At 51.1% G+C, this 57,671-nt stretch carries 44 protein-coding genes, 2 pseudogenes and 1 other annotated feature (1 of these 47 running past the window's edge); of the genes and pseudogenes, 29 read left to right on the plus strand and 17 right to left on the minus strand.

The window, feature by feature from the left end; genetic code table 11:
• Nucleotides 1-129: 129 nt before the first annotated feature.
• Both M2404_RS02955 and M2404_RS02960 read left to right on the plus strand, forming a co-directional pair.
• Nucleotides 130-957: pseudogene (locus M2404_RS02955) on the plus strand (ISL3-like element ISPst2 family transposase); the annotation flags it as partial.
• A 139-nt stretch (nt 958-1,096) separates the two neighbouring features.
• The gene (locus tag M2404_RS02960; RefSeq protein ID WP_215399499.1) at nt 1,097-1,333 is read left to right on the plus strand and encodes a heavy-metal-associated domain-containing protein; all 237 of its coding nucleotides are present in this window, start codon (nt 1,097-1,099) and stop codon (nt 1,331-1,333) included.
• 84 nt (nt 1,334-1,417) lie between these two features.
• Here the strand turns inward: M2404_RS02960 and M2404_RS02965 are convergent, their stop codons facing one another.
• Complete coding sequence (locus tag M2404_RS02965; RefSeq protein ID WP_215399500.1) at nt 1,418-2,029, minus strand: DUF502 domain-containing protein; 612 nt, start codon at nt 2,027-2,029, stop codon at nt 1,418-1,420.
• Nucleotides 2,030-2,257: 228 nt separating this feature from the next.
• Between M2404_RS02965 and M2404_RS02970 the strand changes: the two genes are divergently transcribed.
• Entirely contained in the window at nt 2,258-2,881 is a 624-nt protein-coding gene (locus M2404_RS02970) for a LysE family translocator (RefSeq protein WP_259238233.1), read from the plus strand.
• Nucleotides 2,882-2,914: 33 nt separating this feature from the next.
• Here M2404_RS02970 and M2404_RS02975 read toward each other — a convergent pair whose 3' ends face one another.
• Together M2404_RS02975 and M2404_RS02980 are read right to left on the minus strand one after the other, a co-directional pair.
• Nucleotides 2,915-4,306: a Cu(+)/Ag(+) sensor histidine kinase gene (locus M2404_RS02975; RefSeq protein WP_259238234.1), complete on the minus strand. Its 1,392-nt coding sequence runs from the start codon at nt 4,304-4,306 to the stop codon at nt 2,915-2,917.
• Entirely contained in the window at nt 4,299-4,985 is a 687-nt protein-coding gene (locus M2404_RS02980) for a heavy metal response regulator transcription factor (RefSeq protein WP_259238235.1), read from the minus strand. The genes M2404_RS02975 and M2404_RS02980 overlap by 8 nt, the downstream gene beginning before the upstream one ends.
• A 160-nt stretch (nt 4,986-5,145) precedes the next feature.
• On the opposite strand from M2404_RS02980, the gene M2404_RS02985 reads away from it, so the two are divergent.
• Genes M2404_RS02985 through M2404_RS03010 form a run of 6 tightly spaced genes read left to right on the plus strand, consistent with a single transcriptional unit; the run spans nt 5,146 to nt 10,526 of the window.
• Complete coding sequence (locus tag M2404_RS02985; protein WP_310503061.1) at nt 5,146-6,957, plus strand: copper resistance system multicopper oxidase; 1,812 nt, start codon at nt 5,146-5,148, stop codon at nt 6,955-6,957.
• Nucleotides 6,954-8,129: a copper resistance protein B gene (locus M2404_RS02990; RefSeq protein ID WP_215399527.1), complete on the plus strand. Its 1,176-nt coding sequence runs from the start codon at nt 6,954-6,956 to the stop codon at nt 8,127-8,129. The genes M2404_RS02985 and M2404_RS02990 overlap by 4 nt, the downstream gene beginning before the upstream one ends.
• A gap of 33 nt (nt 8,130-8,162) precedes the next feature.
• A complete protein-coding gene (locus M2404_RS02995) occupies nt 8,163-8,558 on the plus strand; it encodes a copper resistance CopC family protein (protein WP_008224208.1) in 396 nt (131 codons plus the stop codon).
• 17 nt (nt 8,559-8,575) lie between these two features.
• Nucleotides 8,576-9,466, plus strand: a complete 891-nt coding sequence (locus M2404_RS03000; protein ID WP_259238239.1) for a CopD family protein — start codon at nt 8,576-8,578, stop codon at nt 9,464-9,466.
• Nucleotides 9,467-9,504: 38 nt separating this feature from the next.
• Nucleotides 9,505-9,990 (plus strand): YybH family protein, encoded by a 486-nt coding sequence (locus tag M2404_RS03005; protein WP_215398802.1) that lies wholly within the window; start codon nt 9,505-9,507, stop codon nt 9,988-9,990.
• A 20-nt stretch (nt 9,991-10,010) separates the two neighbouring features.
• On the plus strand, nt 10,011-10,526 hold the full coding sequence (locus tag M2404_RS03010) for a DUF411 domain-containing protein (RefSeq protein ID WP_215398801.1): 516 nt from the start codon (nt 10,011-10,013) through the stop codon (nt 10,524-10,526).
• A gap of 66 nt (nt 10,527-10,592) precedes the next feature.
• Here the strand turns inward: M2404_RS03010 and cueR are convergent, their stop codons facing one another.
• The 3 genes from cueR to M2404_RS03025 all read right to left on the minus strand — a co-directional run bounded on the left by cueR (nt 10,593) and on the right by M2404_RS03025 (nt 14,222).
• Nucleotides 10,593-10,997, minus strand: a complete 405-nt coding sequence (gene cueR / locus M2404_RS03015; protein WP_215398800.1) for a Cu(I)-responsive transcriptional regulator — start codon at nt 10,995-10,997, stop codon at nt 10,593-10,595.
• A gap of 13 nt (nt 10,998-11,010) precedes the next feature.
• On the minus strand, nt 11,011-13,182 hold the full coding sequence (locus tag M2404_RS03020) for a heavy metal translocating P-type ATPase (protein ID WP_215398799.1): 2,172 nt from the start codon (nt 13,180-13,182) through the stop codon (nt 11,011-11,013).
• Between the two features lie 137 nt (nt 13,183-13,319).
• On the minus strand, nt 13,320-14,222 hold the full coding sequence (locus M2404_RS03025; protein WP_215398798.1) for a bacteriophage abortive infection AbiH family protein: 903 nt from the start codon (nt 14,220-14,222) through the stop codon (nt 13,320-13,322).
• A gap of 158 nt (nt 14,223-14,380) precedes the next feature.
• Between M2404_RS03025 and avs1a the strand changes: the two genes are divergently transcribed.
• Genes avs1a through avs1c form a run of 3 tightly spaced genes read left to right on the plus strand, consistent with a single transcriptional unit; the run spans nt 14,381 to nt 21,632 of the window.
• A complete protein-coding gene (gene avs1a, locus M2404_RS03030) occupies nt 14,381-15,565 on the plus strand; it encodes an AVAST type 1 anti-phage system MBL fold metallo-hydrolase Avs1a (protein WP_259238245.1) in 1,185 nt (394 codons plus the stop codon).
• 4 nt (nt 15,566-15,569) lie between these two features.
• Entirely contained in the window at nt 15,570-21,344 is a 5,775-nt protein-coding gene (avs1b, locus tag M2404_RS03035; RefSeq protein WP_259238246.1) for an AVAST type 1 anti-phage system protease Avs1b, read from the plus strand.
• Nucleotides 21,345-21,374: 30 nt separating this feature from the next.
• Complete coding sequence (avs1c, locus tag M2404_RS03040) at nt 21,375-21,632, plus strand: AVAST type 1 anti-phage system protein Avs1c (RefSeq protein WP_259238247.1); 258 nt, start codon at nt 21,375-21,377, stop codon at nt 21,630-21,632.
• A gap of 1,061 nt (nt 21,633-22,693) precedes the next feature.
• Here the strand turns inward: avs1c and M2404_RS03045 are convergent.
• The 6 genes from M2404_RS03045 to M2404_RS03070 form a co-directional block, all read right to left on the minus strand.
• Entirely contained in the window at nt 22,694-23,134 is a 441-nt protein-coding gene (locus M2404_RS03045; protein ID WP_259238248.1) for a hypothetical protein, read from the minus strand.
• Between the two features lie 218 nt (nt 23,135-23,352).
• A protein-coding gene (locus M2404_RS03050) for an IS3 family transposase (RefSeq protein ID WP_405047770.1) occupies nt 23,353-24,583 on the minus strand; the annotation gives its coding sequence in 2 pieces (ribosomal slippage) (nt 23,353-24,283 and nt 24,282-24,583; 1,233 coding nt in all).
• Nucleotides 24,175-24,305: a sequence feature (AL1L pseudoknot), on the minus strand. Its footprint overlaps the gene before it by 131 nt.
• Before the next feature lie 597 nt (nt 24,584-25,180).
• The gene (locus M2404_RS03055) at nt 25,181-28,297 is read right to left on the minus strand and encodes an efflux RND transporter permease subunit (RefSeq protein WP_259238249.1); all 3,117 of its coding nucleotides are present in this window, start codon (nt 28,295-28,297) and stop codon (nt 25,181-25,183) included.
• Nucleotides 28,297-29,439: an efflux RND transporter periplasmic adaptor subunit gene (locus M2404_RS03060; protein ID WP_259238251.1), complete on the minus strand. Its 1,143-nt coding sequence runs from the start codon at nt 29,437-29,439 to the stop codon at nt 28,297-28,299. Before M2404_RS03060 ends, M2404_RS03055 begins: the two co-directional genes overlap by 1 nt.
• 58 nt (nt 29,440-29,497) lie before the next feature.
• Nucleotides 29,498-29,827, minus strand: coding sequence for a methyltransferase family protein (locus M2404_RS03065; protein ID WP_259238252.1), 330 nt, complete (start codon nt 29,825-29,827; stop codon nt 29,498-29,500).
• A gap of 164 nt (nt 29,828-29,991) precedes the next feature.
• A complete protein-coding gene (locus M2404_RS03070) occupies nt 29,992-30,885 on the minus strand; it encodes an NAD(P)/FAD-dependent oxidoreductase (RefSeq protein ID WP_259238254.1) in 894 nt (297 codons plus the stop codon).
• Nucleotides 30,886-31,035: 150 nt separating this feature from the next.
• On the opposite strand from M2404_RS03070, the gene M2404_RS03075 reads away from it, so the two are divergent.
• From M2404_RS03075 to M2404_RS03085, 3 genes are all read left to right on the plus strand, one after another.
• Nucleotides 31,036-31,686: a TetR/AcrR family transcriptional regulator gene (locus tag M2404_RS03075; RefSeq protein ID WP_259238255.1), complete on the plus strand. Its 651-nt coding sequence runs from the start codon at nt 31,036-31,038 to the stop codon at nt 31,684-31,686.
• An 84-nt stretch (nt 31,687-31,770) separates the two neighbouring features.
• Nucleotides 31,771-31,995 carry a GH32 C-terminal domain-containing protein gene (locus M2404_RS03080; RefSeq protein WP_259238257.1) on the plus strand — a complete coding sequence of 75 codons (225 nt, stop codon included), beginning with the start codon at nt 31,771-31,773 and terminating at the stop codon, nt 31,993-31,995.
• Between the two features lie 207 nt (nt 31,996-32,202).
• On the plus strand, nt 32,203-33,189 hold the full coding sequence (locus M2404_RS03085; protein ID WP_259238259.1) for an LLM class flavin-dependent oxidoreductase: 987 nt from the start codon (nt 32,203-32,205) through the stop codon (nt 33,187-33,189).
• Between the two features lie 60 nt (nt 33,190-33,249).
• On the opposite strand, the gene M2404_RS03090 is transcribed toward M2404_RS03085, so the two are convergent.
• The 5 genes from M2404_RS03090 to M2404_RS03110 all read right to left on the minus strand — a co-directional run bounded on the left by M2404_RS03090 (nt 33,250) and on the right by M2404_RS03110 (nt 40,335).
• Nucleotides 33,250-35,367 carry a TonB-dependent siderophore receptor gene (locus M2404_RS03090; protein ID WP_259238260.1) on the minus strand — a complete coding sequence of 706 codons (2,118 nt, stop codon included), beginning with the start codon at nt 35,365-35,367 and terminating at the stop codon, nt 33,250-33,252.
• 181 nt (nt 35,368-35,548) lie between these two features.
• Nucleotides 35,549-36,505: a glycoside hydrolase family 16 protein gene (locus M2404_RS03095; protein ID WP_259238262.1), complete on the minus strand. Its 957-nt coding sequence runs from the start codon at nt 36,503-36,505 to the stop codon at nt 35,549-35,551.
• A gap of 151 nt (nt 36,506-36,656) precedes the next feature.
• A complete protein-coding gene (locus M2404_RS03100) occupies nt 36,657-37,484 on the minus strand; it encodes a kinase (RefSeq protein WP_259238263.1) in 828 nt (275 codons plus the stop codon).
• Complete coding sequence (locus M2404_RS03105; protein ID WP_259238264.1) at nt 37,481-38,851, minus strand: sigma-54-dependent transcriptional regulator; 1,371 nt, start codon at nt 38,849-38,851, stop codon at nt 37,481-37,483. Before M2404_RS03105 ends, M2404_RS03100 begins: the two co-directional genes overlap by 4 nt.
• Nucleotides 38,848-40,335 carry a sensor histidine kinase gene (locus M2404_RS03110; RefSeq protein WP_259238265.1) on the minus strand — a complete coding sequence of 496 codons (1,488 nt, stop codon included), beginning with the start codon at nt 40,333-40,335 and terminating at the stop codon, nt 38,848-38,850. Before M2404_RS03110 ends, M2404_RS03105 begins: the two co-directional genes overlap by 4 nt.
• A 155-nt stretch (nt 40,336-40,490) precedes the next feature.
• Here M2404_RS03110 and M2404_RS03115 point away from each other — a divergent pair, with 155 nt between their 5' ends.
• The 14 genes and pseudogenes from M2404_RS03115 to M2404_RS03180 all read left to right on the plus strand — a co-directional run.
• Nucleotides 40,491-40,886 (plus strand): DUF4168 domain-containing protein, encoded by a 396-nt coding sequence (locus M2404_RS03115; protein WP_259238266.1) that lies wholly within the window; start codon nt 40,491-40,493, stop codon nt 40,884-40,886.
• 117 nt (nt 40,887-41,003) lie between these two features.
• Nucleotides 41,004-42,317, plus strand: a pseudogene (locus M2404_RS03120) (short-chain fatty acid transporter).
• A gap of 91 nt (nt 42,318-42,408) precedes the next feature.
• The gene (locus M2404_RS03125) at nt 42,409-43,101 is read left to right on the plus strand and encodes a response regulator transcription factor (protein ID WP_259238267.1); all 693 of its coding nucleotides are present in this window, start codon (nt 42,409-42,411) and stop codon (nt 43,099-43,101) included.
• Nucleotides 43,098-44,429: a sensor histidine kinase gene (locus M2404_RS03130; RefSeq protein ID WP_259238268.1), complete on the plus strand. Its 1,332-nt coding sequence runs from the start codon at nt 43,098-43,100 to the stop codon at nt 44,427-44,429. Before M2404_RS03125 ends, M2404_RS03130 begins: the two co-directional genes overlap by 4 nt.
• 86 nt (nt 44,430-44,515) lie before the next feature.
• Nucleotides 44,516-46,450: a TonB-dependent receptor domain-containing protein gene (locus M2404_RS03135; RefSeq protein ID WP_259238269.1), complete on the plus strand. Its 1,935-nt coding sequence runs from the start codon at nt 44,516-44,518 to the stop codon at nt 46,448-46,450.
• Nucleotides 46,451-46,500: 50 nt separating this feature from the next.
• Nucleotides 46,501-47,616 (plus strand): PepSY-associated TM helix domain-containing protein, encoded by a 1,116-nt coding sequence (locus M2404_RS03140; RefSeq protein ID WP_259238270.1) that lies wholly within the window; start codon nt 46,501-46,503, stop codon nt 47,614-47,616.
• Nucleotides 47,617-47,881: 265 nt separating this feature from the next.
• Nucleotides 47,882-49,036 (plus strand): PepSY-associated TM helix domain-containing protein, encoded by a 1,155-nt coding sequence (locus M2404_RS03145; RefSeq protein ID WP_259238271.1) that lies wholly within the window; start codon nt 47,882-47,884, stop codon nt 49,034-49,036.
• Nucleotides 49,026-49,496 (plus strand): hypothetical protein, encoded by a 471-nt coding sequence (locus M2404_RS03150; RefSeq protein WP_259238272.1) that lies wholly within the window; start codon nt 49,026-49,028, stop codon nt 49,494-49,496. The genes M2404_RS03145 and M2404_RS03150 overlap by 11 nt, the downstream gene beginning before the upstream one ends.
• A 166-nt stretch (nt 49,497-49,662) precedes the next feature.
• A complete protein-coding gene (locus tag M2404_RS03155) occupies nt 49,663-50,934 on the plus strand; it encodes a DUF2235 domain-containing protein (protein WP_259238273.1) in 1,272 nt (423 codons plus the stop codon).
• 173 nt (nt 50,935-51,107) lie between these two features.
• Nucleotides 51,108-53,231, plus strand: a complete 2,124-nt coding sequence (locus M2404_RS03160) for a TonB-dependent siderophore receptor (protein WP_259238274.1) — start codon at nt 51,108-51,110, stop codon at nt 53,229-53,231.
• A gap of 61 nt (nt 53,232-53,292) precedes the next feature.
• A complete protein-coding gene (locus M2404_RS03165) occupies nt 53,293-54,012 on the plus strand; it encodes an ABC transporter ATP-binding protein (protein WP_259238275.1) in 720 nt (239 codons plus the stop codon).
• Nucleotides 54,012-55,442 (plus strand): ABC transporter permease, encoded by a 1,431-nt coding sequence (locus M2404_RS03170; RefSeq protein WP_259238276.1) that lies wholly within the window; start codon nt 54,012-54,014, stop codon nt 55,440-55,442. The genes M2404_RS03165 and M2404_RS03170 overlap by 1 nt, the downstream gene beginning before the upstream one ends.
• Nucleotides 55,439-56,692, plus strand: a complete 1,254-nt coding sequence (locus M2404_RS03175; protein WP_259238277.1) for a DUF3526 domain-containing protein — start codon at nt 55,439-55,441, stop codon at nt 56,690-56,692. The genes M2404_RS03170 and M2404_RS03175 overlap by 4 nt, the downstream gene beginning before the upstream one ends.
• 44 nt (nt 56,693-56,736) lie before the next feature.
• A protein-coding gene (locus tag M2404_RS03180) for a M14 family metallopeptidase (RefSeq protein ID WP_259238278.1) crosses the window boundary here: on the plus strand, nt 56,737-57,671 show its 5' portion. 112 nt of this gene lie beyond the right edge of the window; 935 of the gene's 1,047 nt are visible here — the first part of the coding sequence; it begins with the start codon at nt 56,737-56,739; its stop codon lies beyond the right edge, outside the window.

Below are 57,671 nucleotides of genomic sequence, written 5' to 3' on the forward strand. Positions count from 1 at the left end.
CATGCGCGGAAAGGGAACGTTTCCTGCCCGCTGATTGTGTCACTGCAAGACGGAACGAAGCTCGCTGCATCGGCGCGGGGGAGTCACGGGGTGACTACGCCTTAGCGTGCTTTATTTTCCGAATTCTGAGACGACCCCTACCTGAACAAGCGCTACCGCTGCATTCTGACCAACATTGAGGAGCGAACCCTGCTCGACCTGCTGGCCACCCGCCGCCAGGACGTGGTGACCAACTACCTGATGAAGCTGAAAGACCGGCAGAAGGTCGAGATCGTCAGCATGGACATGTGGAACCCCTACCGGGCAGCGGTCAAGGCTGTGCTGTCCCAGGCCCGTATCGTGGTCGATAAGTTCCATGTGGTGCGCATGGCCAACGATGCCCTAGAGAGAGTGCGCAAGGGCCTCAGAAAGGAGCTGAAACCGTCCCAGAGCCGGACTCTCAAGGGAGACCGGAAAATCCTGCTGAAACGCGCTCACGAAGTCTCAGACCGGGAGCGCCTCATCATGGAGACTTGGACAGGCGCGTTCCCGCAACTGCTGGCCGCCTACGAGCACAAGGAGCGCTTCTACGGCATCTGGGACGCCACCACACGGCTCCAGGCAGAAGCCGCCCTGGACGAGTGGATAGCCACCATCCCGAAGGGCCAAAAGGAAGTCTGGAGCGATCTGGTCAGGGCAGTGGGAAACTGGCGCGAAGAGACCATGACCTACTTCGAGACGGACATGCCCGTCACCAACGCTTACACGGAGTCCATCAACCGACTGGCCAAGGACAAGAACCGTGAAGGGCGCGGTTACTCCTTCGAGGTGATGCGGGCACGAATGCTCTACACCACGAAGCACAAGAAGAAGGCACCGACTGCGAAGGTCTCTCTTTTCTACAAGAAAACCATCGGTTACGGACTGCCGGACTTCGCAGAGGAACTCAACTACGGAGTCGATCTATCAACCATCTGAGGGTGGTATCAGATTGATGGGGTGAAGGTGCCCCATCAACCATTAAATCCGTATACCCAAAATTTAAAATAGCGGCTTGACTGTACCACAGTGGCAAGCATTAGCTTGTGTCATGAACACACCACAGGAGAGAAACACCATGAAATTCCATATCGCTGACATGACATGTGGCCACTGCGTTAGCATGGTCACCAAAGCCATCCTCACAGCAGATGGTGATGCAAAAATACAGACTAACCTGACCGACAAAACGCTGCAGCTCAGCACGGAACTGAGCTCTGCAGAGGTAATTGAGGTCTTAACAGAGGCGGGATATCCGGCGACAGAAGTCAAAGCCAGCTGCTGTAATCCGGCGAACAGCTGCCACAGCGCCTAAGGAAAAAGCCACCGTAAGGTGGCTTCTACATGCAACGGATTTTGCTGCGTGTTTGACGAAGTAACGGGGGCTATAGCGTTTGGTTCACTGCTGACGATGACCGGGCGCTTTGTTGCTGCCTAAACCACCGCTTAATACCAGCTGCAGCGCTTCGGCCGGTTTCATATCAACATTACGGGTACAGCTACGCGGTACGATAACGGTGTAACCGCCAACGTTGTAGGCCATCGGAATAAATACCGCAATTTGATCGTCCTGCATCAGCGCCGACATGCGATCATCACTCTGACCGCCTTGTTTGGTAATAATGCCAATCAGTTCAATATCTGAGGGTGGCAGTTTTAGCATGACTACCGAGCCATCGGCAAAGTTTTTACCTGCCATTAAATCGATAATATCCTGCAGCATGCCGTAAATTTGTTTGGTGCCCGGCAGTTTCAGTAACACCTTCCCCGGCAGTTGCCACAACCAATTAAAACCCTTCCAGCGTGAACTGTAACCGATAGCAATACACAACAGCATAAAGCTGAGTATCGCCATGCCAGGCAGATACCAGTGGCTTGGCAGCACCCATTGCAGTGCCGGGGCCAGGCTGCCCTCTACCAGGTTCAGCAACCAGCGCAGCAGCTCGATAGTAATAATTAACGGCAGTACAATCGCCAGGCCTTTTAATAAACTTCTTACCACTATTTTCATCAGGGATTTCAATCTGCATCAGTCAAAGTAGCGCTAGCATAACAGCGATCAGGAAGCGGGCGCCAGTCTGGGGCTGGATGACGCTTGCCGGTTAGATTTTGCTTTTCTGGCGCTGTTTTAACTGCAAAAGGAGGCGTGCGGTTGACCAGGATAATCTAAAAGTTAGTTTAGCTATTTCTGCAATAAGTAGAAGTCGCCAGAATAAGCGGTGAGTCTACCGGGGTACTTATGGTTAATCTGACATTATTGGGCGCTTTTATTCCCACCTTTTTATTTGTTTCTGTGACGCCAGGTATGTGTATGACGCTGGCCATGACCTTGGGGATGAGTCAGGGCGTGCGTCGTACCTTCTGGATGATGTGGGGCGAGATGCTGGGCGTGGGTTTAGTTGCCATGGCGGCGGTATTAGGCGTAGCCGCTCTGATGCTGAAGTTTCCGGAGCTGTTTCAGTGGTTTAAACTGCTTGGTGCCGCCTATCTAACTTATATTGGCATCCAAATGTGGCGCGCCAAAGGCAAACTGGCGGTGCCGCAGCTGGGCACAGCGCCGGTGTTGCTACCGCGGCGAACCTTGTTTAGTCAGGGCTTTATTACGGCAGTGTCTAACCCCAAAGGCTGGGCGTTTCATATGGCGCTGCTGCCGCCCTTTATCGATAGCCAGCTGGCATTCTGGCCGCAGTTGCTGGTGTTAGTGGCAATTATTCTGTTGCTGGAATTTGGCTCTATGTTGCTGTACGCCAGTGGCGGCAAAGCTTTGGCGCTGTTTTTTAGTAAAACTAACCGGGTGCAGTATTTAAACCGCATCGGCGCCAGCCTGATGTTTGGCGTGGCGCTGTGGATGTTACTTGGCTAATACCGCATAGCACCGCGGTGAGTTTAACCGACGTCACGCCAGTTTAAGCCTGATGCTAAAGCGGGTAGAGCGCGCATCTGATTCGACGCTTAACTGGCCCTGATGAGCATCGACTATGGCTTTGGTAATGGCTAGGCCCAAACCCGAGCCTTCTATCTGGCGTTGGCGCGAGGCGTCAGCACGATAGAAGCGATCGAATAAAAACGGCAAATGCTGTGGCGGGATCGGCTGGCCCGGGTTTTCTACCGTGATGGTGGTGCTGTCGGCTGCTGCGGTGGTGCTGACGGTAATGGTTTCGCCGGGCGGGGTATACCTAAGCGCATTGGATAATAAATTGGTCAGGGAGTGGCGCAGCAAGGTGCGATCTGCCTGCACAATAATATTGGCACCGTGATAGCTAAGGCCAACCTGACTTTCTGCCGCCCAGGCTTCGAAAAAGTTGAAAATTGCGGCCACTTCCTGCTTTATCTCCAGCGGCTGCTTTTGCAGTGTTAACAGGCCATTGTCACTTTTGGCCAGCCACAGCATATCGCTAATCATTTTATTCAGCCGCTCCAGCTCTTCCAGATTGGAGAACAGCAGATTCTGGTACTCGTCGGCGCTGCGCGCGCGCGATAAGCTGACCTGCGTTTGCGTGATCATATTGGTCAGCGGCGTGCGCAGCTCGTGGGCGATGTCGGCACTAAAGTGCGACAGCTTGGTAAACCCCTGCTCCAGCCGATCTAACATCAGATTAAAAGACTGCACCATGTGGCGCAGTTCGGTCGGGACCTCGCCCGGGGACAAGCGAATATCCAGTTTACTGGTTTGAATATCACGCATTTGTTCGCTAAGGCCTCTGAGTGGATTCAACCCCTGATGCACCGCCAGCCAGGCCGCCAGCAAGGTGAGCAGTGCAGAGCCGAGTAAAATCAGCCCCAGGCTGCGCTGTAACTGCGCCAAGAAATGGGTATGAAAACTGATATCAATAGCAGCAATTACCTTATAGTGCTGATCTGCCGTGGTCAGGCGGCTGAACACACCGCGATAGGCTTTGCCGTCCAGCTGCCAGTGGTGGATGGTTTTGGCATTGTAGTCGGCGCTGGCCGGGGTGTTGGCAGCCAGCAGGCTTAAGTCAACGTCGGCATTGCGGTACAGTAAGCGGTTTTGGCTATCCATCACCTGATAGTAAACACCGTGATGGCCCGATACCGCTTTGGCCAGCGTCTGTGCCGGCTGTTGCTGGCCGTCCTGAGCGGTAGTCAGCGTGTGCTCAACCGCGTGCAGGATCACGGCTAATTCGTCGGCGTCCTGCTCGATAAAGTGATGTTCGACTGAGCTGAGCAGTAATTGCTGCACGAAGAACAGGCAAATCGAAATGGTTAGCGCGACAAAAAGTACCACGCGAACGGTGATCGAGAGAGGGCGTTTGCCAGCTTTATGCATCAGTTTGCTCATCGTCCAGTTTATAGCCCATACCGCGCACGGTGTGGATCAGTTTTGCCGCAACGCCATCATCAATTTTGGCGCGCAAGCGGCGGATAGCTACATCGATAACATTGGTGTCGCTGTCAAAATTCATATCCCACACCTGCGAGGCGATAAGCGAGCGTGGCAGTACTTCGCCGCGGCGGCGCATCAGCAGCTCAAGCAAGCTAAATTCCTGATTACTCAATGTTATTTTGGCGCCGCTGCGGCTGGCTTTACGCTTGGCGATATCCAGTTGTAAATCGGCGACCTGCAATAATTCTGACTGCGGTACGGCCTGACCACGCCGTAGCAGGGTTCTGACCCGGGCCAGCACTTCAGAGAAAGCAAAGGGTTTGATCAGGTAGTCGTCGGCGCCAAGCTCCAGGCCTTTTACCCGGTCGTCGACACTGTCGCGGGCCGACAGAAACAGTACCGGCGTGTGGTTATGGTTTTCTCTTAGCGCCTGCACAATGCGAAAGCCGCTGACGTCCGGCAGCATCACATCCAGCATGATTAAATCGAAATCTTCTGTCATCGCCAGATGATGGCCATCCAGGCCATTTCTGACCAGTGACACCTGAAAACCGGCTTCGCTCAGGCCTTGCTTCAGATAGTCACCGGTTTTTTGTTCATCTTCCACAATCAGCAAACGCATCTTGCCATCTCCAAACATAGCTTTGGCAGTATTAGACCATAAACCGCCAAACAGCAACATGACAGCAAGATTACAACTTTGTCATGTTCAGGTCATGCTGCTGACAGTTTCGTCCTCTACACTGCTACGCATATCATATAGAGAGTATTGGAGGTTGCAGATGATAAAGGCTAACACCATGATGCCGGTATCGGTTTCACGGCGCCGGTTTGTGCAGGGGCTGGCGGTGGGCGGCGTGCTGGCCACTTTTCCGCATATCGTCAGGGCGGGTAGCGCCTTTAAAGATAATGCCTTTACCGGCTATGCCACTGAGCTCAGCGGTAACGTGATTGATTTAACCATCGGCGAAGCGCTGGTAAATTTTACCGGCGTGGTCCGTAAAGCCACCACCATCAATGGTTCGATACCGGCACCGACCTTACGCTTGCGCGAAGGCGATGAGGTCACCATACGGGTAACCAATACCTTGTCGGTGCCCAGCTCAATTCACTGGCACGGTATTATTTTACCCTACCAGATGGACGGCGTACCCGGCATGAGCTTCAGAGGCATTATGCCCGGCGAAACCTTTGTCTATCGTTTTACGTTAAAGCAAAGCGGCACGTACTGGTATCACTCGCACAGTGGCTTTCAGGAAATGACCGGCATGTATGGCGCGCTGATCATTGAACCCAAAGCGCAGGATGTAATTGCCGCCGATCGCGAATATGTGGTGCAGCTGTCAGACTGGACCGATGAAGATCCACATACGGTGTTTCGCAAATTAAAAGTGCAAAGTGATTTGTACAATTTTAATCAGCCAACAGTGCAGGACATGCTGCGCGATATCACTGACAGAGGGCTGGACGCGGCGCTGGCAAAACGGCAGATGTGGCAGCAAATGCGCATGAATCCAACCGATTTAGCGGATTTGTCAGCCGCTGTCTTAACCTTCTTAATGAATGGCAGCACACCGCTGGCCAACTGGCGCGGTTTATTTAAGCGCGGTGAGCGCGTGCGGCTGCGGTTTATCAATGGCTCCAGCAACAGCTTTTTTGATGTGCGTATTCCCGAGCTGAAAATGACCGTGGTGCAGGCTGACGGCCAGAATGTGCACCCGGTGACGGTGGATGAATTCCGCTTTGGCCCGGGCGAAACCTATGATGTTATCGTGTCGCCACAAGCGGATGCATACACCATTTTCGCCCAGAGTATGGACCGCAGTGGCTATGCCCGCGGTACCCTGGCCGTGGCCGAGGGCTTGCACGCCCCGGTGCCGACACTGGATCCGGTGGAGTGGCTGACGATGGCTGACATGATGGGTAATATGAACCATGGCGCAAGCGACAGCCACAGCCACGGCCACAGCGCGATGGCGCACGGCAATGGCGCGGAAGATCATAGCCAGCATGGTGCTATGGCTATCGATCACAGTCAGCATGGCCCGGCGGTGCCTTATGCCAAAGCCAGTTCAACTGTGCGTCATGCCAGCACCGAGTATGGCCCGTCGGTGGATATGCGGGTGGATATGCCAAGAACCAACCTGGACGATCCGGGCATTGGTTTGCGCAATACCGGGCGGCGCGCGCTGACCCTGGCCGATTTACATTCGCTGGACGGTATTATTGAGCCGGGCGGCCCGGAGGCGGAAATTGAGCTGCATCTGACCGGCAATATGGAGCGCTACACCTGGTCATTCGATGGCTTAGAGTTCAGTAAAAGCACACCGGTGCATATGAAGCACAATCAGCGTATCCGGGTGATCTTGCAAAACGACACCATGATGACCCACCCGATGCATTTGCACGGTATGTGGAGTGATCTGGAAAGTGACAACGGTGCCGTACAGGTACGCCGCCATACCATTCCGGTGCAACCGGCGCAGCGCATCAGCTTTTTAACCACGCCGCATGATGTCGGGCGCTGGGCCTGGCATTGTCATTTATTGTTCCATATGGATGCGGGTATGTTCAGAGAAGTGGTGGTGTCATGAAAACAGCCAACGTAACGCTAACCTTGTCGCTGCTGGCGCTGGCCTGTACTGTGGCGCTCAGCCCTGGCGTGGCAGCGCAGAACGCCACTGAGAAACCGCCGGTACCAACGCACAGTGGCATGGACCACAGCAAAATGGACCACGGCAAAATGGATCATAGCAAGATGAACCACGCTGAGCAGGCGGTTGACCATAGCCAGACGAACCCTAGTGACATGGATCACAGTCAGATGGATCATAGCGGCATGGACCACAGTAAAATGGGCCACGCTGAGCAGGCCGTAGACCATAGCCAGATGGACCACAGCGAAGTGGACCATAGCAAAATGGATCATACCGAGATGAACCATAGTGAAATGACCCATGCTGAGCAGGCCGTGGATCACAGCAGTATGGATCACAGCACGATGAACCATGCCGATATGCAGATGCAAGGCGGTAAGGCGCCGGCTAATGCCCGCGATCCACATGCCTACTCCAACGGCTACACCCTGACTGACGGGCCCTATGGCATGGCCGATTCACGCCATTTAAAGCACGGCGTTGAACATCCACAGTGGTCCGTGCTGGGCGATCGGCTGGAATACAATGCCGACAGTGAAGCTGGCGAACTGGAGCTGCAAGCCTGGTATGGTACGACCTATGATCGGTTGGTGCTGAAAACCGAAGCTGAAGTCAGTGACGGCAAGCTGGAAGAGAGCAGCACCGAGCTGTTATGGAGCCACGCGATAGCAGCCTATTGGGATGGTCAGCTTGGGCTGCGCCTGGATCAGGTTGCCGATGGCACCAACCGGCAGTGGTTAGCATTGGGTGTGCAGGGTTTGGCGCCGTACTGGTTTGAAGTGGATGTCACGGTTTATCTGGGCACTGGTGGTCGCACCGCGTTAAGTGCCGAAGCGGAATATGAGCTGCTGTTAACGCAGCGCCTGATCCTGCAGGCCCGGGCGGAGCTGACAGCCTATGGCAAAGACGATGAGGTCAATCAGCTGGGTAAAGGCCTGTCTTCACTGGGGGCAGGGCTTCGGCTGCGCTATGAATTCTCCCGCCAGTTCGCACCCTATGTCGGGGTAGAGTGGCATAACAAATATGGTAACACGGCAGATTTTGCCCGCCTGCAGGATGCATCGACAGCAGAAACATCCTGGGTTGCCGGTGTGCGTTTCTGGTTTTAATAGATCAGGGTTTTAATAAATAAGGTGATCAACATGAAAAAATTAATCCCGCTGCTTACTCTGCTCTGTTTGGCGTTTGCCGGGCCTGTGCTGGCGCATGTTAAACAAAGCGGCTCGGTGCCGGCGGATAACGCCATGCTAATGCAGGCACCGGATGTACTCAGTATCAGCTTTAGTGGCCCGATCCGGCTGACGAAAGTCACGCTGTTGCACGATAACGGTAACACTGTCGATTTTGGCTTTACGCCCACCGCTGTCGCCACGCAGTTTAGCTGGCCGTTGCCAGTGCTGGAGATCGGTAGTTATCAGGTTAACTGGGTAGGTTTGGGCGAAGACGGTCATAAAATGAAAGGTGATTTCAGTTTTATGCTCCACGCCGGCGCTGACGCCGGGGTGAAAGCTGATAGCGCGCACGCGCATCAGCACTAGATGGCTTGAGATTGGCGATGTTTAGCGATACCTGGGTATTAGCCTTATTCGCCCACAAGCTGCTGAGTTATTTAGCGGTTAGCGGCAGTATTGGTGCGGCGTTTTTGCTGCAGTTGCCGGCGCTGGCTCAGCCACCGTCTGATAGCCTTGCCTTTCGGCTGTGGTTAAAACGCCTTGTACTGGGGTGGTCGGCCGCAGGTATGGTGCTGGCGTTACTGTATCTGCCGCTGCAGGCTGGTGCGCTGGCCGAAACAGGCGTAGCTGGCATGGCCGACAGGCTGATGCTACAGATGGTTTGGCAATCGGCAATGCGCACCCAGCTGCTTTTATGGTTATGCGGTTATGCAGCGCTGTGGCTTTGGGCCCGGCGCGTTAAACACAGCGGCAACACGGTGAGCATTGCGCTTGTTAGCCTGGCTGCGTTTTTGCTGGCCGGCAGTTTCAGCCAAACCGGCCATGTGGCCAGTTTGGCAGGCCTGTGGCAGTTGTTACTGACGCTGCATGTGCTGGCAATAGCGGCCTGGGTAGGCTCCTTGCTGCCGCTGTGGCAAAGCTGTTACCGCTTGGCACCAGACAGGCTGCTGGCGCTGATGCAGCAGTTCGGTCAGGTTGCGCTTTATCTGCTGGTATTGCTTATCAGCTGTGGCGTGTTGATCTTACTGCAACTGCTTGACCCACTTAGCCAGTTGTTTGTAACCGATTATGGCCGTTTGCTGCTGTTTAAGCTGATGTTGGTCGCGGCCATGTTACTGCTGGCCGCCTGGCATAAATTTAAGCTGGTCAACGCGCTGGCGAAGCATCAGAACAGCCGCTTGCTGGCACGGTCTATTTTTATCGAAATGCTGTTGGCGCTATTGGTTCTGGCAACCAGCAGCAGCTTTACCACTGTGGTGGGCTTAGCACATTAAGCCTGCTTTATTCTAATAATTACAACAGGATACCTAATATGTTTCGCAATAAAATTCAAACCTTTTCTGCCATCAGCCTGGGCCTGGCGTTGCTATGCCCCGTTAGTGTGCAGGCGCACGGCAATGAAAAGCATGCCGCCCCGGCCTTGTTTGTCGGCGAAAGCACCGCTGCCGCTCAGGCGGTAAAAGCGTTTCATCAGGCGTTACGCGCTGGTGATGCCAATGCTGCCCGCGCCATGCTGGCAGATGACGTACTGATTGTCGAAGGTAATGGCGTAGAGCGCTCGGCAGATGAGTATGCCAGTCACCATATGCTGGCCGATATGAAATTTATGGCGGCGGTACAGGTAGAGGCGCTGGAACATCAGACCAAGGTGCTGGGCAAGGTGGCCTATTCGGTTAGCCGCAGCCAACTGACTGGCGACTATAAAGGCAAGCCGGTTGACGTTATCAGTAAAGAAACGCTGGTGCTGGTAGATAACGGCGACGGTTGGAAGATCGTGCATGTGCACTGGTCGCACTAAGGCAACAGCGGGAGAGCACTATGAAGTTAACTCTGATAGCGGCAATGCTGGCAGCCACTGCGCTATTGGCTGGTTGTAAAGACGCCGGCCCGGCTAAACCGGAAACTACAGCTTTGTCCGACAGTGCTGGCAATGCGGCAGCACTAACCCTCACGGTATACAAAACGCCAAGCTGCGGTTGCTGTAAAAAGTGGGTATTGCACCTTGAACAGCAGGGAGTGGTTGCACACACGAAAAATTATGATGATTTAAGTGGCATTAAAGCCCGCTACGGTATCTCACCACAGTATTATTCCTGTCACACCGCCGTATCGGAGCAGGGCTATGCTTTTGAAGGCCATATCCCTGCTAAATACATCCGGCAATTCCTCGCTGAGTCGCATCCGGATGCGATTGGCCTGAGTGTACCGGCGATGCCGCTCGGCTCACCGGGCATGGAGGTCGAAGACCGCTTTATGCCGTACGACATTCTGCTGCTAAACAAAGATGGCAGCGCCAGCGTCTACGCCCACATCAGCGATGCTTCGATGCAGTAGCCAATAATAGGCGCTTAAAAAAACACCACTTTTAAAGTGGTGTTTTTTTATTGAAGCACGATAATGTCAGCCGGGTTTCGCCAGTTGCTGCAAGATATGGCAATGTGGGCTGCCATCGCCCCGGCAGCTGTCGGCCAGCGCCGTCAGCACCTGCTGCATATGCTGCAGCTCGGCAATTTTGCCGGCAATTTCATCCAGGTGTTGCTGAGCCAGCTGTTTTACCACCCGGCTTTCACGCTGTGGGTCTTGCCATAATGCCAGCAGCGACTGGATATCGTGTAACGAAAACCCCAGGTTGCGTGCCTGACGAATAAAACGTAGCTGGTTAATTTGCTCACTGTTGTAAAGCCGGTAACCGGCATCAGTGCGTGGTGATTTTCTCAGCAAACCGGATTGCTCATAGTGCCGGATCATTTTGGCGCTTAAGCCACTCTCTTTTGCCGCATCACCAATGGTCAGTAAGGTCGCCATTTGCTGCTCCTTGTTAAAAAGACATGCGTTGCAAACGCAGGGCATTGGTTACCACCAGCACACTGCTACAGGCCATGGCAGCACCGGCGATAACCGGGTTTAAAAAACCCAGTGCGGCCAGTGGAATACCAATGGTGTTAAAGGCAAAAGCCCAGAACAAATTTTGCTGAATATTACGGTAGGTTGCACTGGCGAGCAGCAGTGCTGTCGCAACCAGTTCCGGGTCGCCACGCATCAGCGTAAATGCAGACGCACTGACCGCAACATCGGTACCTGTTGCCATCGCGATACCTAAGTCAGCTTGAGCCAAAGCAGGGGCATCATTAATGCCATCGCCCACCATCGCTACTTTATAGCCTTGCTGCTGATAGGCCGCTACGGCTTGTGCTTTACCCTGCGGCAGCACTTCGGCGTTAAAGTTATCCAGCCCCAGCTCTTTGGCAACATACTCGGCGCTGGCCGCTGAATCACCCGTTAACATGGCAACCTGAATACCGGCAGCTTGTAATTTATGTACCGCATTTTTTGCCTGGGCTTTGGCTTTATCGGCAAAACACAGCAAACCGAGTAATGTCGTGCCCTGAGCAGTTTTCTCTGCCAGCCAGGATACCGAGGCGCCCGGCACTGCGATAAGGTCTTGCGGTAATGTCAGCCCCATCTCTCTCATCCAGCTACCTGAGCCCAGCATTACCGCACGGCCTTTGACGTTAGCTTTCACGCCTTTTCCGGCCACTACAGCAAAATCCGATACTGCCAATAAATCGACATTGTGGTTGATAGCATAGCTAACAATTGCTTTGGCCAGTGGGTGTTCGCTGTACTGTGATAACGCATAGGCCAGTGCGGCCAACTCAGTTTCGTTGTTAAGCGCATTCAGCTGCGTTAATACGGGTTTACCCTCGGTGAGGGTGCCGGTTTTATCAAACACCACATAATCAATTTTTGTCGCCTGCTCCAGCGCGACAGCATCTTTCACCAAAATACCCTGGCGCGCCGCTGTGCCGGTACCGGCCATAATGGCCGCCGGAGTGGCCAGACCCAAAGCACAGGGACAGGCTATAACCAATACCGCTACTGCATTAAGAATACCTTGCTGCCAATCGGCAAACGCCAGACCCCAAATCAGCACGGTGGCTAAGGCGACCAGTAATACTACCGGTACAAAGATACTGCTTATCTTATCCACCAGGGCTTGCACTGGTGCTTTCGCGCCCTGAGCCTGCTCTACCAGGCGGATAATTTTTGACAAGGTGGATTCTGCACCTAAGGCGCTGGCCTCGAACTCCAGCCGACCATCGAGATTAACCGAGCCGCCCGTCACTTTATCGCCAGAGGTTTTATGCAGCGGCACACTTTCGCCGCTGATTAGTGCCTCATCCACGTGGCTGCTGCCCTCTGTCACTATGCCGTCGGCCGGTATCCGTTCTCCTGGCAGCACCTGAATGCGATCACCTTTGAGCAGCTCAGCCGCTGCAATACTGTGCCAGCTATTATTGCGCCAGACCCTTGCTGATGTCGGTTTTAAGTTTTCCAGTGCTTGCAGCGCATCGGTCGTACGCCGCTTGGCGCGTTTCTCCAGTAACTTACCCAGCAGTACCAGGGTTAATACTGCCGCGCCACTTTCAAAGTACAGGTGTGGTGCGCCATGATGCCCATCAAAGCTGTACCACAGATAGAGCGATAAGCCATAAGCGGCACTGGTACCCATTGATACCAGCAGGTCCATATTGCCGGTGCCCGCTTTCAGTGCATGCCAGCCGGCTTTGTAAAAGCGCGCGCCAAAGTAAAATTGTACCGGTGTTGCTAACAGCCATTGCCACAAGGCAGGCAACATCCAGTCGGCACCGAACAGCATGCCCACCATCGGCAATACTAACGGCAGGGTGAGTAAGGCAGCACCGATCACTGGCCAGCTGTCACGCTGATAAAAACGTCGTGGTTGAGCAGGGGAATTTTGAGCCTCAGGCGAAGCCTGGCTGAGGATCAGCTCATACCCGGCATCGGCAACGGCCTGTTTCAGGGCGCGGTCTTCTGTGGCGGGTAACAGGGTCAGGCTTACCTGCTCTGTAGCCAGGTTTACTGAAGCGCTTAGCACACCAGACACCTTTAACAGGCTTTTTTCCACCCGGCCGGCGCAAGACGCACAGGTCATACCCTTTACCGCAAGTTGTATTGTTGCTGCCATATCCGTAACTCCGGGTTGAGAAATGTTATCAGGCATAACAAGGCTAAACCTTACCATTATGGCAAGGTCAAACAACTTTCAAAAAAATTTTTCCATGTAAAAATATGGGGTATATGCCTTGCTAAAAGAAACTATCGTCAAAGATTCTCCCACTGCACAGGTGTTACTCTGTTTGCTTCGACCCCAAAAGACGTAAGCAACTGATGTTTTTCTGCCCACTCCTCAGGTGTGCGCACAGCAATATACCATTGTGCAACAGCGATAGACGGTTGCTCACGCAATGCTTGGAAATAAGCACCATCGACTGTTGATAATGAGTGTCCGAGTACAATTACTTGGTCAATCGAGTTCAGTGCATCAAAAGACCGACTGTGCTGTGAAATAATCTCTTCAGAGTTTTTGAATGTAGCTGAGAAATAGTCGTCGATAATACTATTAGCCTCGATCTGTCTGGTATCTACTTCTTCGATGTCCGAACGATCATTCAGCGAGCGTCGTAACTGAGGGGACCATGCGTGTCCTAAGACAAGTTCATCCTGTGGCTTTGCAGCGCAACCATGAATGAACAGTACTTGTTCAGTGTTAATACCATAGAGTGTACTTAAGGTATCAGTGTAATTGAATGTGAGGTATAGCGCTTGTTGCTCTAGTTCCAATAGACGACGAGTGAAATTGTCGCGTGTCGGGATAGGTAGTTTACGTACCCATATAGAGAACTGCCTTTGCAGATCGGCTGATAGTCTTTGAACAACATTACCCACCTCATACTGAAAATCGTGGTGCCCAGAGTCGCTCCAGTCATCAGCTCCATAGGAAGCCATGAAGTGTCCAAGGTTTTCTGTCAACATGTCTGCATCCAGCTTAGCCAGAGCATTCTCGAGATCACACCAATTTTCCCCAACAGGTAAATACTCCTCCACATCTCTGTATACATCCAGATCGGCTGATTGCATGTAGTGCCTGAATTCCGCCAGGCTGGATGGGATTCCGTGCCACAGGTCAAAACCATTACCGATCACATAGAGTTTGGAAGAAGGCATTGCGGATTCTCTCGGTTTTGCTAGGTTATGTGTATTATTTGTCAGAGGCAGCGTGCATTTTTAGATGCCTTATTTCAACTGTGCTGTTTGGTCTGGAGTGTTTATTAAAACAAAACAGGTTAAACATGCAGTAATAAATGGTAGTAAGCGGGAAATTAATGATGAAAATTAAGATGTATCCTGCCTGCAATGGAGATGCGTTTCTGATTAAAGGTGCTAGGTCAAATATACTTGTTGATGCAGGTTACGCACAGACATTCGACAACTATATCTCGACCGATCTCCTAGACCTTTCATATAAAGGAGAGAAATTAGACCTTGTCATCGTTAGCCATATAGACGCAGATCATATTTCCGGAATCATAAAGTTTCTTTCGATCAATGGAACTTCTGCAGTTCCCAAATTAATATCTATTGGCGATATTTGGCACAACAGTTTGCGCAGCTTGAGCTCATCGGAGCGTTCTGAAATAAACGCTTCCGATCGAGCCATATTGAAAGCGATATGTCAGCGCGGGCACCCCATCCCAAACATGTTGCCAAAGCCAGGGGCTACAGAAATTAGTGCACGACAAGGCAGTTCGCTTGCTTCGTTGATCCATAAAGGAGGCTATAAATGGAATTGTGGTGATGGAACCTCTCGCCTCAAGCAAGATTTTACAAAGGTACACCATTTTTCAGGAGGTTCGGTACGTGTGATTGGCCCCCGACAAGAACGACTTGATGGACTCCTGAAGTGGTGGAAAAGACGTTTACTACAGATGGGTTATAACGGCCCCACAGGACCTGGTGAAATAATTGACGATGCATTTGAATTCATCTGTGAACATGCTGCCGAAGCTACGGTGTTATCTCCCACACCTCTGTCCGCAGGCGGTCTCAAACTGCTGGAGGATGTCTATGAGCCGGATGTGTCAATCACTAATGGTAGTTCTATCACTGTTATCGTAGAGTTTGATGGTGTTCGTGTGTTAATGCTGGCAGACGCATGGGCGGAGGACGTCATTGACGCTCTTCGTGTTCTTCAGTCACAAGGAGACTCGTTGATGTTTGACGCAATAAAAGTTTCGCATCATGGTAGCCACCGTAACACCAGTCCAGAGTTACTGAAACTCATTGATGCCCCGATTTACATGGTTTCCTCAAATGGCACTGGACATGGACATCCTAATGTTGAAGTCCTTACAGCGATTGTTGATCGGCCTGCAGCATTTTCTCGCACAGTCTACTTGAATTATTCAACGGACGCCTCGAGTATCCTTTTAAAGCACCAGTCTCGGAGTAAAACACCATTTACTGTGCATGAGAACATGACGGATTGGATCCCTATCGGAAGGACCTAAAAGAATGATGGACGCTCAAATTAAAAATGCTACATGTCAGATTAAATGTGGCGAAGCGTCGGGGACCGGTTGGCTGATCTCTGCCTCTCAAGTAGTCACAGCTCGCCACTGCATCGATGAGGCTATCGATGGCGATATACAAATTGAGGTTCAGTTTGAGATTGGTGGCGTTGCACAGCATCTCACTGCTGCATTGGTCGATGATGACAAAGCTCTTGATGTATGTCTACTGCTGCTGGAACGTGAAGTAGATATTGCGCCAATGGTAGTGGATGCGGCCATCCCGGTTGAAGGAAGTAGGTTCTCTTCGTTCGGTTTTCCGGTGGCGAAACTTTCCGTGGGACACAGGTTTGAAGGGGAAATTTCGCGAATTCTTGAAAGCCCAAAATTAGGAATAGATCTTGATCTCCAGGTTGAAGGTCCTGGGCAGCTTAGCAGCTATGAGGGGATTTCTGGAGCTGCGCTCATTTGCAATGGCTCATGTCGAGGCATGTTACGACTTGCGATTGATAAGTCGCTTGCTGCTATATCGATTGCGAGGATAGCTGAGTTTTTGCATAAGAACTCTATTGCACTTGGTGATATCTCTGAGGAGCTTATTAATGACTGTGCGTTTGCCCCTCGTGAGGAGTTTACACAAGCTTTCGATGCTCTAATTAGCAACGTGGTTGGCGGATACGCCTTCATCGAAGGCGCCCATGGCATTGGCAAATCGACTTTTTGCGAAACTTATCAACCGTCACTACAAACGATTGAACATTTCGGGACCTATAGCTTCACAACTCAAGATGTCGAAGCGAATTCAATGCATCTGGCTCAACCAGAGGTGTTTTTCGACTGGCTGAACACATTGGTATCGTCGTACCTTCCTGGGCAGGCAATACGAGCCACTGAAAAGCGTTATCCAGAATTGATCACCGGAGCAAACGAGTTAATCAATCTATTGGCTCAAGTGTATTCATCTCAAGGGAAGATCGGAGTTATTTTTTTAGACGGTCTTGACGAAGTTTCGAAGCTTGGCCAGGGCATCCTTGAAAGGTTAGTGGGACTGCTCCCGCCGAGAATGCCTACGGGGCTGAAACTCGTTATTTCAGCTCCAAGTTACGTAAACTTATCCGCGGCGTTAGGAGCTAGGCTGACAGACCAAGCATGTATCAGAATGCCAGGTTTGGAGCGTAATGCTTCGCGTGCGTTTTGTGCGAGAGCACTTTTACCTGAACGGTTGAGCGAACAGACAATCAGAATCATTTGCGACAAAGCCCAAGGGCACGCTCTCTATCTTCGCTATCTTATCGACTTGGCAAATGATGGTGCCGACGATGCTAAATTAACAGCTTTGCCCTTGATAGATGGCAGTATTCGTAACTACTACGAAGCGCTATGGCCCCATCTTCTGGTTGACTCGGAAGCAGTTAATCTACTGGCTATAGTCGCCCGCTTAAGATGGGGAATTTCGACAGAGCAACTTGCCGACATATTGAATGACGCTGAACGGTCGGTTCTTGTATCTACTATTTCTCGTATTCAGCATCTTCTGCTTCGTAGGGACGACACAACGATCTATCATGCGTCCTTTACCGATTTTCTGATTGAGAAGACCGGAATTCGTGAGCTAGATGTTCAGCATCGTCTTACAAGCTACTGCTTGTCACATCGAGAGAACAGGTACGCTATACTAAATACCGTATATCACGGCCTCAGAGCTGGCCCTGCTGAAGAAGCACGAGCCATCGGCAACTGCAGCCAGCAGTGGGTCGACCGGTGTGTGATGCTGGGCGCCAAACCTGATACTTTGCTTGGTGATGTCCACGAAGTTTTAGCCGTAACTGCAAAACAAGGAAGCTTGGTCGAGGTTGTTCGGATCCTTCTTCTTACCCAGCGGATCCAGTTTCGATATGACACTTTATTTGCGCTTTCAGCCGATCTTGCTGTCGACGCTTTGGTTGCCTTGGGTAAGACAAAGGAAGCATTACAGCATGCTGTGCGCTATGGTCGCCTAATCATTCCGGTACACCAGACTTTGCGTTTAGCGCTTCAGTTTATGAAAGCTAGCAGATCCGACACTGCCCTGGATATTCTCGACAAAGCCGAGGCAGTTGTCGAAAGACAGCTCTCAGGTGAAAAGCTAACTATTGGTAATTTCATAAATGTTTTTAAGCTAAAAACGCAAATTCTGCTTTTACGCGGACGCGCTGGTGATAAATCAGCCATGCGTGAATTACCGAATTTTTATGGAATGTCTATCGAGGCGGTTCGTAGTAGCGTAGAGGATGAAAAGGTTTGCAATGATTTATTGTCCGATATGGCAACCTATTTTAGCGGTAGCATGGCGTGTTTGGCGGGGAGATATCCACCTTTGTCTGTCATGCGCAAATATTATTCTGGTTCAAACGTTAAGCTAAGCCAGATGCTCCTAGGTATTTTGGAGAATTATGAGTTTTTTTGCTCTTATTTCGATGTTGCGCACAACGATCGTTTGCTCAGCGCAGTGTTCTCTGACCTACAAACATTGGTCGTTGAAACTCCTCAAGAGCGAAAGCTTTCCAGCCTTGGCGCCATTGATGCACTTGTGTCGTTAAAAGCCCCCACTTCGATTGTGCACAACTTAACTGGGCCTATCGACAATTTAGGCCCTATACAATTTGTTTCTGCAGACAACATCAACATGGATGCGGATAGCTTTGCATCCGGAATGGCGCAATGGCGTATTGCATCTCTTTTGGACAAAGAGTTGCTCTGCCCAGCCACTTCGGAAATCCAGACCACTGGGTGGCGTGATGGTGTAGAGTCAATTTGTAGAACATTGGCGTGGTGTGACGGAGCTGCGAGGCGGGCTAAGGAAGCTGACGATGAAATTGGCCTGCATTCTGTTTGGGCAACTTTGGGGCAACACGTTCTAGAACCGCTTCAGTTTACGCTTGCACAGCGCTCTCAGTGGAGTGACAGTTACGCAATTCCTGAAGCAGTTCTTCCTGAAATATATGAGCATCTGATAGGCTTAGTGGTGGAAGTATTCCCCGAGCACCTCAGCCATGTGTTGTCTTTTATCGAAGGACAATTCGAAGTGCAGTGTGGTCTTTATTCTGAAGGTTTCAGAGGCATTCTGACCAAAATCTTCAAACGCCTCACCACATTAACATTAGAAGAAGATATTGAGGATCAAGCGTACGGTTTATTGAAGCGTTGGCGAAACTTTGTTCAGTGGAACGTCAAGAACCGGCACGAGCTGGTACCAGAGCTTTTGACTATTATTCCTTTTTTTGTTCGATTAAATGCGTCAGAGGAAGCATATCTTACGTATCAAACCGCGTTGTCATTTTCGATGGGGCCGAGTTGGTACAAAGAAGACCAGTTAAGTCTCATGACGAATGTTCTTAAAATAGTTCCTCAACGTGAGTCCTTGGAAAACGGTGTTCTGTCGCGGATTGCTGGCTGCTTGGAAACCGCCGGTGGAGAAATGACTTTTCAGCGTTTCGTTCGGTACGATAAGGCTGACCTCCTTGGCATCTTGTGTAAACGCGCAGATTATCTGAAGGCTGTTCGCTATTTTATGCGCCAGTCATTTGGATCTGCGGAGCAATTGTTGGCTGAGGCTACAGAGAGTGTGATAGATCGTATTTCTCCTCTCAGAGGGATGCGATTTCCAGGTGGTGCTATAGATGAGCAGGACGCTTTGTATCGCATGTTGAAGTCGGCCGCGCCCGCTTCCGACTGGCCTATTTACTGGGCCCTTTTAGAGATCTATCAGTACGGAGATGCACGTCATCTCCAAGAGTCTGCAAAGTTATATGCACAGTTAGCAGCGCAGACCAAGGGACAGCACGGTGCACATACTCTTATGCTCGAGCGATTGAAGATCATCTGTGAGGATGAGTTCAATAAAGAGCAACGTGCTGAATTCTTAACAGTATTTCAGAATAACTTGCCTCCATATCTACTTCAATCATTCGAAGAAATCTTGGATAAAGTGACTTCCTCAACACAAGAAAACTCGTTATTCGATGAGTCACAGAACAATGATTCTGATGGAGATGAAGCTGCTTTTGACTCTTTTGTAGTACCAGGAGTGTTTGGTTCGCAGGCCTCCAGCCAAGAGTCCGAAGAGGCGCTTGCACGAGCCGAGAAGCAACTAGCGAGAGGTAATTCGTCAGCAGCTCGATTAGAGGCTTGCAAAGTGCTTGAATGTTATCAACGGGGCGGTTGGTCTATTTGGGGCAATCTTTCACCTGTTGCAAACAGAGCAGAAGCTATCTTGCGTGATGGGGCCGTATCAACTGATGTTATCGTGACGGCTTATACCCCTCTTATTCTCGCAGAACGCTTTGCAGAGAAATGGCAACTTGCCGCACATTTAATCAAGACCGCAGCGACTATCACCACAAAAGATGAACGAGCCAAGTTGCTTCTATTGGCTGTTGAGCATATTGAAACTATTGTTGGCGACATCAAAGCAAAGGAGCGTGAATATCAGTTCTTGGAAGAGTTGCCAGAGAGTGATGAACCTTTAAACCTTATGGAGCTTATCCTGCATGCTGTTGAGCATCCGAAGTGGTTTAGGCGGGATAAAGCTGCTGAACTGATTCTATGGTTGCTTGATACAAATCCTAAGTACATCACAGTTATAGGTCCGAATGCTTTCACTGCGGTTAGCGGCAATCTACCGGATGTCCTCTGTGGCGTGCTCGACCATCTTTCGATGAAAAATGCCATTCGTCTTTGGGATAACTTGGCGTCCGCTTTAGATATAGTCAAAATTAAAAGTAACTGCAGGCATATAGGCCGCCTTGCAGTATTGCTGCGTATTGCCGAGCGAGCAGCAAAGAAGGGTTCAGAAACAGGCGAAATAATGCGGGAGCAAGTGAGTGCGCTATTTTTACAAACTGAACTAGAAGCAACTAATGTTTCTGCCCCTATTCAAGTACATTGTCCGGAATGGGCGTTAACCTGTGAATATGAGTGGCAAGAGATTACAGAGCTTGGGCTTGCAACTGATAAACTGGTCGAACGAGCAAATGCAGCACTAAATGAGGCGTGCGCACCTTTAACTATCGAAACCAGCATTGAGCTTGAACAACTTTTGGCTGAAGGCTTTAGCGATCATGCCGACCATCCGTTGGGTAGGTGGAAGGCTAAAGTTCGATACGCGCTACAAGTTGCATTATTACCTTCTACCACGATGTCTCTTCTATCCCATGTCACTCAGATTTTCAGCATCTGCAATCCTTCACCAATGACTGAGCTTCGTATTTTGGGTTTCTCGTCACCTTCGACTGCATGGTTGGCAGCGTTGAATGGTACTCAAAGTGGCTTTATGCCAACAAGAGGCAGTGAGGTTTATGTCGATTTCTATGAGCGTGTGTGGGTCGGAAACCGTTATCGAAGTCTCCGTTTGACAATGTTCTTTTATCGCTCAGGCGAGCGACCTCTGCCTCCCACCTCAACTACAGATTTCCTGTCCACACAGCTGCCGGCATTAAAAGGAACTTCTGAGAAGGAAACATGTGCAATAGTGGACTTTAGATATGTATTTTTTGGAGGCTTTACACCCGCTATTCCTTCAGACACCCTCATGCGAATGACTCGAGCTACAGGCGATGACTTAAATCGTGCACATTGGCGAGTCGGTAGAACATCTTTTAGCAAAGGTGGTGGGCCTTTACACGAAGGCTGCTTCTTGGCAATCAAGCATAGCGCACTACGTTTGCCTCAAGGCATTGAGGTAGCTTGGGTGTATGAGCTAGACGGGCAACAACGCGGAATTATTAGTCAATCTTCGTGAGGCACTGTTATGTACCCCAAGATCCAACAAATGGATACACCAAAAACCCGGGCGGAGTTTGAGCTCCGATTTCACCATTTGAGAGAGGCACTAAAGAACGGAAAACTGAGTGTTCCACCAGGCATGGGTGAGAGCTTGTACAGATTACAACTGCTTCCAAATCGCCGGCTTAACTTTCTCAGTGTTGATGAAACCGCTCGCCTGCAAGCAAACATGATGCTTCAGCTCCCTAGTGTTCAAGACGTATTAAAAGACAGAGAAGAGCAAAATTTGCCTTCCGATGAATGATTGCAACACTTGGAACAGCAGGAAGTTAGTTAAAATGGCAAAAAATAATCAACTTCGGCCTATTAGGCAGACAAATAGAATATTTGATTGGCGACAACGTCGAAGTTGGTTGGCCAGTATACGTTATTATGCAGGACATGTTCTTACTCCAGAGCTACGGACTTATCTCATACAAAAGCGGCCGGAATGTTGGTCTGATGACGTTTCGTGGCTTCCTGATGCAAAATACATATTGCCAGAGCTCACTCGTAGCTTAACTAGTTACTACACTCATTTTAAAGGCTTTCATGGTTGCCGTCCGTTAAACCTGAGAAGTTACTACGAGAATGGTTTAATTGGGCAGAATAGCGAATTCCTGTGCAATATGTTTCGAGAAATTTTCTACGACGTCCCCCAAGAAGAAGTAGAAAACGTCATTAGTCAATTTGCAGACCGAGGCAGCGCAGAGCGTGGCGTAATGTGGCTCGTCGGGAGCGATAGGTTTCTTGTTGAAGAGTGTGGCCATTACCTAATCCAAGGGAGTGAATATCTGATGTCGCTTGCGGCGAACCTTAGTCATTCACCTAATAGTGAGGACTACAGCCGTCGACTTCGTAAATATGGCATCCCGACAGTTCTAGAGGTTGATATTCCTGTGAGCATGTTATCGTTATCGCAGCGCACTGAACTAGCAAAAATGATTTTATCCGAGTGGGGGCAATTACTAACACGACGTCTATTGTCTCTTCGTGATGACCCACCATGTTATGTCATACGACAAAATATTCCTTCTGAATATTTGCGAAATCACTACCACCCCAATAGGATCACAGACCCTCACAAAGGTCGCAGCATCTATATAAACAGGCACATGACATGTGATATGTGCTACTAAAGTTCGTTGCTAACCTTAAAAAATTGGAGTCGCCCTCAAGGGCTGATTTTTTTCAAGTCATATAAGCGCCATGGAGACACTGCATAAACAGAAAACCATTGCTGAAATACCATCAGCATTTTTGCCACAATAGATCTGTAGTCCAATCTTTGCTTCAGTCCATTCGCCTAGGCAAATTGAAAGGACTTCACGGCCCTCTAAACCGTGCGGCATCACCCCAGGTTAACGGGCAAATACGTGCGATTTCCTCAGCATGTTTGAGGCATTGGGGTGGTGGATTATCATTAGAATTTATAGTTTGATTAATGATCTCTGCTGGAATTGCAGCTTGTTTTGGAACATAAGTCGAAGATATTGCGGCGTTCAACAGGTGAGCTGCTTCATGTATTTCGACATTAGCACAGTGAAAAATACCATCATTTATCACGCGTTTTATCTTGAACTTTACATCAACAGAGTTAGCTTCTCGAATACAATTTGATTCGTACTTTGAATCAGCATTCATATACATAAAACCGATACGAGCTTCTGCTGAGGGCTTTGCTCGATTGATTCCTGAAGCAAAAACTGAGACCAAGTTGTAGTATCCCAAGAAACTGAACAGCGCAACTAATAAGCCAATTCTCATATTAATTCTTTTTTAAGTACTGATCGTCCGGTGGTGAAATATCCAAAAAACAATTGATGATTACATTGACCGACTATCAGAATTAACTTCGGTTATTTAAAATGACCTGCCATTTTTGGCTGAAATAGTTAAGATAAATCGGTTTGAAATGACATATCTTTGCCAGAAAAATGCTGTAATGAATCGCACCGGTAAATTCGGAGGCGGATTTGTTTGAGTCATGCTGCCGTATCTTGTGTTAATTGTCGATAGTAGTTTTCCTCATATTCAGCTGGCGGGATATCACCAATTGAGCTCAGCAATCGTCTGTTGTTAAACCAGTCAACCCAGTCCAGCGTTGCCAACTCAACCTGCTCCAGCCCTCTCCACGGGCCGTCTTTATAAATCACCTCAGCTTTGTACAAGCCGTTAATCGTTTCAGCTAAGGCATTGTCATACGAGTCGCCAACACTGCCAACAGACGCCGTAAAGCCGGCTTCTGATAACCGTTCAGAGTAACGTATCGAGACATACTGGCTTCCCCTGTCGCTGTGATGAATGACGCCTTTAGGTTTACCTCTGGCCCATAATGCTTGCTCTAGCGCGTCCAGAATCAACTGTGTCTGCATCGTCTTCATCACACGCCAGCCCACGATTTTCCGGGAGAACACATCGATTACGAAGGCGACGTAAACGAAGCCTGACCACGTAGCAACATAAGTGATATCTGCAACCCACAATTGGTTTGGCCGGTTGGCACTGAACTCCCGTTTCACCAGATCCAATGGTTTAGCAGCGGCATCATCAGGGATCGTCGTGATACAACGACGGCCACGCCGCACGCCTTGGATCCCAAGCGTACTCATCAGTCTGGCAACCGTGCAGCGAGCCACCGAGAAGTCTTCACGCTTCAGTTGCTTCCAGACTTTCCTGATGCCATAGCATTGCCGGTTATCCTGCCATACACGCAGGATCTCCGGCTTCAGAGCCTCATCCTGATGGTAACGCTGACAGCGCCGTTGAGGCTGCGCTTCAAGTGACTTGCACCGGTAATACGTTGATGGCGCGATCTGCAATACGCGGCAAATCGGCTCGACACCATGCAACGCTCGGTACGAATCAATGAACTGGACTATTTCTTCGGTTTGCGCAGGACGGCCTGCCCGTCGGCTCCGCTTGGGCAAAAAACGCCGCAGCTTTCTTCAGGATCTCGTTAGCCTGTTTAAGCTCTTTGTTTTCTCGCTCAAGTTGTTTGATTTTGGCTGCGGCGTCGGTGGTCACACCCGCTCTTTTACCTGAGTCCACCTCGATTCGATTAACCCAGCTCCTTAATGTCTCAGGAGTACAGCCAATTTTTGATGCAATAGAGACCAGTGCCGCCCACCGCGATGGGTGATCATGCTCTGAGGTCAAAACCATGCGAACTGCGCGCTCGCGGACTTCTGCGGAATAAGTTGTTCTCTTGTTCATAGACTAATTCTCTCAAGAAAATTAGCCTCCGACAAACCCAGTGTGATTCAGTAAAACCACATAGAATTTGCCTGTTTATTTCGATAATAGCTAGTTATCAGCGTGAAATTTCAGTAGGATGGCCTACACTTTTTGCTGATATTTGCTGTTACTTATACGCAAATTCAAGATGTTTGCTTGGTTATATTGTGGCGTAAAAAAGCAAAAATCGCTTTTATAAGCACTTTGAAAATGTAAAGTCAGCAGACTGTTTTGTGGTTATTTTGGGTAAATGTAAAGACGTTTTGAGATTTCGCCCACGTCTTTACATTTTGAAGTTGGCAGGAAGGGATTTTAAGTAAACGTATTGATTTTATTAGATAACTGTCTTTACAAACCGGGAAGTGTAAAAGTCCCGTTTTAGATTTCCAACCTTTTGGTTTTATAACCTATAAGCGTAAAAATTGACGCAGGTAAGTAGACAAATCAGTTACTTACCTGCTTTTTAGTCCTTCAGGAAGTATCCCCAAACAAGCTGTTAACAGCTGCGGTTTCTACACCTTTTATTTTATAACGTAAAATTTTGGCTGTTCTCGTCGGCGCGCGCTGACACAAAAGTCATGTACTTTTATAAAAGTTTTGTTCGTTTTTCCTGTTTCTGAATTGTGCCTCATCGGCCGTATCCACAACTGGTGTTATCCGGAACCAAGCGCTATAGAGCGCGGGGAGGAACAGCAAGATCAGCACTGTACCCACCGCCGTGCCGCCGATCAGCGTGTAAGCCATCGAGCCCCAGAACACGGAGTGAGTGAGCGAAATAAAGGCCAGCACGGCAGCGAGCGCCGTCAGGATCACAGGTCGGGCGCGTTGCACTGTGGCCTCGACGACGGCGTGATAACGATCCAGTCCGGCGGCCTGGTTCTCCTTGATCTGTTCGGTCAGGATCAGCGTGTTGCGCATCAGGATGCCGGCGAGGCCGATCAGACCCAGAATGGCGTTGAATCCGAAAGGTTGGTTGAAGATAAGTAGCATCGGAACGACACCGACGAGACCAAGCGGCGCCGTCAGCAAGACCATAGCCATGGTGGAAAATGATCGTACCTGCAGCATGATGACGATGAGCATGGCGGCGATCATGGCGGGGAAAACCTTCCCCAATGCGGTATTGGCTTTGGTCGCCTCCTCGATCGATCCTCCCATCTCGATACGGTAGCCAGCCGGAAGGGACGCGATCAGCGGCTGAAGGGCCTCCGTGACCTGATTGGATACCTCGGGAGGCTGGCTTGCTTCGTTAATATCGGAGCGAATCGTGATAACCGGCATTCGGTCACGGCGCTTCATGATGGGGTATTCCGGCCGGACCTCCGAATGACCGATTTGGGACAGCGGTATTTGTCGACCGTCCCTGCTCATTAGCGAAAAATCCGCCAGACGCGCCGGGTCCAGTCTCTCATCCCCCGCGCTGCGCGCTACAACTTCAACATTGCGGATGTCCTCGCGAAAGTCAGTGACGGCGACACCGGTGAGCAAAAATTGTAACTGCTGGCTCACCTCGGCAGGCGAGAGGCCGATAAGATTCAGTCGTTCCTGATCAGGGACGAAGCGCAGCACTGGCACGCGGCTACCCCAGTCACGGCTTGCCTGCCGCACATCGGGAACACGCCGCATGATGTCCAGGGCTTTTTCTGAGATGGCTGACACTTGTGCTGGATCGGGCCCCATGATCCGGAACTCAACCGGAAACGGGGTATAGGGCCCAAAAACCAGCTGGGTGGCTCGCACATTAGCCTCTGGAGCGAGCCCCTGCGCCACTACTTCCCGCAGCCGGTGCTTCAACGCCTCGCGTGCCCCTGCGTCTGGCGTCAGTACGACGATCTTGGCGAAGGCCGGATCAGGCAATTCCGGCGACATTGAAAAGAAGAAGCGGGGCGCGCCCTGACCGATATAGCTGGTGATGCGCGTAGCTTCGGGCTGGTCGTGTAGCCAGCGTTCGAGCTGCTCTACTATTGTGCTCGTTGTTTCGATGCTGCTGCCTTCTGGCAGGCGAACCTCCACCAGCACTTCAGGGCGATCAGATGTCGGGAAAAACTGCTGTTTAACGGCGCCCATACCAGCAACAGAAAGCGCAAAAGCAACACTGACGAAGGCGCAGGTCAGAAACTTGTGGCGCACCGCAAATTCGATAAGCCTGCGCAGACGCCGATAGTTCGGTGTGTTGTAAATCGCCTGGTGCCCGCCTTCGACCGGTTTAATATCGGGCAGCATTTTGACGCCGAGGTAGGGCGTGAAGATCACTGCGACAATCCACGAAATGATCAGGGCAAATCCCACGACCCAGAAAATGTTGCCAGCGTACTCGCCTGCCGACGAACGCGCAAAACCCACTGGCAGGAAACCGGCGATCGTCACGAGTGTTCCCGACAGCATCGGTGCCGCCGTATGGCTCCAGGCATAAGCTGCGGCTTTGATTCGGTCCATGCCTTCTTCCATTTTCACCACCATGACCTCGATGGCGATGATTGCGTCATCGACGAGAAGGCCGAGCGCCAGAATGAGGGCGCCGAGCGTGATGCGGTCGAAGAAGCGGCCGGTTTCCAGCATGATGAGGAAGACGACTGCAAGCGTTAGCGGCACGGCCGCTGCTACGACAATGCCGACACGCCAGCCGAGGCTGAGTAGGCTCACCACAATTACCACGCCTAGCGCCATCGCGAACTTCATCATAAATTCGTCGACCGCCGAGGTGATGTTGACGGCTTGGTCGGTGACCTTGTCGAGCGTCATCCCGAGCGGCAGTGTCGATGCGATCGCTGCAGTCTTGTTTTCAAGCGCCTTGCCGAGCGCGAGCCCGTCCCAGCCCTCCTGCATTACAGCCGCGAGCATGAGCACCGGTTCGCCCTGGCTCCGAATCAGGTAGGTCGGAGGATCTTCATAACCACGATGGACCTTAGCAATGTCAGAGAGCTTCAGCGTGCGCCCGGCTACTGTGATCGGCGTGTTGGCAATCGCCTGAATGCTGTCGTATGCGCCGTCGAGCCTGATGAAAACCTGCGGTCCCTTGGTGTTGATCGAACCTGCCGGTGTAACTGTGTTCTGCCGCTGCAAGGTGGCAACAAGATCCTGTGCCGAGACACCAAGAGTGGCCAGTTTTGCATAGGAAAACTCGACAAAAATCCGTTCAGGGCGTTCACCCAAAACATTGATCTTCTTCACACCTGGCACATGCAGGAGTTCCTGACGGATCACTTCTGCTTGCCTCACCAACTCACGCATTGGCAGGCCTTTGGCCTTGAGCGCATAAAGGGCGAAGCTCACATCTGAATATTCGTCGTTGACGAATGGGCCGAACACGCCAGAAGGCAGGTTGCGGGCTTCATCCCCGAGCTTCTTGCGAGCCTGATAGAATTCCGCCTGCACGGAGGATGGCGGTGTGCTGTCCTTCAGCGTGACCGTCATATACGCATAACCCGGCCGTGTGGTCGTCTCGACCCGATCGTACCAGGTCAGCTCCTGAAGTCGCTTCTCCAATGGTTCGGCCACAAGTTCCTGCATTTCTCGCGCCGTCGCACCTGGCCACGCCGTCGTAACCGTCAGGGTCTTGATAGTAAAGTTCGGATCCTCCGCCCTCCCCAGCATGAGGAAAGCGTAGGCGCCGGCGGCCACCAGCAGAAAGATGAAAAACAGGGTAACGGCGCGTTCGCGAACGGCAATCGCGGAAAGATTAAAGCTCATCATCAGTTCATCCCCAAAGGCACAGTCCTGACTCGGGCACCGTCATGCAATAGATGAGCGCCGAGCGAAACTATCGGCTCGCCGGAATTTAATCCGGAGATCATGGCCGTTTCGCTGGTCACCTGAATAAGTTCGACGGCTTGAAAGTGGACAGTCGAAGTAGTTCTGTCCAACACCCAAACACCGGTTTTCTTGCCGTCGTCGAACAAGGCGCCGAGCGGCACCTGGACTCCCGGCAGGCTTATCTGACTGGCGACCCGAATGGTGACAGTAGCGCCGAGCGGTGCTGCTGCGATCTCTCCTTCGAGGACATAACGGGCCTCGTAGGTACGCGTCTGTGGATCGGCGGCGTCCGATAACTGCCGAAGGTGTGCAGTGGAGCCACGCCGGTTGCCCCCGTATAGACTAGCTTCGGCCACCGAGCCTATCGCTGGGCGTAGCGTCTCGGGAAGTGCGACCACTGCTTCCCGGGGGCCGGCATGGGCAAGTCTGACCACCGGCTGTCCCGCAGCGACGACCTGCCCTGGCTCGCTGAGTGTATCGACTACGGTTCCGTCTGCATCCGCAACCAGCACTGAATAGGTTGCCTCGTTCTCTGCGACCTTCGCTTCCGCTTCAGCGGCCGCAAGCTGTGCCGTCGCAGTGTCGAACGCGGCCTTCGCCTGCTCGTATCGCTGCGGCGCTGCTGCCAGTCCATTCTTCACCAGATCCGCATAGCGCTGCTCGTCCGCCCGCGCCTGAACCAGAACAGCGTGAGCCGCAACCACAGTATTGCGCCTGGCAGTGAGCATGAGGCGAAGGTCGGTGTCGTCTATGCGCAGCAGCGGCTGGCCGGCTTTTACCTGCTGACCGACATCGACCAGCCGTTCAACGATCTTGCCAGGGACGCGAAATCCAAGATTGCTCTCGACCCTTGCCCCGATGAAGCCAGTGAAAGATTGCTCAGATCCGGTCACGGGCACTGCCGTTGCTAGCCTGACGACCGGTGGAGTTTGCCTCGGGTCAGCCTCGATAGAGGTGCTTGGCCCATGAAGGAATAGTGTGACAAATGCGATCACCCCAAGCATCGCAAGCAGTGCGCCCCCCACCACGATAGCGGGTTTTCTGTTTATAACCATTTCGGTATTCCAAAAAATAAATTGCATTAAAAGAACCATGGCCAGCCGTAGGTGACGTGTGAAATTACCGCTGCAAGCGGAATAGTCAGAGCCACCTGCGAACCCCAGCTTTATAGCTGCGGTAGTCGTCACCAAACTTCGATGTGAGATAGCGCTCCTCGCGGGCGATCACCTGCGTCTGGATAACGATCAGCGCCAACGGCAGCAAGGCGAGGGCAATTGGGCTGTCGAAGCCTATTGCCAGACCGGCATAGATAAACGCCATGCCGAGATACATGGGATTGCGGGTCCACCGATAAGGACTGGTCGTTGCAATGCAGGTAGTGGGTTGCGATGGCGGAACCTTGGTGCCCAACCGTCGGAACAGCCCTGCTGCTGCCAGCATCGTCGCCGCGCCGGTAGCGAACAGCAGCACCCACCCCGGCCAGCACTCGCCAGTCAAGTCCGAAAGAGCTGAGGGTAATAAAATGCTCCGTCGCCAGCCCCACTAGCAGCGTTCTCAGATAGACGAAAGGTGGAGGAAAGCGTACACCCGCACTGTCCGGTTCTATGGCCATGCTCATTCTCCTATTTCTGCGGTCAAACTAGCATCGACTGTTGGGCTGAGATACCAGCCATCGCGCCTTGCCATAATGCCGTTGTCACTGAGGGCATGCCGGGGTTAGCGAGGTCTCCTGCGGCGTAGATACCTGGCATGCTGGTCTCGCGGCGTTCATCCACCTTGATGGCAATGCCAGCGGGCGTATCAATCGTGGCAAGCCTCAGTGCTTCGTGCAGGCTTGCGGACGGCTTGTTGCGCGGATGCGCAAACAGGATGTCGACAGTGACATTGGCTTCAGTATCTAGCTTGATAGTGGAAACATGCCCCTCGTTCCGGGTGATTTCGATGATCCGGCCGTCGAAAAGAGGGATGTTGCGACGCGCCAGATCGGCCCGGATATTAGACGGAATGTCGTGAATATCGGCGAAGACCGTCAACCTGTCAGTCCAGCCGAGGAACAGCCTGACATAATTGTGCGACTGCGGGCCGGACCAAATGAGACCCCAATGCTGGCCGGCGAATTCAAACCCGTCGCAATAGGGGCAGGGCACGATGGAGGATCCCCAGCTCTCGGCAAAGCCCGGAACTTCAGGCATCTGGTCGGCGACGCCATAGCTCAGGATCAGGCGGCGCGCCTTGAGGGTTTCGCCAGCGCCGGTGAGAACCGAGAAATCGTCGATGGCACCGGAGACGCTGTCAGCCCGGGCATTGACCAGCCTAATCGTGGGATAGCGTGCCAACTGCTGGCGCGCTTCTGTCAGGATTTCCTGCGGAGGCTTGTGATCGTGGCCGAGCAAGCCATGTGAGCGGCCGGCGAAGCGGTTGCGCTGCAGGCCGGTGTCAAGAACGGTGACCTTACGGCGGGCACGGCCGAGCTGTAGCGCCGCTGCGAGACCGGCAAAGCTGCCGCCGATGATGATGACGTCGTCCATAGTGATGAGCTCCGGGTTGTGGTTATAGATAGTTGCTCTGGGTCAAGCGACATTTGATCTGGGAGACAGCTACCCATTTACTTGCACCTTTAAAATACTATATAGTATCGTAATTCAATAATTAAGATACTGTCAAGTACTGAATATTTTATGACCAAAAAAATCAGCCAGACCCGGCGTGGCCGGCCCGTCAACGAGGTACTCGGCCAAACGATAGTCGACGCCGCGTGCGAACTCTTTGTGGAATTGGGCTTTCAGGCTACGACCTTGGACAAGGTCGCCCGGCGGGCGAAAATATCCAAGCTCAGCATCTATCGGCACTTCGACAGCAAAGAAGCACTGTTCAGCGCGGCCATCAGGGCCCGCTGCCATCAGTTTTCACCAAATGCGCTGTTTGAAGGTGCTGAGGGTTCAGCAGAAGATCAACTGATGGCGGTGGGGTCATCTCTGCTTCGTACCCTGCTAAACCCGGACGTTCGCAGTGTCGAGGCCATGGTTATGGCCGACAAGACGAATCAACCGTCGTTAAGCCGACTGCATTACGAAGCTGGACCCGGCCGTGTCATCACCCAAATCGAGGCCCTTCTGAGCCAGCTGCACGCGAAAGCAGTTTTGAACGTGCCCGATCCTCTCCGAGCCGCCCGCCTCTTTGCCGCACTATTCAAAGGTTCCGATCTGCTGATGGTCGCCCGTTTTGATGAAGCGAGAGCGCAAGACGAGCACGAAATCGAATCCTATTGCCGGTCAGCTGTCGCCATGTTTATCGCCGCGCACGGTGGCAATGTACATGCAGGCAGATAACCTGGTTAAAAAGCAGATCAGGAAAAGGATAAAGGCATGACAGAGAAAGATGTTTATGAAATCACTGACTGGAAAGGTCAATGAGTGGGGCGCCGGGTTGCCTGCCAGACCCGGCCAGATGTCGTGATTGGGTTGGAGATATTTCTGGATACCTCTTCTATAGAAGTGTTTGCCGACAATGGCCGCACGGTGATGACCAGTGTTGTATTTCCTGAGGCACCCTATAGTCAGCTTAAACTAAGTACTGACAGTGCTATCAACATTCAGCAGCTCTCTATAGCGCAACTCAGGTCAATATGGCAAAAATAGCCATACAGAGTTGGTTGCCGGTTAACGACTGATCGTTCTTATAACACCTAACCCTCCGCTAATTTGTCGGGAAAAGCCTCTAAAATCAGAGGCTTTTTTATTGCCGCTTATCTAACTCTTGAAACCGCTGTGGTGGACCCCCATTGCTGTTATAGTTTTATACCACTTGGTATGTAATATTCATATTCACAGCGATGCGGAGCGCACATGATCCCTTTATCCATTTTAGATTTAGCCCCGGTGTCGGCCGGCAGCAGCATTGCCGATAGTTTTGCCGCCAGCAAAGCCCTGGCACAACACGCCGAACAGCTGGGTTACCACCGTTACTGGCTGGCCGAGCACCACAATATGCCGGGCATCGCCAGTGCTGCTACGTCGTTATTAATCAGCCATTTAGCTGCTGCAACTTCACGTATTCGTTTAGGCGCTGGTGGCATTATGCTGCCTAATCATTCGCCACTGGTTATCGCCGAGCAATTTGGCACCCTTGCGACGTTGTACCCTGAGCGTATCGATTTGGGCTTGGGCAGAGCGCCGGGCAGCGATCAGGTAACCGCGCGCGCATTGCGGCGTAATCAGGCCGAAACGGAAGCGCAGTTCCCGGCAGACATTGCTCAGCTACAGCGCTATTTTGCTGACGTTCAGCCGGGGCAGCCGGTACAGGCTGTACCCGGCCAGGGCTTGTACGTGCCGTTGTGGATCCTGGGTTCGAGTTTATATGGCGCGCAACTGGCAGCGCAGCTGGGGCTGCCCTATGCATTTGCCTCACATTTTGCCCCTGGCATAATGCAACAGGCCGCAGAGTTGTACCGGCGCGAATTTAAACCTTCGGCGCAACTGGATAAACCCTACCTGATGTTGGCGCTGAATGTGTTTGCTGCAGACAGCACAGCAGAAGCCAAACGGTTGTTTAGCTCGCTGCAACAGCAGTTTGTTAACCTTGCACGCGGTACACCCGGCTTATTACCCGCGCCGGTAGATAGCATAGACAGTATCTGGCAGCCACACGAGAAAGCTTATGTGCAAAACGCACTGGCCTGCTCTGTGGTGGGCGATGCCGCAGAGGTGCGCCAAGGCATAAAAGACTTTATAGCCAGATACAACCCGGACGAGCTAATGCTTACCAGCATGATGCATGACCCGCAAGCACGGCAAACCAGTTACCGCATAGCGGCAGAGTTACTGGCAGAGTAAAGCCGGAGAGCTAATAAAGCGGGGCTGAATTGCCCCGTTTTGAGTGGTTAATGTTTTATTTTAGTAACGCCAGGTAACGGCCGCCTGCCATTGCCTTGGTGCGCCGTAATAGGCTTGTGTCCAGTACAGGCTTTCATAGTGTTTGCGGTTGGTCAGGTTAGTGGCGTTAAGCGACACTGACAGGTTTTCGCTCAGGTTATAACGGACAAACATATCCAGTAAGGCGTAGCTGCCCTGGCGGATGCGGATATCGGCTTCCGGGGTAATGGCAATGCTGTCCTGCCACTGCACACTGGCGCCGACCGATAAGTTAGCAATGGCTTGCGGGTAATAAACGCCGGACAGTTTTACCAGATTACGCGGTACATAGGTGCGTACCTGCTGGCCGTCGTTACCTTCTACACTTTGCAGCCAGGTATAACCCACGCTGAGGTTAAACTGATCGGTAATGCTGCCGCTAAGTTCCAGTTCAGCGCCCTGTGACTGATAATCAAGGCCGGTGTAGGTGTTAACGCCGTTAATCACTTCAACAAATTCGCCAACGTTTTTCAGATCTGCACGAAACAGCGCGGCACTGGCAGTAGCACGGTTATTGTTCAGCAAAAATTTGACACCTACTTCGCTGTTATCACCTTTGGCTACGCCCAGTGCCTGAAACCCGGTATCAACAAAAGATTGCGGCGTAAAAACTTCACTGTAGCTGGCGTACAGCGATACCGTATCGTTCAGTTGATAAACCCCGCCTATGTAGGGCACGGTTTCGCTGGCGTCTGAGCTGCTGTCAACGCCATAGCTGTAGCCACTTTGTTCAACTGACATAGCTCTGGCACCCAGCAGCACCGATAAGGCATCACTCAGGTGCAACCGTGTAGCCAGGTAAAATGACTGATGAATTTGTTTGTCCAGATGGCCGGTGGTGTAGGGATCGGTATCGTCAAATACGCCTTTGGGTGTGCTGCCATTGGCCCAGTCGGCACCCAGCACCGGATAACCGGTTTCGTAATCGAAAAACGACTGGCCGAACAGGTCGATATTGGCGTAATTAACCCCCGCCATCAGTTCATGCTTGCGCCCGGCCAGGGTATAGCTGCCACTGAGGTAAATATCAGCAATGCGGTGTTTTTCATCAAGCTTGTAGGCACTGGCATAGCCATTAAGGCCAAGCTCTGTTGCCTTATCCGGCGTGCCATAGACATAAAATAGCTCGGCATCCTGTACCATTTTATTCTGGCTCAGTAAAATATTCAGGCTCCAGTCGTCACTCAGTTTCTGGCGCAACTCAGCAAAGGTTTGAGTAGTTTTGTTATCGCGGTAAGCCCAGTCGGTAGCAGTGCTGGTAGCAATAGCATAGTTAGTTGGTGTGCCGTCGGTGTAATACAGCGGCAGAGCACCGGATAAACTGCCATCTGCTTTATTGTTATTGACACTATGGCCCAGTGTCAGCTTAGTGCTATCTGTCAGATCATACTCGCCCACCAGATATAGCTGGGTGGTGTCGTCTGCTTTGCGGTCGAGGTATGAATCGGCGGTATCTTTGGCAGCGACTATTCTGCCGCGAAAACGCTCACTGAGGCTGCCGGAAAGATCTCCCTCCAACCGGCGGTGGTTTTCCGAGCCGGCAGCCAGCGTAACATAGCCAAACAACTCCTGTGTCGGGCGTTTACGCAGGTAGTTAACGGTGGCCGACGGATTCGCCAGCCCGGTAACTAACCCGGCCGCGCCTTTGATCACTTCAATCTGTTCAAAAATGGCGGTGTCATAACTGCCTTGTGATAACCCGGCAGAAAACGGCACACCTATGCCGTCATATTGAAAATTAACCACATCAAAACCGCGGGCGGTATAGTAAACGCGTTCAGTTTCTGCCTTTTCTACTGTGACGCCGGGGGTGTAACTGAGTAAATCGTTCACGGAGTAGAGTGCAAAATCTTCTATTTGCGACCGGGACATAATAGTGATGACCTGCGGTGTTTCATACACCGTAAGATCCAGCTTGGTAGCTGAACGGCTTTCGCCCTGATGGCCATAAACCGCGATAACTTCAACTGCTGCTTCTGCCGCTGAGTTATTTACGCTGCCGTTTTCGGCCAGCACACAGGCGCTGAACGTAACAAATGAAACGGGTAGTGCAACACGCAGAGCGCGTGCAAGTACAGAAGTTTTAAATTGGCCGGGCATAGAAAATGTTCCTGAAACGTAATGAGTTATTTAGCTGCATTTCAGGCATTTTAAAGTAAGTCTTACAATCTTTAAAGGCTAATGGTAATTATTATCATTCGTATGTTGGCGTTGCCACAGAGCATCTCAGCCCGGCGTGTGCTGGCCGGGCTGAGAGGGTATGGCGGCAACTATGGTTGTATTACAAACCGCAAGGTGAAGGTAAGGCCGGGTTAGCAGCAGGTACGGTATCGACAAAAAACTGCTGGCTGGCTCTTAGCTCGGCTACTTTTGCGTTAACGTCTTTAGTGCTGAGCTGAGTTTGCGGTATGTGCAGCACCCAGTCGATATCCTGCTGATACTGGCGCTGTTCTGCTGAGTCTATCGGGCCAACCGAGCCATCAGCGCCTTTGGGCATAAACCAGAGGTTAAAATTAACCGACATCGGCACTTCAGGTGCTACGTTGGCGCTATGTTCGCCAATCAGTTCACCATCGACAAAGTAACGCACTGCATCAGCGCTAACATTCATTACCAGCGTGCGCCAGCCGCTGTAGTCACCTTCAACCCGGCTGTATTCATTTACTTTGGTCCAGGGTTCTAACTGAAAGGTTTCCCAACTGGTGGTCCACATTGCCGGCTGGGTATTTTCGCCCCAGCCACCATTGGGCAGATACTCAAAATCGACCTCGCTGTAGTTTGGGTCCAGTGGGTATTCCAGCGGGCTGATGGCATAAAATGTCTGGATCACTTCGTCGCCATCCGGCCCATAAGTTGGCTCATTACGGAAAAACACTCTGGCAGCATAGGTGCCATATAAGTATTTGCGGGCATGGCAAATTTGCGTATGCCGCGTGCCTTCGCCCGTACCATCGGTAACAGAGCTTAAACGGGCTATACCAAACTGCGCCTGTTCAGGGGCCTGGTGCAGGCTTACGCCGTCAGCCGACCAGGTAGCACCGGCAATGCCGGGGTGGCCGGTTTCTGTGCGTGCTGTCCAGCCATTAGCAAACAAGGCGTCGGTGCTGTCATAATTAAAATCATCAAACAACAGGGCTGTAGCGTTGGCGTGCTCTGCTGAGGTTATTTGTGCTGAAGGATTACAACCCTGTAATGCCAGCATAATTGCGGTGGTTACTATTATTTTTGTTTTTGTCATTTAGCTGTTCTTCCCCATCGTTTGCTGAAACCCGGCTGGCCTGAAAGTAAAAGGTGTTAACCGGGCTGAGCATAAGCGCTCAAAAAACAGACTATCAGTAAATTGACAGCGCTGTCAATTTGGTTTTGGCTGGCAAAAATACCCACGGTTGTTACTGCTTTAGCCGGGGTTGCTGGTGTTTATCCAGGGCAATAATATAACTGGCCTGCTGCAGTAATTGCTGCCAGCTGGCCTGGGTTAAACGCTGAAATGGCAGCATAAACTGGGTAAGTTCAGCTTCTGTCATACCTTTACCCCGGCGTTGCCACAGCTGCTGCTCTTGCTTCGCGCGCCAGCGGCATACGCAACTCCAGTCGGGTGCCTGCAGCCAAATCAGTGGCGTCAGTAGTTGCCAGTATTCTGTGTAAGGCCCGGCCAGCTGCGTATTAACGTAGCGCCGCCAACGGCCATCAGCATCTGTTGTGGCTTCCAGTTCATTAACCGGGGTAGCCAGTTCTGCTTCGGTTTGTGCCGGTACGCCCAGGCACCAGCCTTCAACAATCAGAATATCCAGCGTTTGTGCCGGTAAGGCAGCGGCAGGTTCATCCCGGGCTTTATCAAACCGGGGTAGTGCTACCGGTGCGCCTGCCAGCACGGCTTTGGCGTTGGCCAGAGCCTGTGTAATATCATGTGTGCCCGGCACGCCGCGCTGTGCCAAAAGTGGGTGTACATTTGCTGCCAGTTGGCGGCGCTGTGCTTTGCTCAGGTAGTAATCGTCCAGCGATACTGCAGCAGCGTTGTAGCCGGTTGCACTAAACATTTGTGCCAGCATAGCCGCCAGCGTGCTTTTGCCGCTGCCCTGGGCGCCGCTGATACCGATAACCAACGGGCGCGGCAAATTCTGCAATGCGCTGAATAGTTGCTGTAGCAGTTGTTGGTAAGCCTGTTCTGCTTCCCGGTTAAGCTGCAGTTGTTGTAACAGTACGTTAAGTTGGCTCATTGTTGTTCAGCCTGTTGTTCTTCCAGCCAGCGATACAGCGTGCGGCGGGTAATGCCGAGCATTTCTGCTGCTTGCTGCTTGTTGCCATTGGTATATTGCAATACCTGGCGCATATAGTTGTGCTGTACCTGTTGCAGGCTGGGCCAACTGGTGTCGCTGGCTTGTTGCTCTACCGCAGATTCGCCCTGATAGCTGACAATACGCTCGGGTAAGTCGTCGGGGGTTATTTCATTGCTGGCAGCGAAGGTATAAGCCCGCTCCAGTGCATTTTGCAGTTCGCGCACGTTGCCCGGGAACGGGTAACGGTACAGGCAGTCCAGCGCATCGCTGCTGATGCTGTGTACATTCGCTGGTTGTTTTTGCTTTAACTGCGCCAGAAAATGCTGTGCCAGCAGCTCCAGATCGTCAGCACGTTCCCGCAGCGGCGGTATATTCAGCGTAAAGGTTTCCAGGCGGAAGAATAAATCGGCGCGAAACTGGCTGGTTTCAACTAACTGTTCCAAATTTTGGTGAGTAGCGGCAATAATGCGTACATCTACTGCGACTTCGTCGTCGCCGCCCACCGGGCGCATACGGCCTTCCTGTAATACGCGCAGTAATTTGGCTTGCAGCAGCAGGGGCATTTCGGCTATTTCGTCCAGCAGCAGGGTGCCGCCATCAGCCTGTTTAAACAGGCCTGCGCGGCTGCCTCTGGCACCGGTATAAGCACCGGCTGCGTGGCCGAAGAATTCACTTTCCATCAGCTCGGCCGGAATACCAGCACAATTTACGGCGATAAACGGCTGGCCGGCGCGATCACTTTGCTGGTGCAGTGCCTGTGCTACCAGTTCTTTACCGCTGCCGCTTTCACCCAGTATCAGTACCGCCCCCTGTGCTTTGGCTATGCGCTCAGTTTGCTGATACAAGCGGCGCATAGCCCGGCTTTGGCCAATCATACCGCCCGGCCCCTGCTGGCTGCTCTGGCGGTACTGTTGCACTTCCTGTTGCAATGCTTTATGCGCCAGTAAACGCTCAACGCTCAGCAGCAGGTGTTCTAAATCCAGTGGTTTGGTAAGAAAGTCATCCGCCCCTTGCTTTAATGCCGCCACGGCCTGGCGCACGGTGCCAAAAGCGGTGATGAGCAGCAATGCCGGTGGCTTAGGTTGCTGGCGTAAACGCTGCAACAATGCCATACCATCAATACCCGGCAGGCGGATATCACTGATGACCAGATCCGGTGTTAAATCTGCCAGTTGTGCCAGCAAGGCTTCGGCACTGTCACAGGCTGCGACCTGATAGCCATGGCTGGTCAGTTCTTCCTGCAGCAGTTCCAGCAGCGCCGGATCGTCTTCTACTACCGCGATACGGTAAGGTGAGGCTTTTCTCATACGTTGGCCTCCGCGTTTGTCTGTAATGGCAAGGTTATACGTACACAACAGCCGCCTTGTGGCCGGTTTGACAATAACAGTTTGCCCTGATGCTCCAACACAATTTGTTGCACTATAGCCAGCCCCAGCCCGGTGCCACGGCCCTGAGCCTTGGTGGATACAAAGGGCGATAACAGCTGTTCGGTACTAAATTGCGGTGGTAAGCCGGCGCCATCGTCCAGCACGCTGACGGCCAGTTCACCGGCGTTTACTTCAACCTGCACCAGCACACTGCTGGTAGCGGCCTGCACAGCATTGCGCAGTAAATTTACCAGCGCCAGTTCCAGCCGGCCTGCGTCACCATACAGGCTTACTTTAGGGCAAGGTTGTTGCAGCTGCGGCTGTGCATCTTCAGGCTGTAGTTCAAAGCTCAGGCTGTGAATGGCTTGCTGTAATAATTCGGCTACCGACAGAGGCTGACGCTGTGTTACCGGCGTGTAGGCAAAAGCCTGTAATTGCCGTACCAGTGTACTTAAGCGCGACACCTGGTTACGCACGGCCTGCAGCTGGCGCTCTGTGTCGTCATCATCGTGCTGGCGCAGTACGCGTTGTACGCGGCCATCAATTACCGTTAGCGGGGCGCCCAGCTCATGTGCTACGCCACTAACCAACTGGCCGATAACAGCCATTTTTTCCTGCTCTTTCAGTTGTTGGGTTAGCTGTTGCTGCTGTAACTGTTGTTGGCGTAGCTGTTGTTCAGATTGCTGCATACTGTCGAGCATGGTGTTTAAGCCGCGGCTTACTTCCTGTAATTCTGCCGGGCCGGACAGCATCGCCCGGTGTTGTATTTCACCTTGTGCTACCCGGCGCATACTGCCCAGTAATTGCCATAAATAGCGGCCAATGGCTTTGTTATGGCCAAAACGGATAATTAAAAAACTGAGCAGAGCCAGTGCGCCCCAGCTAAGCCAGGCCAGACGGGATAAATGGGTTAATGATTGCTCAAAATCACTGGCGCGGCGGGTAATTTGCAGCAGGCCATGAATACGGCCACTGCGATCAGTAACCGGCATAAACTGTGAGTACAATTGCCAGCCGGACACCACACTATAAGATTGCTGTTGTTCGCCGGTGCGCACAGCTTCAGAAGCGGCCAGCGATCGGGTTAGGTCGTTGTCGGCCAGGCCGGTCGATGCTACCAGCCTGCCGTTGGTGTTATAAACCGCTGCGCCATAAATTTCATTAATAGCAAATACCGATTCCAGATTCGCCAGTATCGCATTGCCATCGCCGTTTAGCAGAGCGTCGCTAACGGGGGTACGAATAGCGCGGCCAATCAGCTCCAGATCGCTGCGTAAGCTCTGGCTTACCATGTCGTGGGTAAAGCTAAGACCAAAGCGGATAGCCAGGCCCGACAGTAATAACATCGGCAATACCACATAGCAGAACAAACTACGTTGCAAGCTGCTTTGCGGCCAGCGCAGTAAACTGGATAGTTTTGTCACAATGCCTCCTTTGGTGTGTCATAAGTATACACAAGCTTGGCCTTATAGCCGAACTTTAAGCAGTTGGTTATTTTTATTTTATTTAAATCAATAACTTAAAAATTGGCATGTAATTGGCAATAGTAATATTGAATTCTTATCAGAGGAGACTCTTTATGCGTAAAACATATTTAGCCGTCATTCTGGCTGGCCTTACTTTATCTGGTGCTGCGCTGGCACAGCAAACCGCCACAGAGGCACCTGTTCAGGCTGCAGCAACCCAGCAAACTACCGTAGATTTGAGCGATGCCAATCTGCTGAAGTTCAGTGTGGCAATGGATTCTATCCAAAAGGTTGGAGCAGAGTATGAAGGTAAGTTCCAGGCAGCCGAAACGCCGGAACAAGCCCAGCAAGTGCAGCAAGAAGCACAGGCTGAAATGGTAAAAGCGGTGGAAGCGGCAGGTTTAACGGCCGATGAATATAACGCCATCGCTCAACAGGCACAGCAGGATGAAGCCCTGCGCAACAAAATTCTCGCTATGGCAAAAACCCCTGCTGCAAACAAGGGCTAAGCCAGGCAGAACCCCTGGGTAAACCTGCCAGCCAGGCCGGAGCTGATCCGACTGGCTGGCAACCTTTCAATTTTCGCGTTAGGCTGCATATACATTCTGTTGATTCAGTGAGTTGCCATGCTAAACGCTGCAGCTAAACCTCTTGTTAAACTGGTTGAACGCTACCTGCCCGATCCCTACATCTTTGTGCTGTTACTCAGCATAGTAGTATTTGCCGCAGCAATATTATTTGAGCAGCAAAGCCCGCTGGCTGTTTTAGGCTATTGGGGCGATGGCTTCTGGGGCTTGCTCAGTTTTTCTATGCAAATGCTATTGGTGCTGGTTACCGGTTTTATGTTGGCCAGTACACCGCTGGTAAAAGGCATGCTGGAACGGCTGGCAGCACTGGCAAAAACTGCCGGTCAGGCCATTTTGCTGGTAACGGTTATTTCATTGCTGGCCAGCTGGATTAACTGGGGTTTTGGCTTAGTGGTAGGGGCATTGTTTGCCAAAGCGCTGGCCAGAAAAGTAACAGTGGATTATCGCTTACTGGTAGCCAGTGCTTACTCGGGGTTTGTGGTATGGCATGGCGGGTTGGCAGGCTCAGTGCCGTTAACTATTGCCACGCCCAACCATTTTAGCGAAGCGCAAATAGGCATTATTCCCACCGGCGAGACCATTTTTGCCGGTTTTAACCTGCTGTTGGTGGCATTGCTGTTTATTGCCGTACCGCTGGTAAATTACTTAATGCTGCCCAAAGCCGGTGATAGTGTCTATGTTGATCCGGCCAAACTGCAGGACCCGGCTGCGCCGGATACCGGCACATCACGACCTGCCGATAAACTGGAAAACAGTATGCTGTTGGCGCTGTTAGTTGGCTTTGCCGGTATTGCTTACTTAGTGCAATATTTCAGCAAAGGCGGCAGCTTAAACCTGAATATCGTTAACTTCCTGTTTTTATTTCTCGCTATTGTGTTGCACGGCACACCGAGGCGTTTGTTGCATAGCCTGCAGCAGGCCATTGCCGGCGGTGCCGGTATTGTTATTCAGTTTCCGTTTTATGCCGGTATTATGGCAATTATGATGCAATCCGGCCTGGCACAAAGTATGTCGCAATGGTTTATCAGTTTTGCCAGTGCCGAATCGCTGGCATTCTGGAGCTTTATCAGCGCCGGTATTGTGAATATCTTTGTTCCCTCCGGTGGCGGCCAATGGGCGGTACAGGCGCCGGTAATGCTGCCTGCGGCACTGGAGTTGGGGGCTGATGTCAGCCGCATTGCCATGGCTGTGGCCTGGGGCGACGCCTGAACCAATCTGATCCAGCCATTCTGGGCCTTACCTGTGCTGGCTATTGCCGGTTTAAAAGCCAAAGATATTATGGGGTTTTGTCTGGTACAGCTGGTAGTAACCGGCGTAATTATCAGCTTAGTATTAAGCTTTGCCTTTACCTGAGTTTTGCGCGGCCGGAAAACAGGCTGGACAAGGCTACTTTCTCAAATGATAATGGTTATTATTTATATAGTTTGCCATTATCAGAGCCTGGATGCCTGCCACAACCAGTTATAACAAAACCCTGCTGGTAATCGAAGATGATGCCCAGATGCGTCAGCAATTACAGTTGCTGCTGCAAAACCATGGTTATCAACCGGACATTGCTGCAGATGGTGAGAGTGGCGCCAGTATGGCGCTGACCGGCAGCTATGATTTGATTCTGCTGGATATCCGCCTGCCCGGCATCGACGGCTTTAACGTGTTGCAACTGTTAAGGCAGCGCGCCAATACGCCGGTGATTATTGTCTCGGCCTGTGGCGCTGAAGCGGATCGTATTCAGGGCTTTACTCATGGCGCCGATGATTATCTGGCCAAGCCCTACAGCTTTGCTGAGTTGCTGCTGCGAATTGAAGCCGTGCTGCGCCGTAGCCAGCCTCAGGCCGCGGTGTGGCAGCTGCAATATCAGGAATTAACACTGGACCGGCGCAGCCAGAGTGCCAGCTGCTATGAGCAGTTGCTGATGCTGACGCCGGTAGAATTTCGCTTACTGTGGGCACTGGCGCAGCAACCGCAGCAGATACTGAGTAAGCGCGTGTTGTATCCGCTGGTGCTGGACCGTAACTTTACTGAGCATGATCGCAGCCTGGATATGCACTTAAGCAGGTTGAGAAAGAAACTCAGCAGTTGCGGCTTTAACACCGAGCGCCTGGTGACGCTGCACGGTAAAGGCTTCCGGTTACTATGAACCGGCCGCTGTTTATCCGCTTATGTCTGCTGCTGGCTGTGGGTACTGTGCTGTTGTTCTGGTTGATTGCCGCAGCACTGAACCAGCTGGAGCGTCAGCTTAGCATGTTAAGCCCAGCGGCGAGGCAAACATTGTTGCAGTACCGCGATCAGGCCGAAGCTTTGTATGACCCGGCCAATCCGGCTGCATTGCAGCAATGGCTTAACCAGTTTCGGCAACAGGAAAACAGCTGGGCTACCGTGGTGCACCTTGATGTTGTTAGTATCGACAGCACCGATTTACAGGCCCGCTTTACTGATGGCTTTATTCTTGGCCGTAGTATTGATTGGCCAATTCATTTACATCTGAACTATAACCCGGTAATGGACCTGCCGTTTATCCACCACCATGCCAGTTTACTGCTGGAACTGCCTGAGCAACTCAGGCCGGGCAAATACTGGCCACCGCTGAAACTACTACTGCAATTGTTGCTACCGTTAACGCTGATGCTGCTGGTGTGTTATTTGCTGTACCGGCATTTAATGCGGCCGGTAAAGCTGTTACAGCAGCATGCCCGCCAACTGGCTGCCGGCCGGTTAGACAGCCGCGTGCGGCCTGCGCTGGGGCCAAGGCAGGATGAACTGACCGAGTTGGCCGACAACTTTGATCTGATGGCCGAGCGGTTAAGCCAGCAACTGCAGCGTCAGCGCCAGTTTATTGCTGATATGTCGCATGAGCTGCGCACACCGCTTAGCCGGATGACGCTGGCGCTGGACTGCGCCGAACAGCAACTGGATAGCCAGCTCATGCTAGCACGGCTGCGGCGCGAGTCTGATGCGATGCAGAAACTGATTGGCAATGCGCTAACGCTGGCCTGGTTGGATAACGAAGCAGGCCAGCTGGTCGCTGAACCCTTTGATTTAGCTGACTTACTCGACAGTTTATGCAGCGATGCCCGCTTTGAATTTCCTGATCGGCAGTTACACTGCAACTGGCCGGACAGCATGCCGTTAAGCAAGGGCAGCGCCCGTTTGCTTGGCCAGGCGATTGAGAACATTTTACGTAATGCGCTGCGGTTTACTCCGCCCGGAGCCAGCGTCTGGCTTAGTGTCAGCCGTAGCGAGGAGTGCTGGAATCTGCAAATCCGCGACAGCGGCCCTGGCGTAGCAGAAGCTTACTTACCACGGCTATTTACACCATTTTTCCGCGTGCCAGGGGCAGAGCAACCCGGCAGCGGCTACGGCCTGGGGCTGGCACTGGCGAAGCGGCTGACAGAAGCCGCCGGTGGCAGCATCAGCGCCGTTAATAGCCCACCCGGTTTATGTATTAGCCTGAAATTACCCGGCTAAATGTAACAAGTGTAAAAGTGGTTTGCTTCGGCTTGCTGATCTTTACAATGATTAATGATAACTATTCTCATTGTTAAGGATTGCACATGTCTCTGCGCTACTCATTGCTGGCTGTCGCTGTTGCCGCCGCCAGCGCTCAGGCTTTGGCCAATACTGACTCATCTGAGCTGGAAACCATAGAAGTTGTCGGTAAGCGCATTACCGCAGAGCGGCTGATCCTGACTGACGACGACTGGCAAAAGCGCCAGGCGCAGGATTTGGAAGATTTATTCGCTGAGCAGGCTGCACTCAGTGTCGGCGGAGGCTTAGGGGTAGCGCAGAAAATCTACCTGAATGGTATTGAAGATTTACTGCTGAATGTATCAATTGATGGCGCCGTGCAATCGGGCAGTATGTTTCATCATATTGGCCGGCTAACACTGGAGCCGGAGCTGCTGCGCCAGGTTGAAGTGCAGGCAGGCCCGGGTGATGCCACTCAGGGCGCTGGGGCTTTAGGCGGCAGTATTGATTTTGTCACCAAAGACGCCAGCGACTTATTGCTGCCGGGCGAGCGTTTTGCCGGCTTGGTCAAAGCAGGCTATAGCTCAGTGAACGACGGACAAAAGTATAACCTGACTTTAGCCAGTATGCTGAGCGATAACTGGGGCCTGATTGGCAGCTTTTCTGACGTGGATAGCAAGCTGATGCAAGATGGCGCCGGCAATAAGCAGCCAGGTACAGCAGCAAAGCAACAATTTGGTTTTGCCAAGCTAACCGGCCAGCTAACTGAGCATCAAACTGTGCGCTTTAGTTTTGAACGCGCCACTGACGATGGCCTGCGGGCACAGCGGCCAAACTGGCAGGTTAGTAGTTGGAATGCGGTGTATCCGCTGGAAACGGTGCGTAGCACCAGTGCTGTTAACTACCAGTTTAACCCAGACTCTGCGCTGGTTGATGTCAAACTGGCGCTGTTCCACAGCGACACCAAACTGAAGCAGAACGCCCGGTTTGGCCTGTATCAGGGCGATATTCAGAATCAGGGGCTGGATTTGCGTAACAGCAGCCGCCTTGGGACGCACCAGTTGGAATACGGTATTGACTACCGGCATGAAGAAACCGGCTTAACGGCACTGGAAGACCCAACAGTGCCGCAGGATGGCGAGAAAGCCCGCGTGATCGGCGTGTTTTTACAGGACTACTGGGATATTACGCCGCGCCTGCGCCTGAATGCCGGTGCCCGCTTTGACGACTATAAAGTTGATGATGCTAATCAGCAACGGTTAACGTCTGACGGTATCAGCCCTAACCTTGGCTTGTCATGGCAGCAAACAACAAACTGGCGCCTTTACGGAGGTTACAGCAGTGCGCTGCGTGGCCGCTTAACCACTAACAGCTTTGTACTGGACAGCCGTAGCAACAGCGAGGATTTACAAGCGGAAGAAGCTCATCACTGGCAACTGGGGTCTGAATGGCGCCAGGGTAACTGGCAGCTGAATGCCAACCTGTTTCAGACCGATATTGATGATGCTATTTCAGAAGTCAGCCGGGTTTACCAGAACATCGGCGATGTCGAAACCAAGGGCTATAACGTGCAACTGCGCTACCGGTTGCAGGATTTTTCAGCCTCGGCCAGTGTAAATCAAGCCAGGGCCCGATTAAACGGCGAGCGAATGAATGGCTATGACCATGGTGCCCTTGGCACCACTTTGGGCCGTACCTGGGTATTACGGCTGGAATACGCGCTCAGCAATACGCTGTTAACCGGCTGGGGCAGCCGGGCGGTGGAAGGTGAACACGATATTTCCACTTCAGCCGGCCTGGTGCAGCAACCCGGCTATGCGGTGCACGATGTATTTGTGCGTTGGCAACCGGCGATGCTTAAAGGCCTGACACTGAACCTGACAGTGCGTAATCTGCTGGATAAATTCTACCGCGATCACGCGACTGTGGCCGATTTTGGCCATCTGCCGGATTTTGAAGGTCTGGCCGGCTTGCCGGAAGCCGGTCGCGATCTACGGTTGGAAGCGCGTTGGCAGTTTTAATCCGATGGGCGCCTGCGCCCATTATTCTTTCTGGCAGGCAATGTTAAATTATGCGGCACTGGCTAAGAAAAGTTCACCTTATTACTGCGCTACTCAGCGGTATTGTGGTCAGTATTGTCGGTATTACCGGCTCCTTATACGTGTTTGAACCTGAGCTGACCGCCTGGTTGCAACGCGATTATTATCAGCCGCAATTAAGTAGCCGGCCTTTTGCCGACGATGCTGCCATTGCCAGCTATATTGAGCAGCAAACGCAGGCTCAGCTGCAAACCCTGCAATGGCCAGTGCGTAGCCGCCAGACTTACGCTTTTAAGTTATTTGGCGACAGCAACTGGTATTATTTTGATCAAAGCTCGGGGCAGATTTCACAAAACAAAGGTGCTTTTAACCACCCGTTTTTTGAGCTGGTGTACAACATCCACGCCAACCTGTTGCTGGGCGAACCCGGCCGCTACATTACTGCCACCGCGTCATTGCTGTTTGCGTTAAGCAGCATACTAACCGGCTTGTACCTGTGGTGGCCAAGGCGGTTAACCCGCTGGCGTCATGCGCTGAAAATTCACCGTGGTAATGCCAGGCGCGTTAACTTTGAGCTGCACAGCGTTAGCGCTGCCTGGTTTGCGATACCGCTGTTTATTATGGGCATCACCGGCGGATATTTTCTTTATACCGCGCCCCTGCAAAAAGTGCTGGATATGATTACTCTGTCAGAAGCGGCGCCGGCCGACCCATGGCAACAGCAGTATCAATTTGCCGGCGCAGCGCAGCCAAAGCTAAGCGCCGCTGAGGCTATTGTTCAGATGGTGCAGCATTACCCTGAGTTGTATCCGCGCAATATCTGGCTGGCTGAACATGACGATGATGCGCTGGTGTTTGGCTACCAAAACAGCTTAAGCCTGCATAGCGGGCCAAGGCGGCGGGCTTTTATCCACGCCGACCCTTATAGCGGCGAGGTGTTATCGCGCTACGACCCGGCAACCCTGCCACGCGGCGCGGCGCTGGCAGCCGCCTGGCTGATTCCGCTGCATTTTGGTGAGTTCGGAGGCATAGTTACCCGGATTTTGTGGTTTATCGGTGGGTTTTTGCCGCTGCTGCTGTTCGTTACCGGTATTAAAATGTGGTTGAACCGACGGCCCAACACTACTGGGCAGCCTGGGCGGCGCTAAGATAAGTATTGGGGTGGGCGCTGCATCTAACGTAGTGCGTAAGCACAAGCAATATTGCAAACAGGCAAGCTATTAAAAGTGGTGCAAAGGCTTAACTGAAGCAGATTAATTTTAACTGAGGCTAACTGAGGCTAACTGAGGTTAAATTGAATACCGACTGAATCAGTATTAAATGATAATCAATATCAATAACAATAGCGGTTGATAAGGATTCCTATTAACATTAATATATGTGGCTTGATGTAAGGTACTCAGGCACTAAAAGATGGCAAAACTCAGTAATCGTTTTTGGTTTCAGTTGCATGGCTGGTTTTCGCTGCCGATCTGGTTGGTGTTTTGCTTTGTTTGTTTAAGCGGCACCGTCGCTGTATTAAGCCACGAACTAACCTGGCTGACTAACCCCAACGCGCGTGCTACTAACCCGGATAACCTGCCTGCCAAACCTGCTGCTGAACTGGTAGAGATAGTACAGCAAGCCTACCCTACTGCGGCGATCAATATGGTTGTTGCCTATGAGCCTTATCTGGTAAACGGGATAATGTTTACCGATCACGATAAACCTGTCGCTATTGCCTATGTCAACCAGTACACCGGCGAAATTCAGCAAATTAATGAAGGCATGACCTTTATTAACTTTATGCGCAGCCTGCATAGCTGGCTGCTCTTCCCGTGGCAAAACGGCTACAGCGTTGGCTATTATCTGGTGTGTGCCATGGCAATAGTGATGCTGGGAGCCTTAATTACCGGCCTGATTATCTATAAAAATTTCTGGCGTGCTTTTACCCAGCCCAAATTGCGCTTTAACCAGGGTAAAAGAACGATTTTGACCGATTTACACCGGTTAGCCGGTGTCTGGTCTATCTGGTTTTTAATGGTGATGAGTGCCACCGGGCTATGGTATCTGGTGCAGGCAGTGCTGTGGCACGCCGATATTGATATTGAGCCGCATGACCCTATTGTTGCGATACATGACTTACCGACAGAGCAACAAGCACCGAAGATTGATTTCGCTGCGGCGATGCGGATAGCGCAACAACGTTTCCCGGATTTTCAGCCAAGCTATCTGATGTTGCCAGAACATAACCGGGGTATGTATACGCTGGTGGGCGGTGGCGACCATATTTTCTATGACCAGTATTCATACCACCTGAATATTAACCCCTGGACCGGCGAAATTGCCAAAGCAAAATCACCGGAAACGATGACAGCATTACAAACGGTAATGCATATTGCTGACCCTTTGCACTACGGTACTCTTGGTGGTATCTGGACTAAGATTATCTGGTTTTTGTTTGGTTTGATTTTATCGGGTATGTCGATTACCGGTTTTATGATGTGGGGCAGCCGCACCGTGAAAGCGGCCCGAGAGCGTCGTAGTACCGACAGCAACCTGTTAACGGAGGCCAAAGATGGCGTTTAAAAATAGCTTTTGGCAGCGTAATAAATTTAAGTTAAGTGGGTTATTGTTGGTACTGCCGATATGGTTTTTGTATGACTCTTTAACACCGGTATTCCCACCTGCCTGGAACGAGCAGGCCGTAGGGCCTTATGTTATTACACCGATGCCGTTTGATTTAAAACAGCCTTACGCGCACCACGAAGAGTTTGTAAAAGATTTTCTGCTGATGTTTAAGCAAGGCGATATTAATACTATCCGTCAGGGCTACGTGAATATTGGCCCCTCGGCGCTGCCACTTACAACCTTGCAACAAGGTGATGAAGGCATATTACATGGTAGTGAGCATGGCCTGCATGTGCATGCCATAGCACCAAAACAGTTTAGCGCCACGGATAAACTCTGGTTAACCATTCAAACCTGGCAGGGTGAACTGCTGGTAAGCAGCTGGGAGCTGGCGCCCGCACTGTTAGCCAATAACTGATTCTGCCCACCTCATATTTCCCCGGTGGCTAAAAGCTTGGTAGCACCGGGGTAGCGCTGTACATTTTCCGTTCATCTTTGGCTATACTCTCTGGCGCAGTCCGGCGCAGTTATCGTAGTAAGGTCGCAGTAAGATATGCCGTTTTTCTGACACAAGGAGAACAGTTATGGCGGCTTCGAAACGGATAATAATTTGTTGTGACGGTACCTGGAATGAACCCGATGATATTCCAACCAACGTAACCAAACTGGTACGCAGTATTAAGCCCACTGCCAGCGATGGTATGCATCAGGTGGTATTTTATGATGAAGGTGTGGGTACCGGCGGCAGAATAGATAAATTTATTGGTGGTGCTTTTGGCAGCGGGCTGGAAAAAAACGTACTCGATTGCTACCGCTTTTTAGTGCACAACTATGAACTGGGCGACGAAATATATTGCTTTGGTTTTAGCCGTGGTGCTTATACCGCCAGGGCTTTTGTCGGGTTAGTGCATACCGTTGGCTTGTTAGAGAAAGACCAGCTTGACCAGATGAAGCAAGTTTACAAATACTACCGCACCCACCCGGAGCAGCGACCGCAAACTCAGTATTATGACAATTACCGGCCCGATATCCGGATGGTAGGCGTGTTTGATACGGTTGGGGCACTTGGGGCACCTACGCCATTTCTGGGCAAACTAACACGGGGTTGGGTAGGCTTTTTTAACACTCATATTTGTGAGCAGGTAAAGCATGCCTATCATGCGCTGGCACTTGACGAGCGGCGGGGGCCATTTCAGCCTGATTTATGGACCGGTAGCTTAAAAGGTGATCAGTATATGGAGCAATGCTGGTTTGCCGGTGTGCATTCTGATATTGGTGGTGGCTATGAAGAGTGCGGCTTGTCTGATATTCCATTGCAATGGATGCTGATTAAAGCCTGTGCACTGGGGCTGGAGTTTAATGACGAATACCTGTTAACCCTGTGCCAGCCTGATTTACATATGCAGGTGCATAATTCTTATTCTTACAGTTACAAATTACTGGAAAAATTGGGGGCGGGTGAATCGGTGCGGCGCATTTATGGTGATCCGGCGAACCCACCTATTAATGTCAGTATTCACGATAGCGTGTATCAGCGCATAGCCGGTGGTAAATACCAGCCCCAAAACCCTGATTTTCCAACCGCTGATAAACTGGCCGACCGGCGCAGGCAAATTCGCTATATGGCCACCGATACACCACTGGCACAACTGACGATAAAAGAATTTGCCGGTCATTGCCAGTTGCTGGATTTTAGCCAGGGAGGTGGTGCACGTATTCAGTACAACGGCGAGCTGAAAAAAGGCGACAGTGTTAGCTTTGCAAGCGAACGTTTTGGTAACAGTGTAGCGCAGTGTGTGTGGAAAAAAGGCAACCAGTACGGGTTGCTGTTTAACAGCCAAATGCTCGATAGCTGATGTTGCTACAACTGCCTGGCTACAGAGCGCGTAGCCAGGATTTCACCAGTACTAACAAATTTAACGCTTAGTAATCGCCTCGTGTCTCAAGTTTCCGGTACTTTTATTGCGATAATTATTGTGATGTTATAACATTTCCGGCTCTATGATTTTAGCCAAACTAAGTAAGACACATGAAAAAGCGGTTTATATTTTCGTTATTCGCCATCTCTACCAATGCAGCAGCCCAAAATACTGATAATGAAGTGGTTCAACATCAGCAAACTCAAGCCAATATTGAGCATATTGAAGTTAAGAAACACTGGCAGCCTTACCGTGGCAATGTACCACTTATTGATACACCACAAGCCATAGACCGCATCAGTGTCGATAAATTAGAAAATGAAGGCATTACACGTTTTAGCGACGCCTTAGATTTTTCCGCCGCTATTGTCAGACAAAACAACTCTGGCGGCATGTTTGACAGCTTTGCTATCCGGGGTTTTTCAGGCGATGAATCTAATCCGACGGGTTACTTAATTAATGGTTTCAACGTCCGTGGTTACAGCGGCAACAGAAGTACGGTAAATATTGAAACCATTGAAGTGATGAAAGGCCCGGGTTCTGCCTTGTATGGCCAGGGAGAACCCGGCGGCGCCATCAATGTGATCACCAAAAAGCCTTTGTTTAATGAGCAGGGGTATATTCAGGCCACTGTAGGCAACTACAACAGGAAAGTACTGGAGTTTGACTATACTGACGGCCTTAACGATGTCAGTGCTTACCGTATTACCGGTACTTATGAGGATTCTGATACATACCGGGATCATGTTTTCTTTAAAAATCTAAACATAAACCCATCTTTCATCTGGAATATTTCTGACGACACCAGCCTGAGCTACGAGATGGAAATTCTGGATCAGGAAAAGCCGCTGGATCGCGGTGTGTATATTTTAGATAACGATTTCGACGCAGCCGATGCTGAAGCTTTCTATGGTGATATCCGCGATCATGCGCACGAAGTAAAAGCCTTTGGCCATCAGTTAATTTTAAACCATACGCTAAACCAGAATTGGCATCTGTTAACCGGTTTTGCCTACCGGGATTCATCAATGAAAGGGCAATCTTCGGATACCGAGCTGTCTGATGGCAGACAGTTGTTGCTAACAGATCCCAATATTCTATCAAGGCAGCGCCGGGAGCGGGATTACCAGGCGCGGGATCTGTCTTTACGTTTTGAACTAAGCGGTAACACCGAGCTTTCGGGTTTTGTAAATAATATTTTGGTCGGTTTGGATTATTACAATTATCACCTGGACACAGACTACAGAGTGTGGCGCACGGCCTGGGGATCTGGCGATACAACCTATAGCATTGATCCGAATAACCCTGATTACACTGTGTTCCGCCCCGACGTGTTACCAACAACACTGACGGACGAAAAACAGCAAGGCCTGGGTTTTTATGCACAGAACTTGATTGAGCTGACCGAGAAAACAAAGTTACTGCTGGGTTTTCGCGTAGATCGGTTTGAGCAGGACATTTTAAACAGAATCAATTATGTATCTCAAAACCAGGACAAAACACAATTCACCCCACGGGCTGGCTTTGTCTATAAAATTAACGACAGTGTGAACCTGTATACCAGTTATGCTGAAGGTTTCAGACCAAACCCGGGGCTGGATTCTGACAGAAATGCCTTTAATCCTGAAGAAACCACTTCGTTTGAGATCGGGGCTAAATGGCAGAACCTTGCTGGTCGCTTCTCAGGTAGTGTGGCTATTTTTGATGCAGAAAAAACTAATATGCTAACTGCTGAGCCAAACACGGGGTTTTCGGCCACCTTAGGTGAAGTAGAAAGCCAGGGTATTGAGTTTCAGCTGACAACCAGCCTGACCAACAGCACCAGTATTGACCTGGGTTATGCCTACGTTGACGCAAAAACCGCGAAAGACGCCACCAACCTGGATTGGGGCGTGCCTATCCCTAAAGGCTCACGGTTAATAAATATCGCCAAACACTCTGGCTATATCTCTTTGAACCACTTTACGCAAATTTTAGCGAAAGACGCTTTTGTTGGTGTAACTGTGCGCCATGTTGGTGACCGCTTAGGTGAGACAACCGACACTGGCTATATTTTACCTTCGTACACCCTGGTTAACCTGGCAGCTTCTGTCGACTTAAGCCAACAGCTCAGTGTGAAGTTTGATGTAAACAACTTATTTAACGAAGACTACATTGAGAACTCGTACCATAAGTTATGGAATATTCCCGGCTCGCCGGTGAATTACAGTGTCAGTGTGAAATATCAGTTCTGAAGTGAAGGCTTCCCTGGCAGATATCACAACAATGCTTTATTGAATTTCGGGATGATTTAACATGCAGGACCTGATTATAAATGCTTCAAATTTATCTGTTAACGTAAAAGAAAAACAGATATTGAAAAATGTTTCCTTCAGTGCCAGACAAGGCGAGGTACTGGCATTGCTGGGTGGGAATGGTGCCGGTAAATCCACCACCATTAAAACTTTTCTGGGTTTGATGACGCCATCATCCGGTTCAGTGTTACTGGCGGGCGTCAATGTACACCGCCAACCGGATATCGTGCGGCAGAAGGTCGCTTATCTGCCGGAGTCGGTCATGTTGTACGGGCATTTAACGGCCATTGAAAATATAAAATATTTTTTATCCTTGTCTGGTAAGCAAAAGACAGATAGCGATATTGCGGCAGCTTTACAGCGTGTGGCTTTGCAGGAAGCGTCATGGCACTCCGTGCTGGCGGGGTATTCAAAAGGCATGCGGCAAAAAACTGCGATAGCGCTGGCATTGCTGCGTGAAGCCCCTATTTTGTTTTTAGATGAACCCACATCAGGTCTGGATCCAGTAGCTATTGATGAATTCAACCGTTTAATAAAGCAGTTAGCCGCGCAGGGCTCTACGGTTTTTATGGTTACCCACGACGTGTATGGCGCCTGTCACGTCGCTGACCGCATTGGTTTGTTGCACAGCGGAGAAATTGTTGGCATGTTCGACGCGCCCGAGCACGGCAATATCGATTCTGAGGTAGTGCACAACGCGTTCACTCAAGGAGTGCGCTAATGAGTGTTATATGGGCAATTGCTACAGATGAGTGGCGGTACTGGCGCCGTTCCAGTCTGGCACAAACCGTATTGCTGATTGCGATAGTGTTAGCGGCGGCTTCGGTTTGGGTGACGCACGCCTCTATTACCATAACAGCTGAGGCGCGCCAGCATATGCAAGCTGATGCAAAACAGGTGTTTGAGCAGCAACCTGACCGCCATCCGCACCGGATGATCCACTATGGTCACTACTTATTTCGTGCACCTCCCCCTTTAAGTGCGTTAGATCCCGGTATTGATGCCTATACCGGTAATGCAATTTTTCTTGAAGGACATCAGCAAAACAGCGCAACCTTTGCAGAGCAAAAGCAGAGTAGCGGCTTAAACTGGCTTGGTAAGCTTACCCCTGCATATGTGATGCAGGTGCTAACCCCGCTGCTACTGATTGTACTTGGCTTTGGTGTGATGACCCGTGAGCGTGAGGCCGGCACTTTAGATTTTCTGAAGGTGCAGGGCGTTTCAGCGCTTACGCTGATGCTGGGCAAAGGTGTCGCGCTGGCCGGTGCCGGCCTGTTAATACTGATCCCGCTGGTGGTAGGGGCACTGATAACCCTGCTACAGGGTGCTGCAGCGCTGCCCGTTATGGTTTTTATTTTCGCTTATCTGCTGTATCTGGCTATTTGGTGTGGGATCGTGTTGGCGATATCGACCCTGGCATCCTCTAACAGTACCAGTTTTAGCGGCTTAATGGCCGTGTGGATCCTTATGTGTCTTATCCTGCCCAGAATTGCCAGCAACACTGCCGCTGTTGTGGCGGTTTCTCAGGGTAAAATAGAAACCGACTTTGCTGTGCTACAAAGCATCCGTGAATCAGGGGATGCCCACAATCCTAACGATCCTGCCTTTAAAGCACTGAAAGACAACCTGTTAGCGCAATACAATGTTGAAACAGTTGAACAGTTGCCGGTTAATTTCAGAGGCATCGTATCGCGTTCTTCCGAAGCACATCATACTGAAATTCTGAACAAATTTGCCGGGCAAAAAATGCAGGGCGAGCAGGCTCAGGCCGGCATCGCGCGCAAATTTGGCTGGCTGTCACCGGTTATTGCCATTCAGACTGCCTCAATGAAGCTTGCCGGCACCGATTTAGAAAACTACCAGCGCTTCTTGCGCGAAGCAGAAGCAATACGCTTTGACTTTGTGCAGTCGCTGAACACGCTTCACGCTGAAGGGCTTACCTACGCGCAAGATGCAAACAGATATAGCAGCCAGCAAGCAAAGCAAGCGGCTACTGTCAGCTCAGCTAACTGGCAAATACTGGATGATTTTCATTTTACCCCTTTAGCGCCAGCGCAACTTGTTGCAAACAGTCTTTTGGCGTTGTTACAGCTTTGCTGTGGCATGGCTGTGGTACTGGGGCTTATCTTTTTCGCAGGTAGACGTATATGAGCTGGTTAGACATTTGTCGTGAAACCCGATTTGTTTTACGCAAGAAAAGTGTTGCGTTAGTGCTGTTGGTTGGCTTTTTGCTTTCGTTGTTTTCTGTATGGACAGGCAGCGTGGAAGTCGCGCAGCAACACGCAACCCTGGAGCGCATAGAACAAGCAGATAAACTGGACCAAGCTGATGTCACCAGGCGTTATGATGACTATGGTTCCATCGCTTATTACAATTTCCACTTAACGTATGAGCCGCCATCGTCACTGGCATTTGCCGCGTTAGGCGTACGTGATGTTTACCCCTGGAAACACCGTATCCGTATGCTGGCGATTGAAGGGCAAATTCATGAATCTGATACGCAAAACCCGGAGCTGGCACTGTTTGGCCGTATCGATTTTAGCTTTGTCATCGCCGTTATTGCGCCATTACTGCTGATACTGTTACTACATGATTTGCGCGCCAGCGAACGGGCTGCTGGCCGGTTAGACTTTTTATCTATTACCGCCCGCACCGCTTATAGCTTATGGCCACTACGCGCCACCATTGTTGTGTTAACACTTTGGTTAGCGTTTATTCTGCCTTTTATCGGCGGTGCCATTTTTAATGGCGTCGGCGCTGGCTTAACGCTATCAGTGATAGCCATAGTGCTGCTTTACATTCTGCTATGGGCATTACTGTGTTATTGGGTGGCACGCTTTACCTTTCCCGCCCCGGTGCTGGCTTCTTTTTTAATGGGCTTTTGGTTGCTTACCACCTTTGTTATTCCTGCTGTCGCCAATGTTGTTATTGATAAAGCTATTCATGGCCCACAGGGCGGCGATATTCTGATGACGCAGCGTGAAGCAGTAAATGATGCCTGGGACATTCCTATCGACACCACCATGAATGCTTTTGTAGCCTCTCATCCCGAGTGGGCAGGTAAAGCGCAGGTAAATTCGCTGTTTGAATGGAAATGGTACTATGCTTTTCAGCAACTGGGAGATGAAGCCGCCAGACCTTTAGCACAAGCCTATCAGCAAACAGCGGAAGATAAATATCGCGCTGCCGGGCGGGTAGCCTGGTTATCACCGGCGACGTTACTGCAAAGAGCACTTACCGGTTTGGCACAGACAGACGCAAAAGCGGCGTGGCGCTACGAGCAGAAAGTAAGGCAATTTCACGCTCAGCTGCGTCATTTTTACTATCCACTATTGTTCAGCAGTGATGCATACAACGCAGAAGCACTCGATGCCCGGCCTGTCTTTACTCCTCACAAGTAAAGGCATTGGCAGGGCTGAATGTTAAACACAACACAGGTTTATTTATGTTATCCGAACAAATTTTCCGCAATCTATGCAAAGGGTTAGCCGCAGCACTGTGTGTTTTCAGTATGCATAGTGTTGCCAAAGATGCTTTTGAGTTAGTTGGTGTGTCAACCAGCGCAGGTGAGAAACAATCCTATGTCGCTCAGGAAGGCGATATAAAACTGCCCGTTACCGTAATAAATGGCTTGGCAGAAGGCCCGGTGTTACTGCTGGCTGCTGGAACGCATGGCGATGAGTTTCCTGCAATGTTTGCGCTGCAAAAGCTGGCACAGGAGCTTAATCCTCAGGAGCTAAAAGGTACTGTCGTTATTATACATCTGGCTAATCTGGATGGTTTTCATGCGCATCGACTGGCACTAAACCCTAAAGATGAGAAAAACCTGAACCGGGAGTTTCCCGGCAGTAAAACCGGGACTGCTACAGAGCAAATAGCAGAATTACTTACCCGTGAGTTTATCAGTCGTATCGACTTCTTTATTGATATGCACTCGGGCAGTTCAAACCAAAAATTGCTGGATCACGTTTATTCTCCATTTGTTGGTGATAAAAAGCTGGATGAGATGACGTTTAAGTTTGCTAAAGCTACCGGTATGAAGCACATCATTATGTACGGTGACAGACCACGCGACCCCAACAACTCAATCTCATTTCCAAACACAGCGATGACACGTGGCAAGCCAGCTTTGACAACAGAGATCGGTCATCTCGGACAGCGGGATAATGCCTCTATTGATTACGCCCTGACCGTTGCCAGAAATGCATTGTATTTCCTTGCAATGGTGCCGGGCAAAGCTGAGCCGAATGAAGAAGTGATCATTTATAAAACAATTGATTATGTTAACAGTGAATTTGATGGCTTCTTTACCCCTTTAGTGACAATTGGCGATAGCGTTAAAAAAGGTACTGTTGTAGGCCAGGTGACAGATTACTTCGG

This window comes from Rheinheimera pacifica (genome assembly GCF_024809855.1).
Lineage (GTDB): Bacteria > Pseudomonadota > Gammaproteobacteria > Enterobacterales > Alteromonadaceae > Alishewanella > Alishewanella pacifica_A.

Bases quoted from the DNA above. Each gene is read 5' to 3' on its own strand.
- M2404_RS02995 (WP_008224208.1), top strand. From the start codon at position 8,163: ATGAAAAAATTAATCCCGCTGCTTACTCTGCTCTGTTTGGCGTTTGCC.
- M2404_RS02960 (WP_215399499.1), top strand. From the start codon at position 1,097: ATGAAATTCCATATCGCTGACATGACATGTGGCCACTGCGTTAGCATG.
- M2404_RS03055 (WP_259238249.1), bottom strand. From the start codon at position 28,297: ATGATGAGCTTTAATCTTTCCGCGATTGCCGTTCGCGAACGCGCCGTT.
- M2404_RS03060 (WP_259238251.1), bottom strand. From the start codon at position 29,439: ATGCAATTTATTTTTTGGAATACCGAAATGGTTATAAACAGAAAACCC.
- M2404_RS03130 (WP_259238268.1), top strand. From the start codon at position 43,098: ATGAACCGGCCGCTGTTTATCCGCTTATGTCTGCTGCTGGCTGTGGGT.
- M2404_RS03150 (WP_259238272.1), top strand. From the start codon at position 49,026: ATGGCGTTTAAAAATAGCTTTTGGCAGCGTAATAAATTTAAGTTAAGT.
- M2404_RS03000 (WP_259238239.1), top strand. From the start codon at position 8,576: ATGTTTAGCGATACCTGGGTATTAGCCTTATTCGCCCACAAGCTGCTG.
- M2404_RS02970 (WP_259238233.1), top strand. From the start codon at position 2,258: ATGGTTAATCTGACATTATTGGGCGCTTTTATTCCCACCTTTTTATTT.
- M2404_RS03045 (WP_259238248.1), bottom strand. From the start codon at position 23,134: ATGAGAATTGGCTTATTAGTTGCGCTGTTCAGTTTCTTGGGATACTAC.
- M2404_RS03125 (WP_259238267.1), top strand. From the start codon at position 42,409: ATGCCTGCCACAACCAGTTATAACAAAACCCTGCTGGTAATCGAAGAT.
- M2404_RS03005 (WP_215398802.1), top strand. From the start codon at position 9,505: ATGTTTCGCAATAAAATTCAAACCTTTTCTGCCATCAGCCTGGGCCTG.
- M2404_RS03010 (WP_215398801.1), top strand. From the start codon at position 10,011: ATGAAGTTAACTCTGATAGCGGCAATGCTGGCAGCCACTGCGCTATTG.
- M2404_RS03160 (WP_259238274.1), top strand. From the start codon at position 51,108: ATGAAAAAGCGGTTTATATTTTCGTTATTCGCCATCTCTACCAATGCA.
- M2404_RS03140 (WP_259238270.1), top strand. From the start codon at position 46,501: ATGCGGCACTGGCTAAGAAAAGTTCACCTTATTACTGCGCTACTCAGC.
- M2404_RS02980 (WP_259238235.1), bottom strand. From the start codon at position 4,985: ATGCGTTTGCTGATTGTGGAAGATGAACAAAAAACCGGTGACTATCTG.
- M2404_RS03105 (WP_259238264.1), bottom strand. From the start codon at position 38,851: ATGAGAAAAGCCTCACCTTACCGTATCGCGGTAGTAGAAGACGATCCG.
- M2404_RS03095 (WP_259238262.1), bottom strand. From the start codon at position 36,505: ATGACAAAAACAAAAATAATAGTAACCACCGCAATTATGCTGGCATTA.
- M2404_RS03165 (WP_259238275.1), top strand. From the start codon at position 53,293: ATGCAGGACCTGATTATAAATGCTTCAAATTTATCTGTTAACGTAAAA.
- M2404_RS03175 (WP_259238277.1), top strand. From the start codon at position 55,439: ATGAGCTGGTTAGACATTTGTCGTGAAACCCGATTTGTTTTACGCAAG.
- avs1a (WP_259238245.1), top strand. From the start codon at position 14,381: ATGATGAAAATTAAGATGTATCCTGCCTGCAATGGAGATGCGTTTCTG.
- cueR (WP_215398800.1), bottom strand. From the start codon at position 10,997: ATGGCGACCTTACTGACCATTGGTGATGCGGCAAAAGAGAGTGGCTTA.
- M2404_RS03025 (WP_215398798.1), bottom strand. From the start codon at position 14,222: ATGCCTTCTTCCAAACTCTATGTGATCGGTAATGGTTTTGACCTGTGG.
- avs1b (WP_259238246.1), top strand. From the start codon at position 15,570: ATGATGGACGCTCAAATTAAAAATGCTACATGTCAGATTAAATGTGGC.
- M2404_RS03135 (WP_259238269.1), top strand. From the start codon at position 44,516: ATGTCTCTGCGCTACTCATTGCTGGCTGTCGCTGTTGCCGCCGCCAGC.
- M2404_RS02975 (WP_259238234.1), bottom strand. From the start codon at position 4,306: ATGCATAAAGCTGGCAAACGCCCTCTCTCGATCACCGTTCGCGTGGTA.
- M2404_RS03100 (WP_259238263.1), bottom strand. From the start codon at position 37,484: ATGAGCCAACTTAACGTACTGTTACAACAACTGCAGCTTAACCGGGAA.
- M2404_RS03155 (WP_259238273.1), top strand. From the start codon at position 49,663: ATGGCGGCTTCGAAACGGATAATAATTTGTTGTGACGGTACCTGGAAT.
- M2404_RS03090 (WP_259238260.1), bottom strand. From the start codon at position 35,367: ATGCCCGGCCAATTTAAAACTTCTGTACTTGCACGCGCTCTGCGTGTT.
- M2404_RS02985 (WP_310503061.1), top strand. From the start codon at position 5,146: ATGATAAAGGCTAACACCATGATGCCGGTATCGGTTTCACGGCGCCGG.
- M2404_RS03070 (WP_259238254.1), bottom strand. From the start codon at position 30,885: ATGGACGACGTCATCATCATCGGCGGCAGCTTTGCCGGTCTCGCAGCG.
- M2404_RS03115 (WP_259238266.1), top strand. From the start codon at position 40,491: ATGCGTAAAACATATTTAGCCGTCATTCTGGCTGGCCTTACTTTATCT.
- M2404_RS02965 (WP_215399500.1), bottom strand. From the start codon at position 2,029: ATGAAAATAGTGGTAAGAAGTTTATTAAAAGGCCTGGCGATTGTACTG.
- M2404_RS03075 (WP_259238255.1), top strand. From the start codon at position 31,036: ATGACCAAAAAAATCAGCCAGACCCGGCGTGGCCGGCCCGTCAACGAG.
- M2404_RS03020 (WP_215398799.1), bottom strand. From the start codon at position 13,182: ATGGCAGCAACAATACAACTTGCGGTAAAGGGTATGACCTGTGCGTCT.
- M2404_RS02990 (WP_215399527.1), top strand. From the start codon at position 6,954: ATGAAAACAGCCAACGTAACGCTAACCTTGTCGCTGCTGGCGCTGGCC.
- M2404_RS03145 (WP_259238271.1), top strand. From the start codon at position 47,882: ATGGCAAAACTCAGTAATCGTTTTTGGTTTCAGTTGCATGGCTGGTTT.
- avs1c (WP_259238247.1), top strand. From the start codon at position 21,375: ATGGATACACCAAAAACCCGGGCGGAGTTTGAGCTCCGATTTCACCAT.
- M2404_RS03170 (WP_259238276.1), top strand. From the start codon at position 54,012: ATGAGTGTTATATGGGCAATTGCTACAGATGAGTGGCGGTACTGGCGC.
- M2404_RS03085 (WP_259238259.1), top strand. From the start codon at position 32,203: ATGATCCCTTTATCCATTTTAGATTTAGCCCCGGTGTCGGCCGGCAGC.